The sequence below is a fragment of the Actinomyces sp. oral taxon 448 str. F0400 genome (assembly GCF_000220835.1).
Lineage (GTDB): Bacteria > Actinomycetota > Actinomycetes > Actinomycetales > Actinomycetaceae > Actinomyces.
Genome location: NZ_GL985606.1, coordinates 1,743,532 through 1,800,130, shown reverse-complemented (window position 1 = coordinate 1,800,130; position 56,599 = coordinate 1,743,532). Strand labels below are relative to the sequence as shown.

54 protein-coding genes and 1 tRNA gene (2 of these 55 running past the window's edge) are annotated in these 56,599 nt (G+C 67.4%); 17 read left to right on the top strand and 38 right to left on the bottom strand.

Annotated features, from left to right (window positions below):
- Positions 1-1,470: the 3' portion of an apolipoprotein N-acyltransferase gene (gene lnt, locus HMPREF9062_RS07710; RefSeq protein WP_009749527.1), read on the top strand. The gene continues 225 nt to the left of window position 1, outside the view; the window shows 1,470 of its 1,695 coding nt (coding positions 226-1,695); the start codon falls outside the window, past its left edge; the stop codon is at positions 1,468-1,470.
- Positions 1,471-1,496: 26 nt separating this feature from the next.
- Entirely contained in the window at positions 1,497-2,294 is a 798-nt protein-coding gene (locus HMPREF9062_RS07705) for a polyprenol monophosphomannose synthase (RefSeq protein WP_009749526.1), read from the top strand.
- A gap of 72 nt (positions 2,295-2,366) precedes the next feature.
- Here the strand turns inward: HMPREF9062_RS07705 and HMPREF9062_RS07700 are convergent, their stop codons facing one another.
- On the bottom strand, positions 2,367-2,720 hold the full coding sequence (locus HMPREF9062_RS07700) for an RNA polymerase-binding protein RbpA (RefSeq protein WP_009749525.1): 354 nt from the start codon (positions 2,718-2,720) through the stop codon (positions 2,367-2,369).
- A gap of 267 nt (positions 2,721-2,987) precedes the next feature.
- Between HMPREF9062_RS07700 and HMPREF9062_RS07695 the strand changes: the two genes are divergently transcribed.
- Together HMPREF9062_RS07695 and HMPREF9062_RS07690 are read left to right on the top strand one after the other, a co-directional pair.
- Positions 2,988-4,112 carry a 6-phosphofructokinase gene (locus HMPREF9062_RS07695; protein ID WP_009749524.1) on the top strand — a complete coding sequence of 375 codons (1,125 nt, stop codon included), beginning with the start codon at positions 2,988-2,990 and terminating at the stop codon, positions 4,110-4,112.
- A gap of 139 nt (positions 4,113-4,251) precedes the next feature.
- Complete coding sequence (locus HMPREF9062_RS07690; protein WP_034253955.1) at positions 4,252-4,815, top strand: TetR/AcrR family transcriptional regulator; 564 nt, start codon at positions 4,252-4,254, stop codon at positions 4,813-4,815.
- Positions 4,816-4,876: 61 nt separating this feature from the next.
- On the opposite strand, the gene HMPREF9062_RS07685 is transcribed toward HMPREF9062_RS07690, so the two are convergent.
- The 3 genes from HMPREF9062_RS07685 to HMPREF9062_RS07675 all read right to left on the bottom strand — a co-directional run bounded on the left by HMPREF9062_RS07685 (position 4,877) and on the right by HMPREF9062_RS07675 (position 6,637).
- Positions 4,877-5,431: a TetR/AcrR family transcriptional regulator gene (locus HMPREF9062_RS07685; RefSeq protein ID WP_034253952.1), complete on the bottom strand. Its 555-nt coding sequence runs from the start codon at positions 5,429-5,431 to the stop codon at positions 4,877-4,879.
- A gap of 196 nt (positions 5,432-5,627) precedes the next feature.
- Positions 5,628-6,140, bottom strand: a complete 513-nt coding sequence (locus tag HMPREF9062_RS07680; protein ID WP_009749521.1) for a GNAT family N-acetyltransferase — start codon at positions 6,138-6,140, stop codon at positions 5,628-5,630.
- A gap of 149 nt (positions 6,141-6,289) precedes the next feature.
- Complete coding sequence (locus tag HMPREF9062_RS07675) at positions 6,290-6,637, bottom strand: hypothetical protein (protein WP_156789992.1); 348 nt, start codon at positions 6,635-6,637, stop codon at positions 6,290-6,292.
- 302 nt (positions 6,638-6,939) lie between these two features.
- Between HMPREF9062_RS07675 and HMPREF9062_RS07670 the strand changes: the two genes are divergently transcribed.
- Together HMPREF9062_RS07670 and HMPREF9062_RS07665 are read left to right on the top strand one after the other, a co-directional pair.
- Positions 6,940-7,587: an SGNH/GDSL hydrolase family protein gene (locus HMPREF9062_RS07670; RefSeq protein WP_034253946.1), complete on the top strand. Its 648-nt coding sequence runs from the start codon at positions 6,940-6,942 to the stop codon at positions 7,585-7,587.
- 102 nt (positions 7,588-7,689) lie between these two features.
- Positions 7,690-8,700 carry a LacI family DNA-binding transcriptional regulator gene (locus tag HMPREF9062_RS07665; protein ID WP_034254857.1) on the top strand — a complete coding sequence of 337 codons (1,011 nt, stop codon included), beginning with the start codon at positions 7,690-7,692 and terminating at the stop codon, positions 8,698-8,700.
- A gap of 49 nt (positions 8,701-8,749) precedes the next feature.
- Here the strand turns inward: HMPREF9062_RS07665 and HMPREF9062_RS07660 are convergent, their stop codons facing one another.
- From HMPREF9062_RS07660 to HMPREF9062_RS07650, 3 genes are all read right to left on the bottom strand, one after another.
- On the bottom strand, positions 8,750-10,771 hold the full coding sequence (locus HMPREF9062_RS07660; RefSeq protein ID WP_009749517.1) for a PTS beta-glucoside transporter subunit IIBCA: 2,022 nt from the start codon (positions 10,769-10,771) through the stop codon (positions 8,750-8,752).
- Positions 10,772-11,040: 269 nt separating this feature from the next.
- On the bottom strand, positions 11,041-11,280 hold the full coding sequence (locus tag HMPREF9062_RS07655) for a hypothetical protein (RefSeq protein ID WP_009749515.1): 240 nt from the start codon (positions 11,278-11,280) through the stop codon (positions 11,041-11,043).
- A complete protein-coding gene (locus tag HMPREF9062_RS07650; protein ID WP_009749514.1) occupies positions 11,277-12,545 on the bottom strand; it encodes an inorganic phosphate transporter in 1,269 nt (422 codons plus the stop codon). The genes HMPREF9062_RS07655 and HMPREF9062_RS07650 overlap by 4 nt, the downstream gene beginning before the upstream one ends.
- A gap of 271 nt (positions 12,546-12,816) precedes the next feature.
- Here HMPREF9062_RS07650 and HMPREF9062_RS07645 point away from each other — a divergent pair, with 271 nt between their 5' ends.
- Together HMPREF9062_RS07645 and HMPREF9062_RS07640 are read left to right on the top strand one after the other, a co-directional pair.
- A complete protein-coding gene (locus HMPREF9062_RS07645) occupies positions 12,817-14,184 on the top strand; it encodes an MFS transporter (RefSeq protein ID WP_009749513.1) in 1,368 nt (455 codons plus the stop codon).
- 36 nt (positions 14,185-14,220) lie between these two features.
- The gene (locus HMPREF9062_RS07640) at positions 14,221-15,816 is read left to right on the top strand and encodes an Hsp70 family protein (protein WP_009749512.1); all 1,596 of its coding nucleotides are present in this window, start codon (positions 14,221-14,223) and stop codon (positions 15,814-15,816) included.
- 85 nt (positions 15,817-15,901) lie between these two features.
- On the opposite strand, the gene HMPREF9062_RS07635 is transcribed toward HMPREF9062_RS07640, so the two are convergent.
- The 6 genes from HMPREF9062_RS07635 to gndA all read right to left on the bottom strand — a co-directional run bounded on the left by HMPREF9062_RS07635 (position 15,902) and on the right by gndA (position 21,379).
- Positions 15,902-16,837: an aldo/keto reductase gene (locus HMPREF9062_RS07635; RefSeq protein ID WP_009749511.1), complete on the bottom strand. Its 936-nt coding sequence runs from the start codon at positions 16,835-16,837 to the stop codon at positions 15,902-15,904.
- Between the two features lie 88 nt (positions 16,838-16,925).
- Positions 16,926-17,447, bottom strand: a complete 522-nt coding sequence (locus tag HMPREF9062_RS07630; protein ID WP_034254856.1) for a MerR family transcriptional regulator — start codon at positions 17,445-17,447, stop codon at positions 16,926-16,928.
- A 351-nt stretch (positions 17,448-17,798) separates the two neighbouring features.
- On the bottom strand, positions 17,799-18,263 hold the full coding sequence (locus HMPREF9062_RS07625) for a DUF151 domain-containing protein (protein WP_009749509.1): 465 nt from the start codon (positions 18,261-18,263) through the stop codon (positions 17,799-17,801).
- Positions 18,264-18,358: 95 nt separating this feature from the next.
- Positions 18,359-19,120: a transcriptional regulator FtsR gene (gene ftsR / locus HMPREF9062_RS07620; RefSeq protein WP_009749508.1), complete on the bottom strand. Its 762-nt coding sequence runs from the start codon at positions 19,118-19,120 to the stop codon at positions 18,359-18,361.
- On the bottom strand, positions 19,117-19,569 hold the full coding sequence (locus HMPREF9062_RS07615) for an FHA domain-containing protein (RefSeq protein ID WP_009749507.1): 453 nt from the start codon (positions 19,567-19,569) through the stop codon (positions 19,117-19,119). Before HMPREF9062_RS07615 ends, ftsR begins: the two co-directional genes overlap by 4 nt.
- A gap of 334 nt (positions 19,570-19,903) precedes the next feature.
- On the bottom strand, positions 19,904-21,379 hold the full coding sequence (gndA, locus tag HMPREF9062_RS07610; RefSeq protein ID WP_009749506.1) for an NADP-dependent phosphogluconate dehydrogenase: 1,476 nt from the start codon (positions 21,377-21,379) through the stop codon (positions 19,904-19,906).
- A gap of 321 nt (positions 21,380-21,700) precedes the next feature.
- On the opposite strand from gndA, the gene zwf reads away from it, so the two are divergent.
- The 4 genes from zwf (at position 21,701) to HMPREF9062_RS07590 (ending at position 25,893) form a co-directional block, all read left to right on the top strand.
- Complete coding sequence (gene zwf / locus HMPREF9062_RS07605; protein WP_253270758.1) at positions 21,701-23,197, top strand: glucose-6-phosphate dehydrogenase; 1,497 nt, start codon at positions 21,701-21,703, stop codon at positions 23,195-23,197.
- The gene (locus HMPREF9062_RS07600; RefSeq protein WP_009749504.1) at positions 23,194-24,171 is read left to right on the top strand and encodes a glucose-6-phosphate dehydrogenase assembly protein OpcA; all 978 of its coding nucleotides are present in this window, start codon (positions 23,194-23,196) and stop codon (positions 24,169-24,171) included. The genes zwf and HMPREF9062_RS07600 overlap by 4 nt, the downstream gene beginning before the upstream one ends.
- 246 nt (positions 24,172-24,417) lie before the next feature.
- Entirely contained in the window at positions 24,418-25,416 is a 999-nt protein-coding gene (locus HMPREF9062_RS07595) for an HNH endonuclease family protein (protein ID WP_009749503.1), read from the top strand.
- A 9-nt stretch (positions 25,417-25,425) separates the two neighbouring features.
- Complete coding sequence (locus HMPREF9062_RS07590) at positions 25,426-25,893, top strand: RNA-binding S4 domain-containing protein (protein WP_009749502.1); 468 nt, start codon at positions 25,426-25,428, stop codon at positions 25,891-25,893.
- A gap of 31 nt (positions 25,894-25,924) precedes the next feature.
- On the opposite strand, the gene HMPREF9062_RS07585 is transcribed toward HMPREF9062_RS07590, so the two are convergent.
- A complete protein-coding gene (locus HMPREF9062_RS07585; protein ID WP_083820037.1) occupies positions 25,925-26,818 on the bottom strand; it encodes an HAD-IIB family hydrolase in 894 nt (297 codons plus the stop codon).
- Positions 26,819-27,017: 199 nt separating this feature from the next.
- On the opposite strand from HMPREF9062_RS07585, the gene HMPREF9062_RS07580 reads away from it, so the two are divergent.
- On the top strand, positions 27,018-28,169 hold the full coding sequence (locus HMPREF9062_RS07580) for a cytochrome P450 (RefSeq protein WP_009749500.1): 1,152 nt from the start codon (positions 27,018-27,020) through the stop codon (positions 28,167-28,169).
- Positions 28,166-28,795, top strand: a complete 630-nt coding sequence (locus HMPREF9062_RS07575; RefSeq protein WP_009749499.1) for a DNA-3-methyladenine glycosylase I — start codon at positions 28,166-28,168, stop codon at positions 28,793-28,795. The genes HMPREF9062_RS07580 and HMPREF9062_RS07575 overlap by 4 nt, the downstream gene beginning before the upstream one ends.
- A gap of 57 nt (positions 28,796-28,852) precedes the next feature.
- Here the strand turns inward: HMPREF9062_RS07575 and HMPREF9062_RS12915 are convergent, their stop codons facing one another.
- The 5 genes from HMPREF9062_RS12915 to HMPREF9062_RS07550 form a co-directional block, all read right to left on the bottom strand.
- Positions 28,853-29,188, bottom strand: coding sequence for a hypothetical protein (locus HMPREF9062_RS12915; RefSeq protein WP_034253943.1), 336 nt, complete (start codon positions 29,186-29,188; stop codon positions 28,853-28,855).
- 201 nt (positions 29,189-29,389) lie between these two features.
- Positions 29,390-30,904: a glycosyltransferase family 2 protein gene (locus HMPREF9062_RS07565; RefSeq protein ID WP_009749498.1), complete on the bottom strand. Its 1,515-nt coding sequence runs from the start codon at positions 30,902-30,904 to the stop codon at positions 29,390-29,392.
- Positions 30,905-30,997: 93 nt separating this feature from the next.
- The gene (locus HMPREF9062_RS07560) at positions 30,998-32,320 is read right to left on the bottom strand and encodes a UDP-glucose dehydrogenase family protein (RefSeq protein WP_009749497.1); all 1,323 of its coding nucleotides are present in this window, start codon (positions 32,318-32,320) and stop codon (positions 30,998-31,000) included.
- A gap of 91 nt (positions 32,321-32,411) precedes the next feature.
- Positions 32,412-33,614: a polysaccharide deacetylase family protein gene (locus HMPREF9062_RS07555; RefSeq protein WP_009749496.1), complete on the bottom strand. Its 1,203-nt coding sequence runs from the start codon at positions 33,612-33,614 to the stop codon at positions 32,412-32,414.
- 317 nt (positions 33,615-33,931) lie between these two features.
- On the bottom strand, positions 33,932-34,561 hold the full coding sequence (locus HMPREF9062_RS07550) for a TetR/AcrR family transcriptional regulator (RefSeq protein WP_050795266.1): 630 nt from the start codon (positions 34,559-34,561) through the stop codon (positions 33,932-33,934).
- A 109-nt stretch (positions 34,562-34,670) separates the two neighbouring features.
- Between HMPREF9062_RS07550 and HMPREF9062_RS07545 the strand changes: the two genes are divergently transcribed.
- The gene (locus tag HMPREF9062_RS07545; RefSeq protein ID WP_009749494.1) at positions 34,671-35,216 is read left to right on the top strand and encodes an HXXEE domain-containing protein; all 546 of its coding nucleotides are present in this window, start codon (positions 34,671-34,673) and stop codon (positions 35,214-35,216) included.
- Between the two features lies 1 nt (position 35,217).
- Complete coding sequence (locus tag HMPREF9062_RS07540; RefSeq protein WP_009749493.1) at positions 35,218-36,168, top strand: quinone oxidoreductase family protein; 951 nt, start codon at positions 35,218-35,220, stop codon at positions 36,166-36,168.
- A gap of 96 nt (positions 36,169-36,264) precedes the next feature.
- On the opposite strand, the gene HMPREF9062_RS07535 is transcribed toward HMPREF9062_RS07540, so the two are convergent.
- The 6 genes from HMPREF9062_RS07535 to pgi all read right to left on the bottom strand — a co-directional run bounded on the left by HMPREF9062_RS07535 (position 36,265) and on the right by pgi (position 42,959).
- Positions 36,265-37,116 (bottom strand): aldo/keto reductase, encoded by an 852-nt coding sequence (locus tag HMPREF9062_RS07535; RefSeq protein ID WP_009749492.1) that lies wholly within the window; start codon positions 37,114-37,116, stop codon positions 36,265-36,267.
- Positions 37,117-37,168: 52 nt separating this feature from the next.
- On the bottom strand, positions 37,169-38,479 hold the full coding sequence (locus HMPREF9062_RS07530; protein ID WP_009749491.1) for an anaerobic C4-dicarboxylate transporter family protein: 1,311 nt from the start codon (positions 38,477-38,479) through the stop codon (positions 37,169-37,171).
- 279 nt (positions 38,480-38,758) lie between these two features.
- Positions 38,759-39,553: a class I SAM-dependent methyltransferase gene (locus HMPREF9062_RS07525; RefSeq protein WP_009749490.1), complete on the bottom strand. Its 795-nt coding sequence runs from the start codon at positions 39,551-39,553 to the stop codon at positions 38,759-38,761.
- A gap of 245 nt (positions 39,554-39,798) precedes the next feature.
- Positions 39,799-39,872 (bottom strand) — tRNA-Pro (locus tag HMPREF9062_RS07520).
- A 196-nt stretch (positions 39,873-40,068) separates the two neighbouring features.
- On the bottom strand, positions 40,069-41,247 hold the full coding sequence (gene moeB / locus HMPREF9062_RS07515; protein WP_156789989.1) for a molybdopterin-synthase adenylyltransferase MoeB: 1,179 nt from the start codon (positions 41,245-41,247) through the stop codon (positions 40,069-40,071).
- Between the two features lie 56 nt (positions 41,248-41,303).
- A complete protein-coding gene (gene pgi / locus HMPREF9062_RS07510; protein ID WP_009749488.1) occupies positions 41,304-42,959 on the bottom strand; it encodes a glucose-6-phosphate isomerase in 1,656 nt (551 codons plus the stop codon).
- Positions 42,960-43,271: 312 nt separating this feature from the next.
- Between pgi and HMPREF9062_RS07505 the strand changes: the two genes are divergently transcribed.
- Positions 43,272-44,147, top strand: coding sequence for a DNA alkylation repair protein (locus HMPREF9062_RS07505; RefSeq protein ID WP_009749487.1), 876 nt, complete (start codon positions 43,272-43,274; stop codon positions 44,145-44,147).
- Positions 44,148-44,235: 88 nt separating this feature from the next.
- Here the strand turns inward: HMPREF9062_RS07505 and HMPREF9062_RS07500 are convergent, their stop codons facing one another.
- The 13 genes from HMPREF9062_RS07500 to gap all read right to left on the bottom strand — a co-directional run.
- Positions 44,236-44,859: a DUF421 domain-containing protein gene (locus tag HMPREF9062_RS07500; RefSeq protein ID WP_009749486.1), complete on the bottom strand. Its 624-nt coding sequence runs from the start codon at positions 44,857-44,859 to the stop codon at positions 44,236-44,238.
- A gap of 64 nt (positions 44,860-44,923) precedes the next feature.
- Positions 44,924-45,322, bottom strand: a complete 399-nt coding sequence (locus tag HMPREF9062_RS07495; protein WP_009749485.1) for a VOC family protein — start codon at positions 45,320-45,322, stop codon at positions 44,924-44,926.
- Between the two features lie 51 nt (positions 45,323-45,373).
- A complete protein-coding gene (gene der / locus HMPREF9062_RS07490; RefSeq protein WP_034254848.1) occupies positions 45,374-47,515 on the bottom strand; it encodes a ribosome biogenesis GTPase Der in 2,142 nt (713 codons plus the stop codon).
- Between the two features lie 110 nt (positions 47,516-47,625).
- Positions 47,626-48,822: a prephenate dehydrogenase gene (locus HMPREF9062_RS07485; RefSeq protein WP_009749483.1), complete on the bottom strand. Its 1,197-nt coding sequence runs from the start codon at positions 48,820-48,822 to the stop codon at positions 47,626-47,628.
- Complete coding sequence (locus tag HMPREF9062_RS07480; RefSeq protein ID WP_009749482.1) at positions 48,819-49,709, bottom strand: pseudouridine synthase; 891 nt, start codon at positions 49,707-49,709, stop codon at positions 48,819-48,821. Before HMPREF9062_RS07480 ends, HMPREF9062_RS07485 begins: the two co-directional genes overlap by 4 nt.
- On the bottom strand, positions 49,709-50,347 hold the full coding sequence (scpB, locus tag HMPREF9062_RS07475; protein WP_009749481.1) for an SMC-Scp complex subunit ScpB: 639 nt from the start codon (positions 50,345-50,347) through the stop codon (positions 49,709-49,711). The genes HMPREF9062_RS07480 and scpB overlap by 1 nt, the downstream gene beginning before the upstream one ends.
- Positions 50,344-51,198: a segregation and condensation protein A gene (locus HMPREF9062_RS07470; RefSeq protein WP_009749480.1), complete on the bottom strand. Its 855-nt coding sequence runs from the start codon at positions 51,196-51,198 to the stop codon at positions 50,344-50,346. Before HMPREF9062_RS07470 ends, scpB begins: the two co-directional genes overlap by 4 nt.
- A complete protein-coding gene (locus HMPREF9062_RS07465; RefSeq protein WP_009749479.1) occupies positions 51,188-52,075 on the bottom strand; it encodes a ParA family protein in 888 nt (295 codons plus the stop codon). Before HMPREF9062_RS07465 ends, HMPREF9062_RS07470 begins: the two co-directional genes overlap by 11 nt.
- A gap of 103 nt (positions 52,076-52,178) precedes the next feature.
- Positions 52,179-53,090 (bottom strand): site-specific tyrosine recombinase XerD, encoded by a 912-nt coding sequence (xerD, locus tag HMPREF9062_RS07460; RefSeq protein WP_034253938.1) that lies wholly within the window; start codon positions 53,088-53,090, stop codon positions 52,179-52,181.
- Between the two features lie 79 nt (positions 53,091-53,169).
- Complete coding sequence (gene secG / locus HMPREF9062_RS07455) at positions 53,170-53,355, bottom strand: preprotein translocase subunit SecG (protein WP_399501883.1); 186 nt, start codon at positions 53,353-53,355, stop codon at positions 53,170-53,172.
- A 330-nt stretch (positions 53,356-53,685) separates the two neighbouring features.
- A complete protein-coding gene (tpiA, locus tag HMPREF9062_RS07450; protein ID WP_009749476.1) occupies positions 53,686-54,465 on the bottom strand; it encodes a triose-phosphate isomerase in 780 nt (259 codons plus the stop codon).
- 5 nt (positions 54,466-54,470) lie between these two features.
- Entirely contained in the window at positions 54,471-55,664 is a 1,194-nt protein-coding gene (locus HMPREF9062_RS07445) for a phosphoglycerate kinase (RefSeq protein ID WP_009749475.1), read from the bottom strand.
- 202 nt (positions 55,665-55,866) lie between these two features.
- Positions 55,867-56,599, bottom strand: partial view of a type I glyceraldehyde-3-phosphate dehydrogenase gene (gene gap, locus HMPREF9062_RS07440; RefSeq protein WP_009749474.1) — the 3' portion only. Its footprint extends 272 nt past the window's final position; the window shows 733 of its 1,005 coding nt (coding positions 273-1,005); its start codon lies off the right edge, out of view — the gene reads right to left on this strand; the stop codon is at positions 55,867-55,869.

The following is a 56,599-nucleotide window of genomic DNA, read 5'->3' as shown; positions in this document are numbered from 1 at the left end:
GCGGTTCGAGGACGCAGCATGTGGACGGGAGCCGGACTGGGCCTCGTTTTCGGGCTCGCCTTCTTCGCTCCCCTGCTGCACTTCACTGCTGTCGCCATGGGAAACCCGATCGGCTGGGCGGCGCTCACCCTCGTCCAAGCCCTCTACATGGTCGTCCTGGGCGCAGCATGGGCGTTGGTGAGCCGGGTGTCCGCCCTGACCGACGTCGGACCCGGAGCCGGGCATGCGGTCACAGCACGAATCGTCTCCTTCACCGTGCTGTGGTGCGGCGTGGAGGAGCTGCGCTCGAGCTGGCCATGGGGCGGGTTCCCCTTCGGTCGTCTCGCATTCGCCATGGCCGATGCCCCCCTCCTGCCCTTCGCCGCCTACACGGGCTCCATCGGCCTGACACTTCTGGTGGCGCTCATCGGCGCCTGCCTGGCCGAAATCATCTGGGCGATGAGGGCCCGGGCTGTCCTCCACACTCTCGCCGCCGTCACCTGCGCCGGCCTCGCTCTCGTCCTCCCGCTGACACTGCCCGTTGACAGCGTCGCCGAGAAAGGCGGCCTGAAGGTGGGCGCCGTCCAGGGAAACGTTGCCGACGATGTCGAGGACGCCTTCGGTCGGGCCATGGAGGTCACCGGCAACCATGCTCAGGCCACCAAGCAGCTGGCGGACGATGCGGGTCGCGGCGGCCTTGACGTCGTCATCTGGCCCGAGAACGCCGCGGATCTCGATCCGCGCATCTACCCGGCCGCGGCCGATCTCATTGACGCCTCCGCTCGGGCGGTCGGCACCCAGATCGTCGTGGGCACCGTCCTGTATGCGGACCGGAATGACGAGCGAGTGCGCTACAACGACATGCTCGTATGGACGCCCGGCGAGGGACCGGGCCCCTACTACCGCAAGCACCGTCCCGTCCCCTTCGCCGAGTACGTCCCCTTACGCGGCCTAATCGAGCGAGTGACCGATCAGGCCGATCGCATCGGCACGGACATGGCTTCGGGAACCGGACCCCAGACCCTCGTCGTCCACGCCGCCACGCAGGACCGTGACGTCAACCTCGCCATGGGCATCTGCTTCGAGGTCGCCTACGACAGTGCTATGCGCGAAGGTATCAGGCAGGGCGGCGAACTCATCGTCATTCCCACCAACAACGCCAGCTTCCTGTCCTCCTCCGAGGCCGACCAGCAGCTCGCCCAGGGCAGAGTTCAAGCCGTCGTCCACGGGCGCGGCGTCGTCCAGGTCTCCACCGTCGGCATCACAGCGATCATCAGCCCGAGAGGCGTCGTCGAGCAGGAGATCCCGCCCTACACGCAGGGCAGTCTCGTGGCCGACGTCGGTCTGCGCACCTCCATCACCGTGGCGGACGCCCTGGGGGACTGGCCGGGACTCGTTCTGCGTGGGTCCGCGGCCCTGCTGACTGCAGCCGGTATCGTGTCGGCCGTCGGGAGGCTCTTTCGATCCGTTCGAGCCGACCGGCACCAGTGAAGCCCGCCCTGAATCGGAGAAGAGCTGTGAAAACCCTCGTCATCATTCCCACCTACAACGAGATCGATTCTTTGCCCCGGGCGCTGGATCGCGTGCGTAACGCGGCCCCCGAGGCCCACATCCTGGTGGTCGACGACGGTTCGCCCGACGGCACGGGCAGGCTCGCCGATGCGCGCGCACAGGTCGACGATCGCGTCCACGTCCTGCACCGCACCGAGAAGAACGGCCTAGGCCCTGCCTATCTCGCCGGCTTCTCCTGGGGGTTGGACGCCGCCTACGAGTTGATCTGCGAGATGGACGCCGACGGCTCCCACCGCGCCGAGGACCTCGCCCTGCTCATCCAACGCGCACAGATGGCCGATGAGCCCGATCTCGTCATCGGCTCGCGCTGGGTATCCGGCGGCGTCACCAGGGGATGGGACGCTAAACGCGTCATGCTCTCCCGCGGCGGCAACCTCTACATCAACGCGATGCTCGGCCTGAGGGTCAAGGATGCCACGGCCGGTTTCCGCGTCTACCGGGCCTCTATCCTGCGCCGTCTGGATCTGAGTAGGATCGAGGCCCTCGGGTACGGTTTCCAGGTCAATATGACCAAGCTCGTCGACGACGCCGGCGGCCGTATCGTCGAAATGCCCATCACCTTCCTAGAACGCGAGGCGGGACAGTCCAAGCTCTCAGGGGGGATCTTCACCGAGGAGCTGAACCTGGTGACTAAGTGGGGTCTGACCAAGCGCAGCGGGCAGCTGGCTGACGCGACCCGGAGGCTGGGCGACCGCATCAGTGCCGCACGGGCTGCTCGACGGGGCTCCTTCAGCCGGCGCTGAATCGATGATCGCTCCCGCCCACCAACGCCCACCAACCGAGCGGGCGGGGGAGCGACGGCGCGGTGCCGACAGTCAGAAGCGCTCGCGGTAGATCTCCCCCGAGCGCAGCATCTCTAGCCGCTCGTCGAGGAGGATCTTGAGATCATCCATCTCGCGGCGTTCGAGCAGCATGTCCCAGTGAGTGCGAGGAGTCTTCTTCGGTTCGTCGGACTCCGGCTCGTCCTCGCCGCGCAACGCGGCCACCTGACCGCACTCCGGACACTCCCAGGTCTGGGGGATCTCGGCCTCCAGCGCCATGGGGATGACGACGACGTGCGCGAGCGGGCACTCATAAGTGATCATCTGCCGCTCGGCGAATTCGACGCCCTCCTCGGACTCCATCGATTTCGCACCGATGGTCATGCCCCGCAGCGCGCGGTCTGCCATGCTGCTGTCTCCTTCACTCGATACTCGTTCATGCCAAGCGTGTCGACGCTTCGGCCCACGGACGTCAACACTGACTGGCCCCTCAGCATTCCCGTAATTACCCCACATTCCCCAGTCCCCGCCGGCCGGGGCGGCATCGAGAGTGTCCGAGGCGGAGGCCACTGGGCGCTCGACCAGTGGGGCGGCGGTGGGACGTCCGTCCGTCGAGGGCGAGCTAACGGTGCCGCAGACCCTGCCCGGATGCCGCTCGGGCGGCATACTGGTGCCATGGCTATCAAGCGCATCGGAATCCTGACCGCCGGCGGAGACGCCCCTGGACTCAACGCCGCGATCCGCGGGCTCGGAAAGGCGGCGATCGCCGACTACGGATGGAGACTGATCGGCTTCCGTGACGGCATGCGCGGGTTGGCGGAGAACCGTTTCACCGAGTTGGACGCCGCCTCGCTGTCGGGCATCCTCACCACCGGCGGCACCCTGCTAGGCACGAGCAGGGACAAGGTCCACCGCATGGTCGTCGACGGCGAGACCCGCGACATGATCCCCACGATCGTGGAGAACTACGCCAAGGACGAGCTGGACGCCCTGGTATGCCTCGGCGGGGGAGGCACCGCCAAGAACGCGCGACGTCTGATGGACGCGGGCCTCAACATTTTGCATTTGCCCAAGACCATTGACAACGACATCGTCGAGACGGATACGTCCTTCGGCTTCGCCACGGCCCTGGAGATCGCCACGGAGGCGGTGGACCGTCTTCACTCCACCGCGCACTCGCATCATCGGATCATTCTCACCGAGATCATGGGGCACCGCGCCGGGTGGCTGGCGCTGGGCGCCGGCATCGCCGGGGGAGCGGATGTCATCTTGCTGCCCGAGATCCCCTACGACGTCGGGGCGATCGCTGAGAAGATCGAGCGACGTCGTTCCCACGGCTCGGCCTTCTCCGTGGTCGCGGTCGCCGAGGGGGCGCTCAACCAGACCGACGCCCAGGAGCTGGCGCATGCGCGGGCCCTGGTCAAGGACGCCTCCTCCTCGGACCTCAAGGCTCTGGCCAAGAAGAACGTTAAGACCCTGGAGGCCTCCCATCGTGCCAATACCTTCACCCTGGCCGAGCAGCTCGAGGCGGCCACCGGCCTGGAGGCCCGCGTGTCCATTCTCGGTTACGTCCAGCGCGGCGGCACCCCCAATGCCGCCGATCGGCTGCTCGCCACCAGACTGGGAGTCGCGGGGGCCAACGCAATCGCCGAGGGGACGTTCGGTGTCATGGTGGGAGACCGAGGCAACGGTACGGAACTGGTGCCGCTGAAGAACGTGGCGGGGAAGATCAAGTTCGTCCCGCGCGACCATGAGTGGATCCGGGCGGCGCGCGCCGTGGGGACCGCCCTGGGCGACTAACGCCGGATCGGGGGAGCCACGCTGGGAAGAAGCCTTCCCCTTCCTCACCGCATTAGTCGCGCTCGCTCAAATGCCTCAGCGGAGGGGGGCGGGGTCTCTGACGCATGACGTAGTACATACTAGTAGGTACAATGGGAGAGTGAATACGAGAGACCGTCTTGTCGCCGCCACCCGTGAGCTGATGTGGGAGAAGGGGTATGCGGCTACGAGCCCCAGGGACATCCAACGCGCTGCGGGTGCCGGGCAGGGAAGCATGTACCATCACTTCTCCGGCAAAGAGGACCTCGCCGTCACTGCCATGGAGCAGACCGCGGCTTCGGTGCGTCACGATCTCGAGCAACTGCTCTCCGGACCGTGGACCGCTCCTGAGCGCCTGGAGCGATACCTGACGTACCAACGTGACTGCCTGCGCGGCTGCCGGATAGGGAGGATGACCTCCGATGCCGAGGTGGTGGTGTCGACGGCCCTGCGCGCGCCGGTCTCCGAGACCTTCACCTGGCTCATCGACGCGCTGACACGCATCATCGCCGACGGCGTGGCGGCGGGTGAACTCTCCCGGACGGTGAGACCGCCAGAGCTCGCCTCGGTAGTTGTCGCCGTCGTCCAGGGAGGCTACGTCCTGGCTCGGGCCCAGGGCGAGACGGCGCCCTTCGATACCGCCATCAGAGGAGCGATCTACCTGCTCAGAGCCGTCGCCATCTGAGTGAGCGAGCCCCTTGGGTTAGTTAGCCCTGGGCGCGAAGCCGATCCGGCAGCTGCGCGCCTCAGCCGAGTCCGGCGAAGTAAGCCCGAAGGGTCGTCCTGGCGCTGAGCTGGGCGACGCGGCAGGTCCGGTACATGAGCATCGCATCGATCAGACTCACCAGGTCGGACACCCGCTTGTGCGCCTGCGCCACCGCGCACGAGGCGAGCGCCTGTTCGCAGACGGTCGCCAGGCGCTTGCGCCACGGAGCGTCGACAGTCAGCACATCGCGCAACTCGGCGTCATCGCGCAGCTCGACCACGAGAGCCGTGCGAGCAGTGAGGTCGATCGGCCGACGCGCCAGCCGATCGACGAGACGTGTCAGAAAATCGGCTGCTTCGATCCGCGTCATGCCTGCAGGAACGTCGATCTGCGCGTCGTCCCGCGAACGCTCGGAGAGGCGGTTGACGACCAGTCGCAGGAGGTCGTGGCGGGTACGTGCGTAGTAGGAGGTCGAGCCGCGGGGGAGATCCGCCTCAGCGTCGACACGCAGATGCGTCAGCGCGCGGATCCCGTCGCGTGCGACGAGGCGGATCCCCGCGTCCCCGACCTGTTCCCTGCGTCCCGCTGCACTCATATCTGCCTCCATCTTTCTCTCTACACCCGCAGAATACTCCACACGTATAGAGACTACTATGGCCATAGTACCTTATATGCTTATAGAGGCATCGAGAGCGTGGCTCTGATGCATCTCTGCCACACGCTCGGAGTGGGCGGCTCGAGTCCGACGGCGCCGTTCCTGGCGCAGTATCCGGTGGGACGTTGAGTGTCGCTCACAGACGGCGCGACATGAGCACGAGGTCGAGGACCCGTCCGTGCTTCTCGCCGGCGGCCTCGATAGTGCCGACGACGACGAAGCCCGCGCGCTCGTGAAGACGCACCGAGGTTGTGGTACTGGCTTCGATCTGAGCCACCATCGTGCGGTCACCGGCGCGCTGCGCAGCCTCGACGAGCGTCGCGAGCAAGCGTCCGCCGAGACCGCACCCTCGCGCGGCGGGCGAGAGGTAGATCGAATCCTCCACAGTACGGGCGTACCCCTCGTAAGCCTGCCAGGCGGAAGCGACGGCGAAGCCGAGTATCTCGCCATCGACCCTCTCAGCCACGAGGGCGGTGCCACGGGTGATCTGCGGGGTGAGCCAGGCGAGCGCCTCAGCCTCCGTCTGCTCCCGGGAGGTCCAGATGGCCAGCGAGTCTCGGATGGCGGCGTTGCGGATGGCCCGGATGCCGGGGGCATCGGCTGCGGTGGCGGGCCGAATCGCAGCGGCGACGGCGTCGAGATCACTCATGGCGCAACGCTATTTCACCGTCACTCCGCTCAGACAACGCCGATAATGTACATTATGTCATTTCAGTTGTCCGTTGCGCCCGCTCTTCGACCCGTTGATACCCCCACCCCCACGCGGCGCGACAGGGTGGTCTGAGTGGTCTGAGACGCTCATGGCCGCCGGGCTCCGGCATCGCGCGCCATCCGGCGCGCCGTGATCGTCGCCCACAGCACGCTCGCCGCGACGATCATCGTGAAAGTTCCCAGCGGCCACAGTACGACCGCGACGAGCCCACTGCTCAGCACCACCATCAACAACCCGATAACGAAGACGAACGTCGCCCACGCCATCCCGGCGCGCCACATGGCCTTCATCGCCTCGGCGAGCGAAGGCTCCTCGACGGCGTCGTTCGGGTGCGCGAACATCGATGTTCGCGCACCTGAACCGGTCCTGCCGGCATCGGCATCCAGACCGCTCGGCGCCTCGATCGGTGTCCCGTCGGCGTCGATGTAGGTCACCGATGCCTCGTCTGCCTCGTTCCGCATTGTCATAAATATGACGATAGATGTTCGACCTTCGCCGCGCCCTCGCAGAACCTGTGAGTCCACTGAGATACCGGCTTTGCTGGAAGCCGGATCGAGTCGCCGTCTCCGACCCCGCAGACCCTCCGCACTCAAGAAACTCAAGAACTGGACTCCCCCTCATGACGCTCACACCCCGAAGCGATGCGGAACCAGAGCACGTTTCACTGCTCGCTGACCGACCGCCGCGCGGATGCTCGACACCGTTCGCACCAGCAGCACCGTTCTAAAGTCGGGCCGTGTCTTCTGTTCCCCGTTCACAGCCCTTCCCCACCGCAGTCTTCCTCGGAGACTCGGTCACCACCGGGTGGCAGGCCATTACTCACCCCCGTAACCGGTGGAGCTCTCTGGTCTGCGAGCATCTGCGATGGCGGGAGGTGTCGCTCGCCGCCGACGGTCTGGGCTTCTTCGCCCGCCGTGGCGGGCACCTGCCCGGAGGCGGGCGCTCCCCCTCCTGCTGCGACACCACGTGGCTCGAAACGGTCCTGCGCGCCGAGCCCGATGTCGTGACCGTCTGCCTGGGCCTCAACGACGCGGCCTTCCTACCCTCTCAGCTCGAACTCGTCTCGCAGGCGGTCGACCACGACCTCTCTTTCCTCGCCGCCCGTCTACGAGGGGTTCCCGTCATCGTTGCGCCCTATTTCCCGGCGCTCGGTGTCGGTCCTCGTTTCGGGGTCGTCCGACACCTGGTGCACGAGCGCGCCACGGAGCTCGGGCTGGTCTCAACCGACATCATGAGCACGGCGATCGACGGCGACGAGGGCAAGCTGTCCGTGGACGGCATCCACCCCGACGATGCCGGACATGCTGCCATCGCCCGCACCATGATCGGCTACTACGAGGAATACGTGCCGGCCGTGTGCCGTCGCCGCAGTGCACCGGCATGAGCACCCGCCCCCGCAGGCACGTGTGATGATAGCGTGCAGCACGCGATGCCGTCCCTGGCATAGGCTTGGGCAGCACTTATCCGGCAGCCGGAAGAGATGATGATGAGCGCGCGCCGAGAGCCGACCCTCGCCGACGTTGCCCGGGTTGCGGGTGTCTCCCTGACGACGGTCTCACGTGTGCTCAACAACCGGGGCTACCTGAGCCAAGAGGTCAAGGACCGGGTCGCCGAGGCGATAACCGAGCTCAACTATCGTCCCAACCAGGTCGCACGAGCGCTGCACGGAAAGTCGACGCACACGATCGGCGTCATCGTGCCCACAGTCGCTCTGCCCTTCTTCGGTGAGATGGCGGCCGAGATCGAGAACGCGCTGACCGACCACGGGTACCGCATCCTCGTGTGCAATTCCATGGGGCGGGCCGAGCGGGAGCGAGAGTATCTCGATCTGCTCGTCTCCCACCGTGTGGATGGCATCATCTCCGGCGGTCACAACGAGAATCTATCGGAGTACGGCACCGTGCGTATGCCTCTGGTCACCGTCGACCGGCTCCTGTCCCCCAGGATCCCCAATGTCTGCTGCGACAATGAGAAGGGAGGGCGTCTGGCGACCAGGCACCTGCGCACGCGCGGAGCGCACCGGCCCGCGCTGCTCACTTCCCGCTCGGGTCCCCACAACCGCCGGGAGGCGGGGTACCTCGCCGTACTGCACGACGCCGGGATCGAGCCGGTCGTGAGAACGGTCGACTTCCACACGCCGGATCCTGAGCGGGCCGGACTCACCGAGGCGGCCCTGGATTCCATGCCCGCCGACGTCGATGCCGTGTTCGCCACCGACGACCTGACGGCGGCGGCGGTGCTGGAGTGGGCTCGGGCGCGCGGACGTCGCGTGCCAGAGGATTTCAAGGTCGTCGGCTTCGACGGCACGTCCGCGGTGCGTCGGGCCCTGCCGAATCTCACCACGATCCAACAACCCATCGCCGACCTCGCTGCGCAGGCAGTGGACGTTCTCCTCAGGCAGATCAGCGCCAGCCGCGAGAGCGGTGACCCGCATTCGCCGGAATTCGCCGCTCCCGCCCCCCTGCCTGTCAAACTTCTGGTCGGCGTCACAAGCTGAAACGTCTGGGACGACAGGTCCCGAGCGGTACGGGGGTTCACGCACAGACTCAAGCGGATGCCGGGGGCCGTGCCGCGACCGGTTCGATGGCTTCGACGGTGTAGAGCGCGTCGCCGCGCTCGACGATGCGACCGACGTGCTCGTCGACAATGCCGGCGAAGGAGGCGGCGTTGGACACGACCACGGGCGTCGTCGTCCTGTAGCCCGCCCTCGTGACGGCGGCCCAGTCGACCTCGACGAGCACCTGGCCGCGATGGACTCTCTTCCCTGCTGCGACCCTGGGAGTGAAGTACTTGCCGTCGAGCTCGACGGTATCCATACCGACGTGGATGAGCAGCTCGATACCGCTGGCCGAGCGAAGGCCATAGGCGTGTCCGGTTGGGAAGGCGACGAGCACCTCGCCATCAACCGGGGAGACGACGGGTCCTTCCACCGGATCAATAGCGGCCCCCGGACCGAGCACGCCAGAGGCGAAGGTCCGGTCCCCGACTTCCGACAGAGAGATAGCGGTGCCGTGGATCGGAGCGGTCACGGACAGGTCGGCGCCGGCGTTCCGCGGAAACTCGACCGCACTCGTCGTGCCCGAGTCGAGCTGTGCGTCGGCTTTCGAGACCGCCGTCCCGGCATCATCGACGTCGTCGGTCAGACTGCGGCTTCTGGCTGTGGCGTAGGCGAAGACCCCGACGAAGGCCAGGATGAAGACGAGCCCTTCCAGGGCGAGATACCTCGGGATACTCGTCGGGACTATAGAGACCAGCCCGACGAGGCCGGCGGCCCCCAGTGCCTGGGACCGGACGTCAAGCAGCGCGACGCCCGCGCCGCCAACACCGGCGGCCGCCATGCCTATGAAGAAGGGCCAGCGCAGACGAAGGTTGACGCCGAAGATGGCGGGCTCGGTGATGCCGAAGAGCGCAGACGCTCCGCCTGCGCCGGCCAGCCCTCTCATCCTGGCGTCCGCGGTCTTGAAGAAGACAGCGAGCGCCGCCGCCCCCTGGGCGACGTTCGCCATGGAGGCGATCGGGAAGATGAAGGAGCCCGCTCCCCCGGCCTTGATGCCCTCGATCAGTGGTATCTCGACGGCGGGGAACGACTGGTGCAGACCGGTGACGACGATCGGCGAGTAGGCCAGGCCGAAGAGCGCGCCGCCGATCGGGCCGAGGGCGTTGTAGGTCCAGGCCAGACCGTTAGTGACGCCGTTGGACAGGACGCGAGTGACGGGGCCGACGACGACGAAGGTCAGGAAGCCGGTGGCGAGCATTGTGATGAGCGGGGTCAGCAGGAAGTCCGTCGTGCCTGACAGACGCTTGTGGAGCCGCTTCTCGATCGCCGCGAGGACCCAGGCGACGCACAGCACCGGAATGACCATGGCCTGGTAGCCGATCTTGTCGATCGTCAAACCGAAAAGCCGCCAGATACCGATCGTACCGGCGGTCTGAGCTTGAATGGCGGTATAGGAGCTGGTCAGCGAGCTCGAGACCATGGCCGCCCCCATGGCCGCACCCAGGTAGGCGTTGCCGCCGAAGCGCTTGGCCGCAGAGAAGCCGATGAGGACCGGCAGGAAGGCGAAGGCGGCCGAAGAGATGAGATTGATGAGGTCGGCGTAGTCGGCCAGCCAGGCCCAGCGTTCGGTCAGTGCCGGGGCGTTCTGACCGCCGAAGAGCCCTTCGGCGGTCAGAACGTTGTCGATGGCCATCATGAGACCGCCGGCAATGAGAGCGGGCAGAATGGGGACGAAAACATCCGCGATCGTCTTGATGAAACGGGACAGGGGGTTGCCGCTCCGGGCGGCCTCCTGCTTGACCTTCTCCTTCGAGACCTCTTTGACCCCTCCCGTGGTCACCATCGCGTCGAAGACGCGGTCGACGTCGCCGGGACCGACGATGATCTGAAACATGCCGCCGGCGATGAAGGTGCCTTTGATGACGGGGTCCCTGTCGAAAGCCGCCCGATCGACTCGGTCCATGTCATCGAGGACGAGCCGCAGCCGGGTGGCGCAGTGCGCCGCTGCGTTGATGTTCCCGGCGCCGCCGACGTACGCCAGGACGTCTCTAGCCACTCGGAGATGGTCCATGACCCCCAGGTCTCCTTTCCGGCCTGGGCGCTCAACGGTGAGCTCAAGGGGACGAGCCGCGGGGAAACAGTGGATGAGACCCGGACGTCCAGACGTGCGTCAATCGGCCGTCACGGTACCGTCGTGATCGTGCTCATCGCAAGCATCGTGTCCGGTCATCCGGGCCGTGTCTGCCCGCCGACCACGGACCGGCGCCTGCGAGGCCGGCGCGGTGCAGGCGCTCTGCGAGTCCGGCTCGACGGACTCGTCTCTGCGGCGGCAGCGGCAGCTCAATGATGGGAATAGGGGATGATGAGCCACAGGCCGAACAGGAGGATGCCGATGGCCACGGTCAGGAAGAACCCGGCCGCCAGCTCGGCGGCGTGCAGCCCCTTGACCTCCCCCGCCAGCCGCTTGAGATGGACCTCGTCGAGCATGCGCGCGGCTGCGGCGATGATGGTCAGAATAAAGGCGGTGGCGAGCACGGTCACCACGGTGACCAGTGCGAGAGATGCCCAATCGACGCTCATGCGACGGTCTCCTTCCTCAGCGGAACCGACGTCGTCGTTGCGGTTGTCGCTGCTGTCGTAGAAGTCGTGGCGGCCGTGCCGACAAACTCCTTCTTGACCTCATTGAAGGTCTTAGGCGCCCGCCCGAGCTCGGGGTCGTGCTGCTTTGCCACAACCACGGAATCGGCGTCGTTGACGTTGGAGAAGTCGACCCGGTTGTGCCCGGCCTGGCGGATGATGACCCACGCCCCGACCAGCAGCAGGACGATGACGGCGGCCGTGCCCACGGCGCCGCCCTCGACCGCGATCAAGGAGGTCACGGCCCCCACGATACCGGCGCAGGGAAGCGTGATGAGCCACGCGATCCCCATCTTTCCGAAGGTCCCCCAGGAGACCTTCGCCCCCCGACCCACGCCGGTGCCGAGGATGGAGCCGGTGCAGATGTGGGTGGTCGACAGAGCGAAACCCAGGTGGGAGGAGGCCAGGATGGCTACAGTCGAGGCCGTCTCGGAGGCGAAACCCTGAGGCGGGTCGATGTGGACCAGCCCCTTGCCCATCGTGCGCATGATGCGCCAGCCTCCAGAGTAGGTGCCCAGACCGATGGCCAGGCCTGCAGCGCCGATCACCCACCAGTGCGGCCCTGTGCCCGCCTCCTGGTAGCCGGCGGCGACCAGCACCAGCGTGATGACCCCCATGGTCTTCTGCCCGTCCGAGGTCCCGTGGGCTAGCGCCACCATGGAAGCGGATATCCGCTGCCCGTTGCGGAAGATCGTTTGACCGAAACGATCGGTGGGGCGGGCGATGCGGTAGGCGATCCAGGTGGCCAGGGCCGAAGCCGTCCCCGCCACGCACGGAGCGACCACGGCGGGGAGAATGATTTTGGAGATCACTGTGCCCCAGTGCACGCCCTGGATGCCCGCGGCCATGATGACAGCGCCGATCAACCCGCCGAAGAGCGCGTGCGAGGATGAGGACGGCAGCCCGAAGAGCCACGTGGCCAGGTTCCACAGGATCGCGCCGGCGAGCCCGGCGAAGACCATCTCGGGAGCCGCTTCGATCAGGGCATCGTTGAACATGCCGTGAGAGATCGTTCTGGCGACCTCCGTGGAGAGCATGGCGCCCAGCACGTTGAGCATGGCCGCGACGACGACGGCGCGTCGGGGGGTGAAGGCCCCAGTGGCGACGGAGGTCGCCATCGCGTTGGAGGAGTCGTGGAACCCGTTGGTGAAGTCGAAGACCAGCGCCGTGACGACCACGACGACCACGATGAAAAGAGATGTACTCATACCATTCTCGGTCAGGTGAGCGGATCGGGAGCCCGACCGCGGACGGATGCCGGGCGGGCGCAGAATCCGGACCGCACGGAGACGGCCTGGGATCATTCTTACCCGCGGCCGTCCGCCTCCAACAGGGAGATTCCGACTGTTCACCGACTGTTCATCTGGTGCGTCCGGGGCGCCCGTCCGCTGTCGGGCCGTCATGGAGGACCGTGGGCGGTCAGATGACTCGTGCCGCGTCCAGACCCGTCCCCCAGGGAGATACGAGGATGATGGATGCGTGCCATCGATTCGTCCCCGCTCTTCATCCGCCTTGCCCGCGCGTTATGACGACGCCGGGCCGATCCTGCGGGCGCTGGCCGCGAGCGTCTACGCGCCCACGGCGATTTTCGCGATCGGCTCAGGCGCGGTTCAGCCCGTCCTCGTGTTAGCCGCCATCGACGTCGGAATGTCCCGGTCCGCCGCGGCCTCGGTCGTCGGGTTGCTGGGAGTCGCCGGAGTCATCTCGGCGCCTCTGGCGGGAGGCATCGTCGCCCGGCTGGGCGGCCGGCGGGCGATGGCCCTGGGCACGGCCGTGGCGGTCACAGCGGTCACCGGCATCCTGATCGCGGTGAGCGCCCCGTCGGTCGCGGCGGTGGTCGTCTTCGTCGTCGGTGTCATTCTGCAGGCGGTGGCGGCGAACCTGTGGGCGCTTGCACGGCAGGGCTATGTGGCCGACGCCGTCCCGTCATGGGCTCGGGCCCGAGCACTGTCGTTCCTGGGCGGCATGATGCGTCTGGGTGTGCTCGTCGGCCCGGCGATCGGCTCGCTCGCCATCCTCGTGGCCGGACGTCGCGGGCCCTTCGTCCTTCAGATCCTCATGGCCCTGGGATCGCTGTGGTTCGTGCTGGCGAGGGCTCTGCCCGCCGAAGCGCTCCATCGTGCACGTCACGACGCCGAGACCACGCGGGCGCGGGCTTCCGGCTCCCAAGTCGTCTCGGGTGATGACCGTGCGCAGGGCGGAGCGAATCGCACGCGTACGGACCTGCGGGCGACAGCCGCCGTCGCTGTGGCTATGACGTGCCTCCAGCTGCTGCGGACGAATCGAACCGTGCTCGTGCCCCTGTGGGGCGCGCATCTGGGGCTGAGCGACGCTCTGATCTCGGCCACCTTCGCGGCCGGAGCCCTGCTCGACGTCGCCATGTTCCTGCCCTCGGGCAGATGGATGGACCGTTACGGGCGTCTGGCCGGCATCCTGCCGTCCCTGTTCATCATGGGGGCTTCCCTCGTGGTGATCATCGTGTGGACCTCTCCGGTCGGTTTCGTGGTGGGGACCTGTCTCATGGGCTTCGGCAATGGGTTCGGATCGGGCATCGTCATGACCATGGGGGCCGACCTAGCCCCCGTCGTCGGGCGTGAGCGCTTCCTGGGCTGGTGGCAGGGCATCGGGAACATCGGCGCCGCAGCCGGACCCTTCGTCGTCTCGGCGCTGACCGCGACATTCGGACTGGCTGCCGGCATGTGGGCGACTGCGCTCCTGGGCGTCGGCGGCGGGACGTGGGCGTGGATCGCCATGCCGCGCGCCTACGCTCGCATCGGCATCGACCTGCGCGGGCAGGCGCTCACCGCCGCAGAAGGGCGGGGACGCCTGTCGTATCCTGGATCCTGAGTATGATCCGAGGGTCAGCAACGATAAGGTCACACCATGGCAGCCCGAAGCGGAAGCGCACGCTCTTCCAAGCCCCGAAAGGGCAGTACCCCACCTCTCTCCGCCCTGGACCTCGGCATCGATCTGGGGACGACCAGGACGGTGGTCGCCCGCGCCGACAGGGGCAACTACCCCGTCCTGTCCTTCACCGACACGAACGGAGACTCTCATGACTACTACCCGTCGTTGACGGCGCTGACCGACGACGGTCTGGTGCACGGCTTCCGCGCGCGGCGGGCCGCCCGTCAGGGTGCTCCGCTGCTGCGCAGCCTCAAGCGCACCCTGGCGGCTCCCTCGGTCAGCGCGGCCAGTCCAGTAGCGCTGGGCGACCGTACGCTGGGCGTCGGGGAGGTGCTCGTCTCCTTCCTGACCGATCTGCGTCAGGAACTGGCCGCCTCAGGGGTTCTCGACGGCGCTGACCCGGGTGGCGAGGATGCAAATGTCGTGGTCGCAGTGCCCGCCCATGCCTACGGGGCGCAGCGGCTGCTCACGCTCGACGCCTTCCGGGCGGCGGGCTTCCATGTGACCGCCATGCTCAACGAGCCCAGTGCCGCCGGCTTCGAGTACACCCACCGTAAAGCCTCCACCGTCTCATCCCGGCGCACACGCGTACTCGTCTACGACTTGGGAGGAGGGACCTTCGACACCTCCCTGGTGGACGTCAACGGTGCCGCGCACGAAGTTCTGGCTTCGCGCGGCCTGGGAGATCTCGGCGGCGACGACGTCGACCTCATCCTGGCTCAAATGGCGCTGGCGCGCACGTCCATGAACGAGGCTGACCTGGATACGACCCAGCTCGACGACTTGCTCGACCAGTGCCGCGACGTCAAGGAGGCTTTGGCCCCGCAGTCCCGTCGCATGGTGATCCCCGTGCTCGACACCGACGTGGTGCTGCCCGTGGCCGACCTGTACGAGGCCGTCACCCCCTTGATTCAGCGTTCTGTGGAGATGATGGCGCCTCTGGTCGGGCGTCTTGAGGACGGAGCCCCCGACTTGACCGACATCGCCGGAATCTACCTGGTGGGGGGTGCCTCGGGCCTTCCCCTCGTGCCGAGACTTCTGCGCGAGAGGTTCGGACGGCGCGTTCACCGTTCCCCTTACCCGGGAGCCTCCACTGCCATAGGGCTGGCCATCGCCGCTGACCGCGACGCCGACGTCCGGTTGACCGATCGTCTCTCACGCGGTTTCGGCGTGTTCCGCGAGGCAGATGGCGGGGCACGGACCACCTTCGACGCGATTCTGACTGAGGACTCCGTGCAGAAAGGCGGTGGGATCAGCGCCACCGTGGCCACGCGCCGCTACCGGGTAGTCCACAATGTCGGTCGCTACCGTTTCGTGGAGTGCGCCGGAGTGGATGATGACGGGGAGCCCCGCGGCGAGCTCGCACCCTACAGCAAGGATGTTCTCTTCCCCTTCGACGCCTCCCTGCGTACCGTCGACGACCTCACCTCGGTGCCCGTGACCCGCACGGGCTACGGGCCCGAGGTGGAGGAGCACTACGAAGCCGATGAGACCGGTCTGGTGCGGGTGACCCTGACCGATCTCAGTGACGACTACAGCCGCACCTACGTGCTGGGGCACCGCACCGCCTGAACCGCCTGGGGAATCCACTCCGGAGCGTCCGATCGGTCACCGACGCGGTGTCCCCTCCCCTCAGAGGCGGGGGCATTCCGCTGTCTCAGGCGGCGTCTGATACTCGTGTGAGACGGTCTATCTCCTCCGGCGCGAGATGAAGAGTCAACGCCGTCAGGATGGGATCCAGCTGGTCGGTGGTGCGGGCCGACGCCAGCGGGGCGACAACGCCGGGGCGGTCGCGTAACCATGTCAGCGCGATCGCAGCGGGTTCTGTCGCATGCGCCGCGGCGATCTCACGCAGTACCTCGACGACGGCGAAGCACTCGGGCCGCAGATAGCCGGCCACCATGGATGAACGGGCTGCCGTGACCGTCTGGCTCGGGTGGTACTTGCCGGTCAGGAAGCCTGCTGCCAACGAGAAGTACGGAACGAGTCCCATGCCGTGCGCCGCAGCTACCTCGCCGCGATTCCCGGCACCCTCGACGTCACCGCGGTGAAGGAGATTGTAATGCGGCTGAAGCGCCACGGGCGCCTGGGCCCCCATCGCATCCGCGATGGCACACCACTGCTCAATACGTTCGGGGGTGTAGTTGGACAGTGCCACGTAGCGGGTCTTGCCGGCTGCGCGGAGCTCCTCGAAGACGGCCACGGTCTCCTCTAGGGGCGTGTCCGGATCGTCGAAATGCGCGTAATAGAGGTCGACGTGATCGGTTTTCAGGCGAGTGAGGGACTCGTCCAGGGCCTCTCGCACGTTGTCGGCCGCCAGTCCCGTCCTGTCGGGCTTGGTGGAAACCTTGGTGGCGATGACGACATCATCGCGTCTCCTGCGCAGCCACGAGCCGATGACTGCCTCCGACTCTCCTCCGGCATTGCCGTCCACCCAGGCGGAATAGCCGTCGGCGGTATCGATGAAGGTGCCGCCCGCATCAACATAGGCGTCCAGGATACGGCGCGATGCCGCGTCATCGGCCGTCCAGCCGAAGACGTTGCCTCCTAGTCCCATGCGGCTGACGTCGAGATCCGAGGCCCCCAGTTTCACGATGAATGCCTTCCTGCGAGGAATGGAACGGAGACCTCGAGGCTACGTCACAGCTCCCCACTCGTAAACCGCTCGTCCGTCAGCGGGGTTAGCCGAGCTGACGCCTCTTAGCTGCACGACGTTTGGCCAATTCGTCCTCGACCACGGGGGCCTGACCCGCATGATCGACGGGCAGCTCGGCCAAGGATCCTTCGATTTCATGCCATACGCGTCCCACGGCGATGCCGAAGACGCCCTGACCGCCCTGGACGAGGTCGACGACCTCGTCGGCACTGGTGCACTCATAGACGGAAGCACCATCGCTCATAAGAGTCATGGAGGTCAGGTCCTCCACACCTCGTTCATGAAGGGCCTTGACGGCGGTGCGGATCTGCTGGAGCGAGACGCCCGTGTCAAGCAGGCGTTTGACGATCTTGAGCAGCAGGATGTCTCGAAAAGCGTACAGGCGTTGGGAACCGGAGCCCTTGGCGGCCCTGACGGAGGGTTCGACCAGCCCGGTACGGGCCCAGTAGTCCAGCTGCCGGTAGGTGATGCCGGCGATGCGGCAGGCCACCGGGCCACGGTAGCCGGTGTTGATGTCAAGCTCAGGGAGCGGATCGCCGAACAGCATCCCCTGGCTGCGCTGGGGTACGGGGGCGTGAAGACTGGCTTCGTTCGCGCTCACTGACCTGCTCCTGTCGGAATGGGGACGTGCGTGCTGGACACGTGCCGTGCTGATGGGTCGGATCGGTTCCTCCGACCAGTGACCACGATAGGGCCACCTCCCGCGGGGCTCAATGAAGGGCACGCCGCCATCTCGTGTCGTCGACGCCTCAATCTCAAGGCAAGGTCGAGAATAGTCCGGTCACAGCAGGGTTTCCCGCCTGACGTCAGGGGTCCAGCCTCGACCATCCTCCCCAAATATATGACGTAGTTCACATCATAAGTCACATGAGTCACTCCTGTTTCGCGTGCCGAGTGCTCAACTCGGAGGTGCGCCCTCGTCAGCCGCCACAACAGTCAGCTCCCCCCTCCACCGCGTCAACTGCAGGCGGAGGTCGTCTCCGGCCAGGTCCAGATCTCGCAGCCTCAGAAGCGTCGGACTCGCAACCACCGGCCGATTCAGGCGCTGAGCCACCACCAGCGCCTCACCCGGGGTGCAGAGCACACGGTGCTCCCGCTCGTCCCGGCTGACGACCAGGCAGGCGCGCAGTGCCGCATCGGCGTCGACGTCGAGCTCGGCGGAGCGGATCCTGCCGTCCAACGCCCGACACGTCTGTTCCAGCAGGGCCGTCCAGCTCGGGGACCGCGCCGACCGACCCGCGCTGAGCAGCAAACCCTCGCGGGCGTTGACGGGTACGGCGAGCACTGCGGGGCCGCCATTCTCCACGAGAATGGCGACCAGACCCCTTGAAGGCGCCGTAGAACGGACCCCCACCAGCGTCATAGTGCTCACAGGAGCAATCTACGGGTGCGTCGGGCACCGTGTCCGGGAAACGGAGTCGCCATCTCGGCGGCCCGCACTCGTGCCCTCCCGCTGGCTCACTCCAGCGCCGAGATCGCCTGATGCAGCAGCGCCGAGTGCAGCTCGGCCAGCACGGCGGCGATCTCGGTGGCGGCATCTTCAGCAGCCGTGCTCGAACGCTGCCGCTTGTGCTGAACGGCTGCATCGATGACATCGGCCTCTCGCTCCGCGGCGGTCCGCACCGGACGCAGATTGCGAAGAGGAATGCCGAGCCGGTGAGCGCGCAGTGCCAGGGTCACCGTGCCCAGGGCGCGCGCATCGAAACGGCCACGAGTGTCAGGGGCGACGACACCGATGGAGATCAGCTCCTCGAGCTGGGCCACGGAGGCGCCGGCATGGCGCGCGAGCGAGGCGGCATCCAGGGTCGCCCCTGTCACAGTGCGCCCGTCGGCCGCTACCACACGCGCGATCGGTGACGGCTGAGGCGGAGGGGCCTGAGGGGAGGCATCCAACTCGGCGAGTCGCTGCCGGATGACCGACAGCGGCAGATACTCGTCGCGTTGAGCGGTCAGGGTGTACCGCAGCCGCTCCATGTCGGCCTCGGAATACCGCCGATAACCGTTACCCACCCTGTAGGGGGCGATGAGCCCCTCCCCCTCGAGGTAGCGCACCTTCGACAGAGACAGGGCGGGAAACTCCGTCTTGAGGCGATCAACGACCTCTGAGATCTTCATCTTCGGATCGCGGGAGACGCCCCGTGGCCAGGGCTCGGCATCGTCGTCGTCGACATCGACCGTCTCGTGCTCAACAGGACGGCGGCGCGCGGAGGCAGCGCTCACTGCGCAGCCGCACCCGCGATCGGACCGGGGTGATAGGTCATACGGTACTTGCCGATCTGCACCTCATCACCCAGTCGCAGAGTCGCCTGCTCGACGCGCTGGCGATTGACATAGGTGCCGTTGAGCGATCCCGAGTCGCGCACAGCGAAACCGCCCTCCGGTAGAGCGACGAAGATCGCGTGCTTACGCGAGACGGTGACGTCGTCGAGGAAGATATCGGCACGCGGATGCCGGCCCACGGTCGTCTCGGCCGCATCGAGCAGAAAACGCGCACCGGTGGTCGGTCCCTGCTGAACCAGAAGAAGAGCCGTCCCGGCGGGCAGCGCGTTGATCGCAGCACGGTCCTGCTGGGACAGCCCGATGAGCGGGCCGGCGGACTCCGTATTGAAGTCCATAGCTCCGAAGGACTGGGTCGTGCTGGGGTCCGGCTCGATCGGCGTGCTCGACATCTGTTCCCCTCGGGTCGGGCGGCGCGGGTCGCGCCGGTGTGGTCACACCATACCGTTGCCGTGCGCACCACTGGCAACGTCACCGCAGTCGCGTACGCTCACAGCGCGCTCCCGGTCGTGTTACCCGCTGATTGGGGCCCGGCAAGAAGCCCGGCGAACCGGGGCGGCCCGCCGGCCGAGTCCCGACCTGCGCGAGCCTCCGGGTTCGGCTCGCAGCCGGAAGAAATCCCACCACGATGCGCGGGCGATCAGCGCTCGAGCGTTCAGTCTCCTCAAGCCGTGCGAACACCGTTCACATCACAACCACCACCGCGAGTCGTCATCCAGATTGGGATCAGTCCCACTTCTCCTCAGGGCGACCGTCCTGCGCCCACAGCACGTGGTACACGCCCCGCGGATCGTCAGTACGGTGGTAAGTGTGGGAGCCGAAGAAGTCGCGCTGCCCCTGGATGAGGGCTGCCGGCAGCCTCGGAGCGCGCAATTGATCGACGTAGGCCAGTGAGGAGGCGAAGGCCGGAGCCGGAACACCGGCCAGTGCGGAGGTCGCCACGACCTTGCGCCAGGAGGGCAGAGCGGTCTCCAGGGCTCGAGTGAAGACGGGGGCCGTCAGCAGGCTGGCGAGTCCCGGATCCTCCTGATAAGCGCGGGTGATGTCGTCTAGGAAGCGGGCGCGGATGATGCATCCGCCACGCCAGATGCGCGCCATGGCGCCCAGGTCCACATTCCAATCATTCTTGGTGCTGGCGGTGGAGATCTCGTCGAAGCCCTGGGCGTAAGCGGCAATCTTCGAACCGTAGAGGGCCTGCTTGACCGACTCGATGAAGGCCGTGCGGTCCTCATCGGACTTGAAACCACTCCCCCCGGCCCCGGCGTTCATGTCCGCGCCGCGCACCGCGGCGCGGATCGCCGTCGAAGAGGAGGCGGCTCGTGCGAAGGTCGCTTCAGCGATCGCGGGAACCGCCACCCCGAGTTCGAGAGCGGTCTGGGTGGCCCACACCCCGGTGCCCTTCTGTCCGGCGGCGTCGAGGACGACGTCGACGAAGGGCTCGTCGGTCGCCGGATCAACGCGGTCGAGAACCTCGGCGGTGATGTCAACCAGGTAGGAATCGAGCTCAGAGTCCTTCCAGGAGCGGAACACCCCGGCGATGAGCGGCACGCTCAGCCCCGCTACATGGCGCAGCAGGTCGTAGGCCTCGGCGATGAGCTGCATGTCGGCGTACTCAATGCCGTTGTGAACCATCTTGACAAAGTGGCCGGCGCCGTCGGAGCCCACATACGTGCAGCACGGGGAGCCGTCGACATGAGCGGAGATGGATTCGAGCATCGGGCCGAGCCGATCGTAGGACTCCGCGGTACCGCCGGGCATGATCGAGGGCCCGAGCAGGGCCCCCTCCTCCCCGCCGGACACGCCCATGCCCACGAAATGGATGCCGGTATCCTTCAGAACCGCCTGTCGACGCTGAGTGTCTTTGTAGAAGGTGTTGCCGGCGTCGACGATGATGTCTCCGGGCCCGAGGAGTTCACGGAGCTGGTCGATGACCGCCTCGGTAGCGGCGCCCGCCTGGACCATGATGATGACGACGCGCGGGCGCCGCAGTGAAGCCACGAAGTCGGTCAGCCGCGCCGCGGGCACGAAGTCGCCCTCATCAGCGTAGCGGGCCATGAGATGTTCGGTGCGAGCGAGAGTGCGGTTGAACACGGCTACGTCGTGTCCGTGCCGGGCCAGGTTACGAGCCAGGTTCGTGCCCATCACTCCCAGACCGTAGACGCCGATGTCAGCAACGGAGGGGGGCGGAGTGAAATCGCTCATGTGTTGCCTTCCTGCCCGCGTCGAAAGCGGCGGGCGAGTGGTGGGTGCGCCAGCGGCGCCTGATAAGAGAGCTTATCGCGACGGTCTCCGAGCTCGAAGACGTCGGGCGGCCCGCGCCGGAGAAGACGGCGTTTGCCCACAGCCGCGACTCGGTTCCTATGCGGTCCCGACACGTCTACTACAGTGAGTGAGGTGGACGTCCCACCCGAGCCGTGCACCACTGGAGGAAAGATACCCGTGGACGATTCTTCGACGTCGGCCTCCGGTCGCGGCGCGCCGGTCGGCGGACCCAACCCCCTGCTGGACCCTCGCGACCTGCGCATGCCCCGTATCGCTGATCCGTGCGTGCTCGTCATGTTTGGCATCACCGGTGATCTGGCGCGCCACAAGCTACTGCCGGCCATCTACGATCTGGCCAACCGCGGCCTGCTCTCGCCCAGTTTCTCCCTGGTGGGGGTGGGACGCCGTTCATGGGACGACGACGATCTGCGCGACTACGTGGGCAAAACGGCTCGTGCGGGTGCCCGCACCCCGTGGCATCAGGCTATCTGGGACCAGCTGGCCGCGGGCATGCGCTTCGTGGAGTTCTCCTCCTTCGAGGACGGTGCCGCCTACTCCCGGCTGACCGATGTCGTGACGGATCTGGACGCCACGCGCGGGACCAGCGGCAATCGAGCCTTCTACCTGTCGATCCCGCCGGGCTGGTTCCCGGCGGTCACCGAACGCATCGCGGCCTCCGGACTGGTCGACGAGGCGCCGGGCTCGTGGCGGCGCGTGATCATCGAGAAGCCCTTCGGCCACGACCGGGCCAGCGCCGCCGAACTCGACTCCCTCGTGTCACGAATCGTGCGTGCTGACGACGTCTTCCGCGTTGACCACTATCTGGGCAAAGAGACGGTCCAGAACATCCTGGCGCTGCGCTTCGCCAACACCATGTTCGAACCGCTGTGGAACCAGAGCTACGTCGACCACGTTCAGATCACCATGGCCGAGGACATCGGCATCGGCACCCGCGCGGGCTATTACGACACCATCGGCTCGGCCCGCGACGTCATCCAGAACCACTTGCTCCAGCTCCTGGCGCTGACCGCCATGGAGGAACCGACGTCGCTGACGGCTCCGGCCGTGCGCGCCGAGAAGGAGAAGGTCCTGGCCTCTGTGCGCCTGGAGCGCCACGGCGTCCTCGACTTGGACGCGACGACGGCCCGCGGTCGCTACGACGCCGGATTCCAAGGCGGCCTCCCCGTCAAGGGCTACCTGGAAGAGGACGGAGTCTCCTCCGACTCGCGCACAGAGACCTTCGCAGCCGTGCGTCTGGAGATCGCCAATCGGCGTTGGGCGAGCGTGCCTTTTTACCTGCGCACCGGCAAGCGTCTGACCCGGCGTGTGACTGAGGTCGCCGTCGTCTTCAAACGGCCGCCTTTCCTGCCCTTCGACGACGCGGCCACCGCGGGCGTGGGCGCCAATGCAGTCATCTTGCGGATTCAGCCCGACGAAGGCGTCACCATGCGTCTGGCGTCCAAGGTCCCAGGCGCGCACATGGAGTTGCGCGACGTGACCATGGATTTCGGCTACGGAGGCGCGTTCAACGAGGACTCCCCCGAGGCCTACGAACGGCTGATTCTCGACGCCCTGCTCGGTGACGCTCCGTTGTTCCCTCATCAACGGGAGGTCGACCTGTCCTGGCGGATCCTGGATCCCGTGATCGAGCACTGGGCCGCGTCCGGGGCACCCGCCGGATATCGGCCCGGATCGTGGGGACCTGGGACCGCTCATCAGCTCATCGCCCGCGACGGCCGCACCTGGAGGCGCTCATGATCACCACCCTGACCGCCACGACCACCGACCACATCGTCGCCGCGCTGCTCGCCGAGGAAGGGAGTCTGGGCGGCTCCCACGTGCTGACGCTCATCATCGATACCGACCCCGCTGGTCTCGAGGACGCCCTGGAGGCGGCACACGGTGCGAGCCGGGACCACCCGTGCCGCATTATCGCGGTGGTCCGCCCCGACGTGGGCGACGACGCGACAACCGGGCCCCGCGACGGGCACGTCACCTCCGACGTGGGGCACCTGGACGCCGAGATCCGAGTCGGTCACGATGCCGGGGCCGGTCAAACGCTGGTCCTGCACCCGTGGGGCGAGGCCGTCGAGCACATCGACACGCTCGTGGTGCCCTTCCTGCTGCCCGACGTCCCGGTGGTGACCTGGTGGCCGACGACTCCGCCCGACGTCCCGGCGGAGAGCCCCCTGGGACGCCTGGCCTCCACCCGCATCACCAACACCCCCGCGCTGGACGACCCGGTGACGGCCCTCAGAGCGCTGGCACCGTCCTTCACCCGTGGCGACATCGACCTGGCCTGGACGAGAATCACGCTGTGGAGGGCCATGGTCGCCTCGACCCTCGATTCGGTCCTGCGCGAGGGAGCAGTACGTAGCATCGTCATCGCCGGTGAGCCCGAGAACGCCTCCATGGCTCTGATGGTCCAATGGCTGGCCGTGCGCACCGGCGTACCGGTGGCCCATGTCGACGTCCCCGGATTCAGCGGTATCGCCTCGATCACCGTGACCACGCCCGACGGCGAGATCATCATTACCCGCAAAGACCAGGAACGCGTCGCCATCACCCGTCCCGGGGGCGGTGAGCCGCAGATCGTCACCATGCCCAGGCGCGAGCCGATCACGACCATGAATGAGGAGCTGCGCCGACTCACCCCCGATCTTGTCTTCGAGGAGGTTCTGGCGTCCTTCATCGCGCAGAACTGCCCCGCTCGCGAAGAAGTCTTCTGGTGAAAGCCTTCGACCACGCATGATCGAGACCACCGGCTCCGGGGATCGGAGGCGGGAAGCCGGTAGCGACGCCTGATCAGCCGCTGCCCGGAGTGGCACGTCGGCTGCGCGCAGCTGCTGGGCCCGCAGGAGCCGCCGGTGGGCTGTGGACGAACCCAGTCAGACTGCTGCGCACCGCGTAACTTAAGACTATGACAACCCAGCCGCTCGGCCTGCCCGTCCCGACTTCCTCCGCCGTCGCCTTCTGACATGCTCACGTCGATGCCGTACCTGCTGCGTATCACCGCAGCCATCGCCCTCGTGGCGGCGCCGAGCGCGACGAGTCCCGTCTCGTCCGGCGACTGGGATGCCCGCGGCGACCTGGTTCTGAGTCCGGCCGACGCCCTAAGCGCCCTCGACTCCCTTCCACCGGATGCCCCGGCCGCCGCCTCCTGGAGCGAGGGCGGGGCGCGCACGGGCTGGTTCGGCGAGGCATGGGAGGACGTTGACGGTGACGGCTGCGATACTCGCAACGAGATTCTCGCCCGGGACCTGACCGACGTGGACTACTCGCGGGCCGAGGGCGTGCAGGACCGTGGCCAGGGCGTTGGACAGGGGGCGTCCTCGTGCCCCGACGCCACGGTGTGGTTCGGCACGCTTCGCGATCCCTACACGGGCTCCACCATCGCCTTCCAGCGCGGGAAGGGCACCTCCGAAGCGGTTCAGATCGACCACGTGATCCCTCTGAATTACCTCTACGCGCATGGAGCCTGGGCCTGGGACGATCGCACGCGTCTGCTGGTGGCGAACGACCCTCTCAACCTGCTCGCGGTCGATGGCAAGGCCAACCAGGACAAGTCGGCCTGCGGGCCCGCGACCTGTCCGGCGGGCTCGAGCGAGACCGACTCCTGGGACACCGAGACGGGCCGGGGTTGGTGGCCTCCCGATGATTCCTACCGGTGCGCCTATGCCGCCCGTTTCGTCTCGGTGGCCTCCGCCTACGAACTGGGACTTCCGCAGGCCGATGTCGACGCGCTGCGCGCGGTCCTGTCAGACTGCGCAGCTGGGGGCGATGGAGCTCCCTCTGCCCTGGAACGCGTCACCGGTACCGCTTACAGCACCGCCGAGGCCCTCCACGGCAATCCGGTCTACAGGCTGGTGGCGCTCGTCGGATTGGCCCTGATTGGATCGGGTCTCGCCGCCCGGGGCAGGCGCGCCCTATCGGCGGGGCATCGTGCCGGGCGGTCGGGCATGAGCCGTCGCCGCTAGAATCGGGCCATGATGAGCAGCAGGCGGACGCGAGAGGGGCGGGCGCACACCACAGCCGAGCCCGCCGACCCCGCTTCGGCGAGGGTCGATGTGTGGCTGTGGAGCATACGCCAAGCCAAAACCCGCTCCGCAGCGACGACCGCGTGCCGCGCCGGGCACGTTCGCGTCAACGACGAGCCCGCCAAGCCCTCCCAGCGCGTCAGGATCGGCGACGAGGTCCGCTACCGGGTCCATGGATTCGACCGGCGTTTCATCGTCTCCCGGATCCTAGTCAAGCGTGTCGGGGCGCCGATCGCGCAAACCGCCTACGCCGACGTTTCGGCGCCGCGTCCCTCCCCCATGGACGTCCCCGCCGCCGTCATCCGCGATCGCGGCGCAGGCCGCCCCACGAAGAAGGAGCGTCGTCAGCTCGAGGCTCTGCGCACCACGTCGGGCGAGATCGACATCGAGCACATCCTCGATGACGACCGTCCCTGACGACCGCTCACTGGAACTCGCGCACCGTCGCTCAGCGCCGCAAACGGTTCAAGAGCATCTCAATGGTGCGCAGCACTCCGTCCTCGGTGTTGGCCGGAGCGGTGCAGCGAGCACGGGCCAGGATGGCGGGATGGGCATTGGCCACAGCGAAGGACAGCTCGGCGTGGTCGTAGAGTTCGGCGTCGTTGAGGTAATCACCAAAGACGGCGGTCTGCGCCGCGCTGATTCCGAGTCGCTCCTGGACGGCCTTCAGGGCTCGCCCCTTGGAAGCGGTCCGCGCCATCATGTCGACCCAGTGCGCGCCCGAAACTACGGTCTGCACACCGGGAACGGCGGTCGACAACGGCCGGTGGCACTCGAACTCGGCATCGCCGAAAGTGTAGACGGCGATCTTGAGGACGTCGTCCAGGGCGAGCTCGAGCACGTCATCGACCGTCTCGAGCTCCTCGTAGTATCGGGCGCACTGGTCGACGAAACGCTTGTCGGTGCGGTCGATGTAAGCTCGGTCCCGTGTGGCGACGACGGCGCCGACGTCGGCCCCGTGCTCGCGCAGAGTGCGCGTCACGCGCACCGCCGTGGCGGCTTCGACGCGGGTGACGGTCTGCCGGTAGAGCTCGTCGCCGCCCTGGATGACGATCGTGCCGTTCTCGGCGATAATCGGACTGTCGGTGATCGCAGCTCCCAGCGTGGCGCGGAGGTTGGCGAGCTGACGGCCCGAGGCGGGCGCGAAGATGACACCGTGCCTTCGCATGCGGACCACGACGGACTCCAGGCGGGGCGGGACGCGTCCTTCGCCGTCGAGCAAAGTGCCGTCCATGTCGGCGACCACGAGTCTTAGGTCAATGTCATCCGGAAGACGATCGAGCGGGGCATCGAGCGCGGTGCGGCCAGCGGAAGCGGCCGAGGAAGATGAAGGAGTCGTCATGGTCGCGATTCTCGCAGCTCGTCGCGGCCACTCATCTGCAGCGCCCGGAGAGTCGGAGATCCCCTCCGATAGTCGAGTGCGCGCCTCGGCTCGAGGCGAATAAGACGCAAGACCGCGCGCTGAAGCGGGCGCGACGTACTCTTAAGGCGGCCCGCGAGCGGGCCGCCCGATCCGCAGAGCATTGAATGAGCCACGTTATATGTCCGACACGACCCGCCGCTCCGCCCGGCGCATCTGCGCCTGCGATGCCGCGTATTCGCAAGGTTCCACTCAGGCCCGGGCCCCGGCCACCGATCCGGCCGGCAGACCCGCGGTCCGCTCGCATACGGAGGCCGTCGCCGTGGCCTCGGACACAACGCTGTTCTCCAGCCGGGTCTCCCGCTTCCTGCAGGTCCCCAACGGATTGGACGGCGAGGAGCACCGCATGATGCGCGGCCTGCTCGCTCCCTTCTTCTCCCCCGCCGCCCTGAAGGAGCTTCAGCCCCGGCTCGAGAAGACGGCCGCCCGACTCATCGAGACTCGCCGGCCCGAGCGCGCCCTGTGCGCGGTGCACGAGCTCGGATCGCTCTATGCGGTGCACGCCCAGTCGACCTGGCTGGGGTGGTGTCCCGAGATCGAGGACGAGCTCGTCGAATGGGTGGAGGCGAATCACGAGGCGACGCGCTCGGGCGCGCTCGAGCGCACCCGGGAGGTCGCCCGGTGGTTCGATCGCATCATGCGAGACCTGATCGCTCAGCGCCGTCAGACGGACGTCGCCCACGACGTCACGTGGAGACTGACACGGCTACGGCGTCCGAACGGCACGCCCGTCAGCGACGACGAGATCGTCTCGATCCTGCGCAACTGGACCGGTGGCGACCTCAGTTCACTGGCGCTGTGCACGGGTGTCCTGCTTCACTGGCTCATCGAGCACCCCGAGCACCAGGCGGCGTGGCCCTCTTTGGACGATACCGCCTTGGATCGAGCGATTGACGAGGTGCTGCGCATCGACGACCCCTTCACCTTCAGCCGTCGCCTGGTCACGGCCCCGACGACACTGGCCGGCCGCCCAGTGGCGGCGGGCGTCCACGTCGTCATCGACTGGACGAGCGCCAACCGCGATCCTGACGTGTTCGACGACCCGGATGTCTACAATCCTGCGGGCAACGCCGAGCGCAACCTCGTCTACGGGACGGGCCCGCACGCGTGTCCGGGCCGTCCGTTGGCCACCCTGGAGCTACGAGTGCTCTTAAGAGCACTGCTCGCCCGCTTCACCGTGTCTGCAGCGCCCTGCGGTCGGGCTCAACGAGCCGAATGGCCCCTGGGCGGCTGGGAACGGGTACCGATCGTCCTCAACGAACGTCGACCATGAGCGGGATGAACCGCTCGGGGACGCTCTCCCCCGACCTCGTTGTGGGTGATGACGGCCTCGCCCGGCCCGTCTGGGCCGCTTCGGATCCGCTCCTGCGAGAGTACTACGATGCCGAGTGGGGTATGCCGGTGCGCGATGAACGCGGTGTCTTCGAGCGCTTGAGCCTCGAGGCCTTCCAGGCGGGACTGTCATGGGTCACGATCCTGCGCAAGCGGCCGGCCTTCCGGGCAGCCTTCGCGAATTTCGATCCGGACGCCGTTGCCGCTTTCGACGACGGCGATGCGGTCCGGCTGCTCAACGACCCGTCCATCGTGCGCAATCGTGCCAAGATCCTGGCGACACTCGGCAATGCCCGAGCCGCGGTGGCACTGCGCCGCGAGTCCGACACGGGCGGGCTGGCCGGGCTGGTGTGGTCCCACCGGCCCTCTCGTACCCCCGAGCCGCATCTCGCCGCCGATATCCCCACTCACTCGGCGGAATCGGCCGCATTAGCCCGGGATCTCAAACGGCGTGGCTTCCGATTCGTGGGGCCGACAACCTGCTTCTCCCTCATGGAGGCCATCGGCATTATCGACACCCATTTGGTCGGCTCCCACCGCCGCGGCTCCTCGGGAGTGTGGTGCTGAGAGCCATCGACGTTCAGATGGGATCGCGCCTCCCACCGGTACCATCGGCGCATGGTGTCATCGGTGCTCGTTGTGGTAGGCGGTCTGCCGGCAACAGGCAAGACCGCCGTCGCCCGACTGGTCGCCCACGAGATGAGAGCCGCCTTCCTCCGCATCGACACGGTCGAGGACGCGATCTCGCGTAGCGAAGGCCGCTGCGAGCTGATATCCGGGGATGAGGGGTACGTCGTCGGGTACGGGCTCGCCGCCGATCAGCTCGCGCTGGGACTCGATGTCGTCGTGGAATGCGTGAATCCCATCGCAGTCACCCGTGACGCCTGGCTCGCCGTGGGCGACCGGACCCGGGCCCGGGTCGTGGAAGTCGAACTCACCTGCTCCGATAGGAACGAGCATCGCCGTCGTCTCATGACGCGGCAGTTCGATTTCACGGCTCTGACCGCCCCGCGCTGGCGGGATGTCGTCGACCGGGACTACGAACCCTGGAAGCGAGAGCACCTCGTGATCGACACGTGCCTCCTCCAGCCGGACGCCGCCGCGCAGGCCGTCGTCGCCGAGGCCCGCCGTCGGCGCAGCGCGGAGAACAGGAGCCCTGACTCACTGGGTAGTGACCTCGACCTGCTGGCGGGTGTTCCATCCCATCTTGGCACTGGTCACCATGCCCCAGAAACGCAGTGGACGCAGGATCACCGCTGTCCACACCGTCGCCAGCGGGGACAGGAGGAGACAGACGTGGCGTTCGCGGTCGCTGGTGTCCGAGCGCCATACACCGACGTACCGGGAGTTCTGCGCGAGTCCGATGAGAAGCGGAAGGAGGACCACTGCGATGGGGATGCCGTGCTCAGTGGCGAGCGGACGCCAGATAACCAGGTAGAAGAAGACTGATGTCACCACCCACATCTGCATCCACCCGGTGGCCTGCCGCCACCACCCCCAGGAGGCGACCGGCAGGAAGCGAATGCGCCACAGACCGCGGATGAAGGAACCGCGGAACCAGCGCACCTGCTGACGGTAGTGATGACTCCAGCGGTCGGGCATCCACGCGAAGGCGAAGGCCGACGGCTGCTGGACGGTCCTGCCGCTCAGCAGGGCGAAGAGGGTGAGCATGGAATCGTCGGAGAATTCCACGTGCCGACCCAGATAGCTCTCGCTCATGTACGTATCGATGTTCCCCGCCAGCACCTGGTACCGGTAGGCGGCTAGACCGCCAGAGTTGACCAGCACCGAGCCGAGCCGCGACATCGAGGACCGGTCGATGAGCTGCTGACCCACGAAGATCATGTCGGTGACACGGGCCAGCAGGTTCTCCTTGTTGTTGATGGCCAGGATGATGCCGGCGACCGACATGACCCTCGGGTCGCTGAAAGGCTGCACGATCTCGTGGAGAGCCTCGGAATCGAGCATGGAGTCAGAGTCGACGGTCACGAACAGGTCCGCATCACGGATCTGCTGAAAAGCTTGGCTCTGGGCGTGACGCTTGCCCCGGTTGCGAGTCCGCTGCCAGGTGGCGTAAATACCGGCAACCGCTGCGTCCCGGAGGAACCAGTCGCGCTGTTCGGGGTAGGCGCCCTGGCTCGACCCGTCATCGACGACATGGATCTCAGCCGGCGGGGTGCTCTGGTGCAGCAGCGCCCTGAGCATTCGACGCACGACGTCGGGGTCCTCGTTGTACAGCGGGATAAGCACGGCAATGCGGTGGTCGTCACGCTGCCCGATCATGCGTCCCTCGAAACAGGCGAGGACGAGTTGAGCGGCGACGATGATGAAGACGACGTTGAAAGTCCACACGAGCCAGGTATCCAGGGCGTGCCTGTGGCTGACGAGGATGCGCCAGTACAGCCATCCGGCCAGACCGAAGGTGACGAGGACGGCGGGCGAAAGGCCGGTTGTGCCCGCGAGAGCCCTAGGCAGCCCGGTGGCCAGCGCGGCGCGCCGTGCCTCCTCGCGACCGGCCACGGGCGTCCGGGTCGTGGTCAATCGACGAGCTCTGGCGCGACGGACCCGTACCGTTGTGAGGGCGAGGCCGGGCTTGAAGAAGACCTTGACCGCGAGGCAGGCGAGGACGATGAGGAAGCAGACAAGGACAACGAAGAGTCCGAATGACCAAGACATATCGCGGCTTTCAGGGAGTGAGAGCGGGCGCTGCCGGGTGGGAGCACGTGGAAACGGACCGGCCGGTGCCCACGTCAGTGGGCTTTGGGCGAGTCACTGCCTGCCGATCGCAGCGTAGGTGAAGCCCGCCTCGCGCCAGGCCTTCGGATTCAGAGCGTTGCGGCCATCGACGATGTTGCGTCCGTTAACCAGTGTGGCCGCCCAGACGGGGTCGCAATGGGTGTACTGGGTCCACTCCGTCGCCAGGACAATGAGGTCGGCCGCTGTGAGCGCATCCTCGAGGTCGTCGGCGACGTCGTAGGGCAGGTCGACGTCGCGGGCGAGGATCGGGGCGGCGGCGGGGTCTGTGACGACGACCTGAGCGCCCTCATCGACCAGTTCGGAGGCGATGGCCAGGCCCGGCGAGCACCGCATGTCGTCGCTATCGGGCTTGAACGCAGCGCCCAGCACCGCCACGCGCGCCCGGTTCAGGGACCCGCCCAGCATGCTGCGGGCCTTGACCAGGGCGTGGTGGCGGGTCTCCTCGTTGATCTGATCGACTTCGGCCAGGAATTCCAGCGCCTCGCCGACGCCGAGCTCCTCAGCCCGGGCCTGGAAGGCTCGTATATCCTTGGGCAGGCAGCCGCCACCGAAGCCGATCCCGGCGCGCAGGAAACGGTGCCCGATACGGGTGTCCATGCCGATGGCCCGGGCTAGCGACGTGACGTCACCGCCCGCCGCGTCGCAGATGCTCGCCATGGCGTTGATGAAGGAGATCTTCGTGGCGAGGAAGGCGTTCGCGCTGATCTTGACCAGCTCAGCCGTAGGGTAGTCCATGAGCAGACGTGGAATGCCTTCGGCCAGGATAGGGGCGTAGAGCTCGTCCAGTACGGCGCGAGCCCGCTCGGCGCCATCCGGCTCCCCCGGCAGCCCGTAGACCATGCGATCGGGGTGCAGGGTGTCCTCGACGGCGAATCCCTCCCGCAGGAACTCGGGATTCCACACCAGGAGAGCCCCGGTGGAGGCGATGACGGGCTCCAGGCGCGCGGCCGTGCCGACGGGAACCGTCGACTTGCCTGCGACCACCTCGGCGCCGTCGGTGCACCGACCCAGGTGAGGCAGCATCGCCTCGATGGCGGCATGGACATAGGTGAGGTCCGCCGCCCCGCTTGGCCCCTGCGGGGTGCCTACGGTGATGAAGTGCACCTGGGCGCCGCCGATGGTCGCGAAGTCGGTGGTGAAGGTCAGTCGTCCACTGCCAATGTTCCGTTGCAGGATCTCGGTGAAACCCGGCTCGTGGAACGGAGGCCGTCCCTCGGACAGAGCCGCGACCTTGTCCGGATCGACGTCGACGCCCACGACGCGGTGGCCGAGCTCGGCCATGGCCGAGGCGTGGACGGCGCCGAGGTATCCGCAACCAATGACAGTGATGTTCATGCAGTTCAATCCATTCGATGTCAGGGAGTGTCAGGGAAGGCCGAGGAATGGGAGAGTGGGAAAAAAGACGGGACGGTCGGACCCGCGGGGCTCAGTCTCCGCGTATGATTTCGGAGATCTTCTTCACGGGCAGACCGGAGTCGGCCAGGTGGCCCATGAAGCGTTCGAAGTTGTCCGCGCTGACGGACTCGGGCGCGCCATCGGGAGTGGCGTCGACACGGTGGAAGACCATGTGCATCCAGGAGGCGTACTCCTTGCACTGGGCCAGGGCCCGCGCGACCTGGATCTCAGTGGTGTAGCTGCCGCAGTAGAAAACGCGCAGCCTGAAGGGGTCGCCGGGGGTAACGGTCTCCTGGGCGACGTCGATGGTGCGCACCGAGTCAAAGTAGTCGCGGGCCACACGCAAGACGAGCTCGTTGTAGCGCCCCATGGGCAGGGCGAAATGGTTGGCCGACGCACGGTAACCGTGATCGATGAGAAAGGAGCGGATCGTCGTGAACTCACTGCGCACCCCTGCCTCATCGAGCGTGGTGAGGTCGGTTGACGCGTGAGCGGCGATCTCCCAGTTGTGGATATCACGCATCTCGACCAGCTGGTCCAGAGTCATTCGACCGGGCTTACCGACCTTGTCCGCGATGATGTAGGACGTACCGGTGGGGATGCCATGACGCTGCATGATCACACGTGCCGTGTCGTAGTCGCTGTTGTAGCCGTCGTCGAAGGCGACCGACACGACGCCGGAGTCCGTGGTGGGGATGAGCCCCACGTAGCCGAGCCAGACCCGGCTCGCGACCGACCGGGCGGCCGGGTTGACGCGTACCCGCACGCGGGTGATGCGGGCGAGCGAGGGGCGTCCGGTGACGCTGCGTGTGCTGGCGCGGTTGACGGTCACTCGGCACCACGTACCGGTGCGCAGAGTGCGCACGTCCGGGGTGGCGTCGAGGCGGATGTAGTTGTCGTCGTCCTCACCGAGTTCGAGCCAGACCCCGTCGATCTGACGATAATCCTCGGCTCGAAGCCAGAGGTCCCACTGGGAGTCGGTCATATCGGCGCCCGGCAGAGCGAGATCCGCGAAGGTCGGGCGGGAGGGGTCGCCGGTGGTGCTGAACGCCAGCGATTGCGTCCCACGTGCGTAAGTGCTCGTGTCGGGCTGGATCGAGCCCGCCCTGGAGGACAGGACCCATGCTTCGGGATCCTGCATGTCGGACACCACCGTCTGCCGTTGCCATAACGGGGTCGGGGCTTGGAGCATCTGGTAGGACGCTCCTGTCAGGGGCAGAGAGTCGTCTGTCATTGTTATTCTCCTCGGCGGCAGAGCGCCCCCGGCGACGCCCACGGAGCGTGTCCACGGAGCGTACGGCGAGTAAGATATAGCGCCCAGCCGGATTGGTCTGCATCAGGGTGCTGTAAACACATCGGGCACATCGGGTGAAGTTCTCAATAACAGGATATGCACAGTCTCGCGCTTGTTCACTATGTGTTTTTATCCTGAGTATATGCGGACACGATGTTGGAATCCTCCAAATGAGGCTGTCGACTCACGAGCCGGTACCCGGAGGCCGGCAGCCCGTAACGCTCACGTCGCATGCGGTGCGTGACGGCCGGTGCGTGTCATGAGGCCGGCGTCGCCCGCGGAAGGCGCCGACGCGCCACCGCCTCGGCGATCCTGAAGGTCTCCTCCAAGCTCGTGATGCGACCGAGGTAATTGAGTCGGTACGCAATGGTGCCGATCATCATGTCGACCGACGTCTCAGGGTCGGGACCCGGCCACTGCCCCGCGGCGGCAGCTCGGGTCACGGCGTCGATCGCACCGTTGCGCAACGGTGCGATCACTCGCTCCCGGTAGGCCTCGGCTGCCTCGGGATGTCCGGCGAGTTCGAGAGCGAGTCGGGGCAGAGCGTCGGCGATCGGCGAGGCCGCCACATGGGAATGGGCCCGCATAATGATGGCACTCAGATCCGCCAGGGGATCCGGGCTCGATTCGCACTCGCGCGGTCCCAGCGCCGTGTCGACGGCGTCGACGGCCAGCTCCGCCACAGACGACCACCTGCGGTAGATCGTCGACTTCGGCACGCCCGAGCGGCGGGCAATCTCGTCGATGCGCAACCCCCGATAACCGTTGGAGACCATGAGTGCGTAAGTCTGCCTGAGGATTCTCTCGTCCAGGCCGACGTCCCGGGGACGTCCGCCGCGCCGTTCACCGCCCGCAGTCTTCGCGGGCCCCGCCGCCCTCGCAGCCACCGCCACCTCCTGGTCGCCTCCGTCGCTCGCCGAGCATTCTTCCAAACGGATCCACGATCCGCTACCATAAGTTGCGCAACTTCGAGTATCGAAACTATGAGGTGGTCGCATGAACAAGATCGATCTGGCGACCGGTGGACTCGCCCTGTGCTATCTCGTCAACGATGGCGAGGAACTGTTCACCTACCGCAGCTCCTCCCGATGGGCCTTCAGCCGGCTGCCCGCGTGGGTGCCGCTGCCTGATGAGGTCCGCAAGAACGGATGGAGCCAGGCGCACGTCAATGCCGCCGTCGCTCTCATCGGCATCCACTGGGTGGGCGCCTCCCTCGCCGGGCGTCGCAGCGGCGGACGCTCTGCGTGGTTCCAGAACGCGACGGCCGCCTGGGGACTGCACGGATTCATCCATCTCGGGCTGTGCGCGATCCGTGGAGGCTATGTGTCCGGTGCCGTAACCGCTCCGCTGGTCATCGGCTACGGGGCCTGGGCATGGCGGATTCTTCGCCAGGAGGCGGTGCCCCGCCGAGTGTCGATCGGCGGCGTAGCCGCGTCTCTGCCGGTGCTCGTGGCCGCCCACGCCGGGGCTGACATCCTCCTTCGGGCACACGACGCCCTGAGCGACGCCGTGCTCGGCGGGCCCGGGGACGAGGAGTGCTGAAATGTGGGCCGTGCAATACCACCGCTGTGGCGGACCCGAGGTTCTCCGGGTCGAGGATGAGCCCGCGCCTCGCCTGCGTGAGGGACAGGTCCTCGTGCGCACCCTCGCCAGCGCAGTGAGTCGGATCGATGTCATGTACCGACGCGGCCGGCTTCCTCACGGGCTCTTCCCGAAGCAGACCGGCTTCGACGCCGTCGGGCAGGTAGTCGACAGCCGCACCGAAGCTATCGTCCCTGGCACGTGGGTCGCCGTCGTCCTCGGCCTCGAGCCGCTGCGCAGCCGAGGAACGACGGTCGAACTGCTCGCCGTCGAGCCCTCGCGCTGCGGGCTCTTCCCGCACGGTTACACGCCCCGGGTCGAGGACTGCGCCCTGGTCCTGGGCGGCCTGACTGCCCTGAGGGCACTGCGCGACGGGGTGAGGATCCGACCCGGCGAGCGGATGCTCGTCGTGGGGGCGGGTGGCCCGGTGGGACTCGCTGCGATCCAAATGGCCCGAGCCTGCGGGGCCGGAGTCGACGCCGTCGCCGGTCGTGCGGCTCTTCACAGCTGTCTGACTCTGGGCGCTGCCGAGGCCTGGGACCATCGCGGCACCGAAATGTCGGAGCTGCGCGCCTCTCAGCGTTACGACGCCCTGGTCGTAGCGGCCGGAAAGCCGTCGGAATGGTTGCCCGCCGTCCGACGGGGCGGCAGAGCCGCCATCACCGACGGGGGCGCCTGGCCGGGATCCATTCCGACCGCGCTGCGTACTGGGGTGCGTAGCGTGCCGGTCGCGGCCGGCCACGGTAGCGAGGAACTGACTTGGCTGGCGCGCAGAATCGCCCGAGGCGACCTCGTGCCCGTTGTCGGACGACGCTACGGCCCGGACGGAGTCGCCCGCGCGCACGCCGAGCTCGGCGCAGGAGGCACATGCGGCGCCAGGATCATCGACCACCGCCAAACGCGCATCCTGTGAGGGCGCATGTGACATGACGCCGCGCTACCCGCACGGTGCTCCCCGGAGCCCGTGCCGGTGAAATTCCACCGGCACGGGTCGCCCCCCTTTCCGTTGTCACATCTCCTCGTAGACGGCCGGGTCCTGGCCCGCGAGACGGCCGTCGGGCCGACCGAGGGAGGAGATCGTCTCGACCTCGGCGGGGTCCAGAATGATGGCGGCGGCGGCCAGGTTCTCCGCCTGACGCCCCGCACTGGACGACTTCGGAATCGGCACCACCCCTCGGGCCATATGCCATGCCAGGACGGCCTGCGCCGCCGTCACGCCATGAGCGGCTGCCACCTCGCCGATGAGCGGGTCGGCCAGCAGGTCCGAGCCCCGCCCGATCGGGCTCCACGCTTCGGTGGTGATACCGCGTTCGGCATCGTAGGCGATCTGCTCGGTATTGGGAAAACGCGGATGACTCTCGATCTGGTTGACCGCCGGCAGCACCCCGGTAGCGGCCTCGATCCTGTCAATGTGCTCGGGCAGGAAATTCGACACCCCGATGTGCCGCACAAGGGCCCGTTCGCGCGCTTCGATGAGAGCCCGCCACGTATCCACGTACTTGTTCTGCTCCGGATTGGGCCAGTGAATAAGGTACAGGTCGATCGCCCCGATGGATCGCATGCGGGCGGCCGACTCCTCCACAGCCGCTAGCGTCTGCTCGTATCCGAAGTGTCGCCCGGGCACCTTCGAGGTCACGATGAGTTCGGCGCGCGATGCGAGACCTTCGGCAATCGCGCGCGCCACGCCATCGGATACGCTCCCCTCGTTCTCGTAGGAGAAGGCCGAGTCGATGAGGCGGTAACCGGTTCGGACGGCGGAGACGACGGCGTCGGCCCCGCGCCGACCGCGCAGGCGATATGTGCCGAGGCCGATCGCCGGCAAGGTCGAGTCGTCGCCGGATCCGCTCAGAGTCTTGCTCATGCCACGAGCCTACGCCGGCGCGCTCAGGACCGGGTGCGATCAGGCGAGGACCTCAAAGGACGAAAGGCGCCATAAGGAAGCCGAGTACGATGCACACGATGATCGAGACGGTGCCGGGCAGGACGAAGGGATGGGCGAGGACATTGCCGCCCACGCGCGTCGACCCAGTGTCATCCATCTCCATGGCGGCGACCGTCGTCGGGTAGTTCGGCAGCAGGTAGTAATTCGCCACCGCCGGGTAGCTGGCGACCAGCGCACCCGACGGGAGTCCCAGAGTCACCATGAGGGGCATGAATGCCTTGGTGGTGGCGGCGTGGGAGAACATGAGCGGGGCTGCGAAGTAGAAGAACACGGCGGCCAGCCAGGGCGCCGCCTGGAGCGGCCCGGAGAGCGCGTCCGAGATCGTGCCCTTGTAGTGGTTGACGAAGGTGTTGCCGAGCCAGGCCAGACCCATGACGCAGATGGCGGCCGTCATGCCGGAGCGGAAGGTGTCCTGACCGGCGATCGACGCCGTGGGCTTGCGCGCGACGAGGCAGATGATGGCGGCCGTGGTCAGCATGATCGCCATGATCGCCGGTGTCGATTTCATGGGAGGATCCGCAATGACTCCGACCTCCTCGGAGGTCAGCGTCGCATAGACCACGACGAGCAGCAGGGCGCCCAGGAAGATGAGGAGGCTGGGAACCGCGCTGCGCGGCGGAGTATAGGAGTCCGAGCCGGCGACGCTCGGTCTGACGAGGCCGTCACTCCTGCGCTGCTGATAGACCGGGTCGTCCTCCAGCTCCTTGCCCTGACGGGAGGCGACGATGGCGCCCGCTGCACAGCCGATGAAAGTTGTGGGAATGACGATGGCCAGGCATTGGAGGTAGCCGACGTGCAGCGGTTCGAGAGCGGCGACCAGGGCGACCATGGCCGCCGAGATCGGCGAGGCGGCCACGCCGACCTGGGATGCGACCACGGCGATGGACAGCGGCCGCGAGGGGCGAATGCCGTGCTCCTTAGCGACGTCGACGATGACGGGGATGACGGAATAGGCGGTGTGCCCGGTGCCGCACATAACCGACATGACGAAGGTGACGAACGGGGCCAGGTAGGTGATCTGCCTGGGATGCCTGCGCAGCAGCACCTCGGTCAGATGAACCAGGTAGTCCATGGAGCCGGCCACCTGAAGCGCGGCAACAGTGCAGATGACCGCCATGATGATGCCGATGACATCCCAGGGGGCGTCATCGATCGCCGCGTGAATGCCGGTGACGGCCAGGACGACGACACCAGCCGCGCCGGCGAGCCCAATACCGATACCGCCGAGTCTGGCACCGATGACGATGAAGAGGAGAACGATGAGGAGATGGAACCAGATCACGGGGCTCCCTCCTGTTGTCAGAACGAAATTCTACCGTGAAGCGGCGCATCCCGCCCCGCATGGCCGCCCACTGCGATCGGCGGCGGCAGAGGAGAACGCGGAATGCGACGCTCCGCCAATTCTACGGGCTGCTCATCTCCTCCGCTGGCGATGGCCCGCACGAATCCGTCCGATCCTCGAAGCGAATCGCAACGAACCCGATCGGAGCGCAGGGGCGACCCGCGGCGGGTGTACGCGGACATGCTCAGCAAGCGAGTTGCGGGTCGAGATCCTCGGGGATCAGAGCGTGAGGTGGATGATGGTCGCATGTCGGCAACGATCCGCAACCGTCAGCGCGAGACGGGTGCTTAGCCTCAGCCTCTTGCCGAGGATCGTACGAGCCTCACCGAGGAATGGGCGCTGCTCGACCAGCTCGCCGCCACAGGCACGGGCCAGGGCTTCGGCGTCATTGACGTAGAAATGCATCGGCGCCGCCGTGCCGCTGGTCATGCGTCCGCGCCTGTTGGCCCGCCGAAGGCCAGCCCTGCTGGTTGCGTCGAAGATGAGCTCACTGCCGGGCAGGCGGTCGTGCAGGCCACTGATGAGACCGATGACCTCCTCCCGGTGGAAGTACTGGAGCAGGCCCAGAGCGACGAACAAGCTGGGCGTCGCCGGGTCGAGGTAGGAGGTCCAGCCGAGCGTGAGCACGTCCCCACCGACAAGAACCTCGTTGGGCCCCTGCGGGATGACGGTGCTTCTGGCGGCGATGACCTCCGGCAGGTCGACCTCGTAGAACTTCGCATCCAGGTCCGCGAGTCGGAAAGCCGCGGTCTCTAACCCGGCCCCGAGGTTGATGATATGGCACCTGCCCCGTTCAGCGACGAACGCGCGTGTCATCCTATCCACGCTGCGGTACCTCGCGACGGAGGCGATTCGACCGTACTCCGACGCCGTCAGGGCGGCATCGCCGGGGATGCTTCCCTCGCGCGATAGCGCGGTCTGATCGTGGAAGTACTCCGGAAAGCGCCTGGAGACACGGATTCGCGCCGCCAGCGGAACGAACAGTGTGTCGGGTACCCCTTGCAGCTCGCCCATGACCCACCTCCGTCGTGCGTGCGAACTACGGTGAGCAAGCCTCTCACCGAGTCGAGCCTGCATGAAGATTACGTCAGGGAGTCGAATGCCACAACGCCTTAATGTCTCTGAGAGTTACGGTTGCAGCGGGCATCCACCGCGCCGCCGTAGCGAGATTCGCTTCCATGCGGGCCAGTGGGCGATCCGGACCCGCACCGACGATGAAGATGAGGACGGAATCCGATCAGGGAGCCTCGCCCTCGCGGTCGGGCTGGCGGGATTTGAACCCACGACCCCTTGACCCCCAGTCAAGTGCGCTACCAAGCTGCGCCACAGCCCGTCGCCTCGCAGCGGCCCGCCGCCGAAGACGAATAGAACCCTAGCTCATGGGGACCGCCGAGCCGAAATCAACCAGCGGTGACGCCGCTCACCAACGATTCCCCGCGGTCCCCTCAGTTCTCATCTCCGGTGCGCGCCGGTCCGCCCGGCTCCGAGGGAAGCTGACTATGCCGAACGACGGGCACCCGGTCCCGCGGTCAGGTGATCCCGCTCTCGTTCCAGGCCCTCATACCGCCGACGAGGTTCGTCAGCGTCCCCGTGTACCCGGCTGCCGTCAGCGCTTCGATCGCGCGCGCCGAACGCACTCCGACGGCGCAGTGCACCACTGTCTCCCGGCTCGGGTCCAGCTCGCCCATCCGGTCCACGACCTCCCCCAACGGGATCCTCAGGGACCCGTCGATGGCATCGAGTTCAACCTCGTTCGGCTCGCGCACATCCAGCAGCGTATACGTGCTCCCCGGATCGTGACCCGCGGCGATGCGCCTGCGCAGATCCGCTGCGGTTATCTCATCCATGGTGCTCTCCCCTCTGTCGGTTTCGCTTTCCGCCCCCGACGGCCTCGTGCCGCAGAAGGCCTCGTAGTCGATGAGCTCGGTGATGCTCGGATTATCACCGCACACGGGGCACGCCGGATTCTTGCCCACCGGCAGTTCCCCGCCCCGGCCGCTCCAGGCGTTGAGCAGCACCATCCTCCCGACGAGCGGACGTGCCCCCCCGATGATGAGCTTGAGCGCCTCCGTGGCCTGCATGGTCCCGATGATCCCCGGCATGACGCCCAGCACCCCGCCCTCAGCGCACGTGGGCACGGTCCCCGGCTCCGGAGGCATCGGGTGCACGCACCGGTAGCACGGACCGCGCCTGGCATCGAAGACGGTCACCTGCCCGTCGGAGCGGAAGACCGCCCCGTGCACGAGAGGGACGCCGAGCATGACGCAGGCGTCGTTGACCAGGTAGCGGGTCGGGAAGTTGTCGGTTCCGTCGATGACGACGTCCCACCCGGCGAGCGCATCCAGCGCGTTCTTGCTCGTGAGCGCCACCCGATGCGCGACCACCTCGACATCGGGATTGAGGGCCTCGACGGCGCGGCGGGCCGAGTCGACTTTCGCTTGACCCGCCTCCGGAGTCGTGTGGAGAACCTGACGCTGCAGATTGGTCACATCCACTACGTCGTCGTCGACGATGCCTAGACACCCGACGCCGGCAGCCGCCAGGTAGAGGGCCGCCGGGGACCCGAGGGCCCCCGCCCCCACGAGCATGACCCGGGCCGCGCGAAGCCGCTGCTGCCCTACGAACCCCACCTCGGGAACGAGGATATTACGCGAGTAGCGGCGCCTGTCCGCCGCCGACAGCGGCCGTAAGCGATCCTCGGGGATCACGGACCCGCTCGGGGCCGGCCCGCTCGAGCCCACGGGTTCCTCCACCGCCGCCGCGCTCAGTGCCGCAGCTCCCGGTAACGGCGGATGAGCTGCCGAGTCGAGGAATCCTGCGCCTGAAGGGCGGCCTCATCGCCATGAACCGCGGGAGCGATCTCCAGAGCCAGCTTCTTACCGAGCTCCACGCCCCACTGATCGAAGGAATCGATGCCCCACACGACCCCCTCGGTGAAGGTGATGTGCTCGTACAGGGCAATGAGCTGACCGACGACGGCCGGAGTCAGGGCCGGAGCGAGAATCGACGTCGTCGGCTTGTTGCCCGCGAAGACGCGTGCCGGCACGATCGCCTCGGGGGTCCCCTCGGCCCGCACCTCCTCGGCGGTCTTGCCGAAGGCCAGGGCCGCAGTCTGGGCCAGGTAGTTGGACAGGAGCAGCTCGTGGACGTCCGCACCGGAATCCTCGACCGGATGGGCCGGGTCGGCCACCGCGATGAAGTCGGCGGGAATGAGCCGGGTGCCCTGGTGGATGAGCTGGTAGAAGGCGTGCTGCCCGTTCGTACCAGGCTCGCCCCAGAAGATCTCACCGGTCTGCGTGGTCACCGGAGTCCCGTCCCAGCGCACCGACTTGCCGTTGGACTCCATTGTCAGCTGCTGAAGGTAGGCCGGGAAGCGATGCAGGTACTGGGCGTAGGGCAGCACGGCGTGGGAGTCGGCCCCGAAGAAGTTGACGTACCACACATTGAGCAGGCCCATGAGCATGGGGACGTTCTGGGCGGGAGCCCTGGTGGCGAAGTGCTCGTCGACGGTGTGGAAGCCGGACAGGAAGTCGGCGAAGTTCTCCGGGCCGATGGTCACGGCGAGCACGGTACCCACGGCGGAGTCCACCGAATAGCGGCCGCCCACCCAGTTCCAGAAGCCGAAGGCGTTGGCTGGATCGATGCCGAAGGCCTCGACCTCGTCCAGCGCGGTGGATACGGCCGCGAAGTGCCTGGCGACAGCGCCCTCGGTGGCGATGCCGCGCTCGGCGAGTGCGCCGAGGAGCCAGTCGCGCGCCATGCGGGCGTTGGTCAGCGTCTCCAGGGTGGTGAAGGTCTTGGAGGCGATGATGAACAGGGTCGTCTCCGGGTCGAGGTCCTTCACCTTCTCGGCGCAGTCGTCGGGGTCGATGTTGGAGATGAACCGGGCGCTCAGCCCCTTCTGAACATAGGGCCTGAGCGCCTCGTAAACCATGACGGGGCCGAGATCCGAACCGCCAATGCCGATGTTGACAACCGTCTCGATGCGCTTGCCGCTCACCCCCGTCCACTTCCCGGAGCGCACGCGCTCGGCGAAGGCGTAAATCCTGCCCAAGGTGGCATGGACGTCGGCGACGACATCCTGACCGTCGACCGTCAGCCGGTCGCCCTCGGGCCGGCGCAGCGCGGTATGCAGGACGGCGCGGTCCTCCGTGACGTTGATGTGCTCCCCGGCGAACATGGCGTCACGGCGACCGGGCACGTCGACCTCCTCGGCCAGCTCGGCCAGGGCGTCGCGCACCTCATCGGTCAGAAAGTTCTTCGACAGGTCCACGAAGAGATCCCCCAGCTCGTAGGAGTAGCGCCGGGCACGGCCGGAGTCCTCGGCGAACCAGGCGCGCAGGTCGGGGCGGAGGTCCTCATGAAGCTCGGCGAGCTTGATCCAGGCGGGTGTGGCGGTGGCGTCGACGGGCGTAATCATGAAACCAGTCTAAACGGGAAGTATCGAGGTATGGGGAGCGTGAGGCCCTGGGGACCGCCGGGACGGGGCCCGGTTCGACCGCCGTTCGCGCAGGTCGGCTGTCCTGCCCCGTGACAGCGCCGGCGATGCGCGATCGAGCCGGACGATCGCCTCCCGGTGCCGCAGCAACCCGGCGGGACAATGGGTTCGCAACGGCCGCGGTCGGACCCTTCTGGACCGTTCGGACTGCCCATCCGACCCGCCGATGAGACTATTGGGCCTTCAACCGCACATGCACGCCTCCGTCCGATGACAACTCATACAGGAGTCCTTTTGACCCCCGTTGCGCCAGCCGCCCTCACCACCGCAGCCGTTGTTCACGCCGCCCTGGTCGACCTGTCCGACGAGTCGAAGGCGAGTCAGGTCGCCCGCTATCTGCGCGCTGTCCCCGGCGGCTACGGCGAAGGCGACCGCTTCATGGGCGTAGCGGTGCCGCGGATCCGGGCCCTTGCGAAACGGACCCGTCTTGACCACGACGAGCTCGAACGGCTCGCGGCCAGCCCCTGGCACGAGGAGCGGATGGTCGCGCTGTGCGTTGCCGTTGGACGAGCGAAGCGGATCAGACGGCTCCTGGACTCGGCCCGCTCCCAGCGCGATTCCAACTCACCGGCCGTCCAGGATGCTCTGACCGGGCGTGAGGAAATGGGACTCCGATACCTGGACTGGGTCGGTCGGGGCCTGGTGAACAACTGGGACCTCGTCGACATCTCCGCCGAGCACCTCGTGGGCGCCTGGCTCCTCCTCCCCCTGGTGCAGGAGGCCGGTGACGATACCGTTGCCCGGCCTCAGGTCCTACCCGACCGTATGACGACGCTCATCTCGAGTGACAGCGTCTGGGAGCGCCGCGTCGCGGTGCTGTCCACCTTCGCCACCACTCGCGCGGGCGTCGACTGGCCCGCTTACGCCGTCGCCCGGCGGCTGCTGGATGACCCCCACGATCTCATCCGCAAGGCAATCGGCTGGATGCTGCGCGAGGCCGGCAAGCGCGTCGACGAGCGGGCGCTGGTCGCCTTCCTCGATGAGTACGCCCCCGTCATGCCGCGCACCATGCTGCGCTGCGCCATTGAGCGGTTCGACCCCGCAGTGCGCGCCCACTACCGCTCCCGGACGGTTCGAACCGCCTCCCGCAGCCGGGTCACGGAGCCCTGATCGAGCAGCACCTTCAGGCCTCCAACAAGTCTTCAACGGTCGACCCGCGGTCCCCGTCGCGACCGCGCCGGCACGTCCCCTCAAGTCCTCAGCGGCTATTCGACGTCGAACCGGTGTCAGCCGCGACCGCGTCCTTGATCTCGGCGGTGATCCGCTCGACGGCGGCGTCGAGCTCAGCCCTGGAGACGTTCTGCTCTTCACGCTTGAGGCGGATGAAGATCCCACCTCCCGGCTCGACGACGGCCGAGTCCACCTCCTCGACCGAGTCCGCACCCTGCTGGTGCAGTGCACCGGCGAGCTCACGACGGCTCGTTCCCAAGCGGGCCAGGGCCGGCTCGATGAGCCTCCCGTCCTTGACGACCTGTGTCCCCGTTCCCTCGAAAATCCTCTGCAGAACGGGCGAGCGCTGAGTGAGCCGGTCGAGAACCGTGTTGATGACGAGTAGGACGACAGCGCCCAGCAATCCCCCGGTCACAGAGTTGTCCGGGCCGATGATCGCGTTCTGGACGACGTTGCTCAGTAGGAGCACGACAACGAGATCAAGGTTGTTCATCTGCGCCAGCAGCCGCTTCCCGGCCAGCCGCATGAGCAGCAGAATAGCGAGATACACGGCGATCGTGCGCGCAATCTTGTCTGCGGCGGATACCGACATGGTCAGCAGGTCCGAAGCCGTCGAGACGGACAGGACCCGGGTGAGGAATGAGATGCTCATGCTCCCATCCTCACCCTCGAGGCGGAAACACCGTCACTGGAGAGAGGCTACCGGGGGGCGGGAATCATCGGGCCGGCTCCCCCGCCCGCGGGCCGTCATGGCAGACGACCTCGAGGTTGTTGCCGTCCGGGTCGAGAACGAAGGCCGCGTAGTAGCCGGGGTGATAGTGGGGTCGCTCCCCCGGAACTCCGTTGTCCCGGCCCCCGGCGGCGAGGGCGGCGGTGTGGAAGGCATCGACCTGCTCGGCGGTGGCGGCTGTCAGAGCCAGGTGGACCGGGGCCGGGTCCATCGCCGGCGCCAACCAGAGATCGGCGCCGGGTCCGCCTTCGGCATCTGCGGCCTTGAGTCCGACGACGGGCCCGTACTCGGCCGCGACCTCGTAACCCAGCGGAGCAAGAGCCTTGACGTAGAAGGCGCGCGATACGGCCGGGTCACTGACATTCAGACTGATGTGATCGATCATGTCCCGACCCTACTACTGCTGACGGACCGGGCCCGGGACCCGCTCCCGATCTCAGCGCCGTCGGCGCCTGTCACGCACCCGCACCCCGATCTGGATCGGGGATCCGATGAAGCCAAACTCCTCGCGCAGGCGGCGCTCAATGAACCGGCGGTAGCCGGCATCGAGGAAGCCGGTGGTGAACACGACGATGCGCGGCGGCGCCGTTTGCACCTGGGTGGTGAACAGGATTCGGGGCTGCCTGCCGCCGCGCACCGGGTGGGGGGTCGCCGACTGGAGCTCACCCATGAAGGCGTTAAGGCGGCCGGTCGGGATGCGCGTCGTCCAGCCCTCTACAGCGGCGTCCAGGGCTCGTGCGAGACGATTGGTGTGCCACCCGGTGCGGGCCGCCAGGTTGATGTGCGGCGCCCAAGCGACATGCGCCAGGTCATGCTCGGTCTCCCGGGCCAGCATGATCCAGCGCTCCTCGTCGACCAGGTCCCATTTGTTGTTGACCAGGACAAGAGCGCGACCGGCGTCCACCACCTGCTGGATGACGCGCACGTCCTGCTCGGTGATCGGCTGCGAGGCGTCGAGAAGGACGACGGCCACTTCAGCCTTCTCGATGGCTCCCTGTGTGCGCAGGACGGCGTAGTAGTCGGCGCCGCGCGCCTGGCGCACACGACGGCGAATACCGGCGGTGTCGACGAAGACCCATTGGCGGCCGTCGAGTGCGAGAACCTCGTCGACAGGATCGCGAGTCGTGCCGGCCGCCTCGTTGACGACAACGCGAGCCGATCCGGCGATAGTGTTGAGAAGGGAAGACTTGCCGACATTGGGCCGCCCCACCAGGGCGACGCGGTGCAGACCGTCGTCGGGCGAGGGGCCGGCGACGGCGGATACCTCCGGCAACGCGGCTACAGCGGCCTGAAGGACGTCGCCCGACCCCCGCCCGTGCAGTGCGGAGACCGCATGCGGCTGGCCGAGTCCCAGGTTCCACAGGACGGCGGCATCACCCTCCTGGGCCGGAGAATCAACCTTGTTGGCCGCCAGCACGACAGGTCTGCCCGACCTGCGCAGCACGCGCACGATGCGCGCGTCGGCCTCGGTGATACCGACCCGGGCATCGACGACGAGCAGCACGGCGTCGGACATCTCGACGGCGACCTCCGCCTGAGCGGCAACGGCGGCGTCCAGCCCCGCCGCATCCACCTCCCAACCGCCGGTGTCCACAATGGTGAAACGGCGTCCGGCCCACTCGGCGGCGTAGGAGACGCGGTCGCGGGTCACACCCGGGACGTCCTGGACCACGGCCTCACGGTGCCCCAGGACCCGGTTGACGAGGGTGGATTTTCCGACATTGGGCCGCCCGACCACGGCGAGAACGGGCAGCCCCGCCTCGGCGGCGGGAGCGTCCCGGCCCTCCAGCAGCGCGAAGTCCGTCTCGTCGAGCTCGTAGTCCGCCAGACCCTCACGCAGCGCCTGCGCGCGCAGGACGTCATGCCGGTTGAGCTCGGCGGCCTCGTCGAGGGATCGCTCGATGAGCGTGATGACGTGCTCGACGGTCTCGTCCAGGCTCATATCAGTGGTGTCGACGAGGGTGACGCCCTCGGGGGCGGTGAGGAACTGGGAGACGGCGGCGTCATCCCGGTCGCGGCGGACCACCTGATCGCGCAGGGCGGCGGCGTCGACGCTCTTGCCGGCGGCCTCGAGGTCGCCGGCGCGGCGGGCGAGTCTGGCCTCCTCGCTGGCGGTGATGAGCAGACGCACGTTCGCGTCGGGAGCGATGACAGTGGTGACGTCACGCCCCTCCGCCACGATCCCCGCCCCCTCGGAGCGGGAGCCCCCGGCGGCCTCGAGGCGGATGATTTCTCTTTGGCGACGGGCCAGCTCGGCGCGGACGTCGAGGTTGGTGGCGACCGTGGACACCACGGACGCGATATGAGGTTCGCGGATCGCCGCCGTGATATCCGCACCCGCGCATACGACCTCGGGGGATCGCGGGTCCGTCCCCATCACGACAGGCATGCTCGCCACCGTGCGCGCCACACTGGCGGCGTCGGCGAGGTCGACGCCCTCGTGCTCGCACCACCAGGCCGCAGCGCGGTACATGGCCCCGGTGTCGAGGTAGGCCAGGCCGAGTTCACCGGCGACTCGCTTCGAGACGGTCGACTTCCCCGATCCACTCGGCCCGTCGATCGCGACGACGATTCCCATGCACTTCCTCCAGCCTTCGATGAACCCGTCCAAGGGTCCCATACACCGCATATCCGCAAACGCATCGTTTCCATGAGATGGCGCACGACGCCGCCCGCACCTTCACCGCCTCAGGCTCCGACCACGCGCCAGCCGCGCGCGTCGAGCGCCTCCTCCAGGGGCTGGGCGGCACCGGGTAGCACGGAGAGCGTGGCCAGGCCCGCGCGTTGCCCGGCGGAATGCTCCATGACGAAGTCCTCGATATTGACCCCGGCGGCGCCGACGTCGGAGAAGAGGCGTCCGAGCTCGCCGGCGGAGTCGGGGACCAGAACCTGCACCTCGGCGTAGCGGCGCGGGGCACCGCCGTGCTTGCCGGGAATACGCGAGCGCCCGGCGCTACCGCGACTCATGACGTCTGTGACGGCGCCTACCGCTCCCGGGGCGATGCCCTCGGCCCCACCGGAAGCGGTGTCCTGCGGGGAGTCGGGCGGCGGCGCCGCGAGGGCGATGCCGTCGATGAGCAGGTCCAGGTCCCCGCGCACAGCGCGCAGCAGTTCCACTACCGGTCCGGCATTGCCCACGACGATCGCGGACCACAGCCTCGGGTCTGACGCGGCGATCCGGGTCGTGTCACGCAGTCCCTGACCGGCCAAGGCCAGAGCCGCCTCGGGCAGAGTCTCCAAACGCGCCGCCAGAAGCGAGCTGAGCAGTTGAGGCAGATGGGAGACGGCCGCGACCGCGGCATCGTGCTCGGCGGCGCCCATGCGCACCGGCGTCGCACCCACATCAACGGCGAGATTGCGCACCACCAGGGCGGCGTCCGGATCCGCCTCCCGTCCCACGACCACCCAGGGTCTGCCGGCGAACAGGTCGGAGTCGGCGGCGCCCGCTCCCGAGCGCTCGCGCCCGGCCATGGGGTGACCGCCCACGTAACGGCGCGCGGCCCGACCCCCATGAGCGCGAACCTCGGCGGCGATGCGATCCTTCACCGAGGCGACATCGGTCACCACAGCGCCGGGGTGGGCCTCGAGCTCGTGCAGGACGACGCTCGCGGTGACGTCCGGCGGCGTGGCGACCACGACGATGCGTGGCTCGACGTCACCGTCGATGCGTACACGTCCGGCCCCCATATCGCGCGCCAAAGCGAGTGAGGTGGGTGAAGTGTCGGACAATTGGACCTCGACACCAGCGGCGACCAGGGCCAGGGCCAGGGACGTGCCCAACAAGCCAGTGCCCACGATGAGCACCGGGCCCCGAGTCGAGAAGCTCGGCGCCGCCGAATCCTCCGTCACAGGAGAGACGGAATCCGACGTGATGGGCGCGGTCACAGTCCAACCTCGTTCTGCAGGGCGGAGACCTCGGCGCCCGTCAGCCGTCGCGCCCGGCCGGAGCGCAGGGAGCCGAGTGTCAGCGGTCCGATCCTCGTGCGCGCCAGCCGCGTCACGGGATGGCCCACGGCGGCCAGCATGCGGCGCACAACGCGGTTGCGTCCCGAATGCAGCGTGATCTCGATGATCGAGCCGGCCGGCCCGGAGTCCTTGATGATGACGCGATCGGCCTTCGCGATCCCGTCGCCCAGCTCGACGCCTCGCCTCAGCCTGCTGGGAACCCAGTGCTCAGCCCGCCCCTCGACGATGGCCACGTAGGTCTTGGCGATCTCGTAGCTGGGGTGCATCAGGCGGTGCGAAAGCTCGCCGTCGTTGGACACCAGCAGCAGGCCCTCGGTCTCGGTATCCAGACGCCCGACATGCACAAGCCTGACGCGAGCGGGGTTGTTCAGCTCATCGGCGTGCTCCACCACCCACTCATCGGCCAGGTCGGCGACGGTGGGCCGGCCCTCGGGATCCTCCATGGTGGTGACGACGCCCGCCGGTTTGTGCACCATGACGGTGACGACGTCGGGATCGGTCAGGACCCGGGCGCCGTCGAGACGGATCTCCTGCGTCGCAGGGTCGACCCGCAGGCCGGTCTCGGTGACGGTCATACCGTCGACGCTGACTCGTCCCGAGGCGATGAGGCTCTCGCAGGCGCGTCGCGAGGCGACTCCGGCATGGGCAAGGACCTTCTGCAGGCGCTCGCCGCCGGCCACATATGGGTCATCGTTTCCCCCGCGGACCAGGCGGCGGCCCGTCCACTCCGCCTCCTCGTCGAGAGCTTCGATGTCATCCTCGTCGTAGAAGTCCCGCCCGCCCGGGTCGAGTTCATCGCTGCCCATCAGTGGCTCCTCTCGCTCATCTCATCCTCGATGCCGGCCAGGGCTGCGGTATCTGGCAGATAGGGGGCCAGGGGCGGCAGGTCCTCCAGCGAGTCCAGACCCAGGTACTCCAAGAATTCGGCAGTCGTGCGGTACAGGATCGCTCCGCCGGGCTCGCTGCCGGCCTCCTCGACGAGCCCGCGCGCACGCAGGGTGCGCACGACGCCGTCGACATTGACTCCGCGGATCGCGCCGACGCGTCCGCGGGTGACGGGCTGGCGGTAGGCGATGACGGCGAGGGTCTCCAGGGCCGCCTGGGACAGTCGGGTCCTCGCCCCGCCGACGACGAAGCGCTCAACCAGGTCGGAGAACTCCGGTGCCGAGGCGAACCTCCACCCCCCGGCGGCCCGACGCAGCACGAAACCGCGAGTGCGCCCGGCGCCGGAATCGTCCTGTCCGATGTCCCCGGCCGCGTACTCCGCCTCCAGGGACCCCAGGAGCTCCTCAGCGGCCCTCTCCCCCAGCCCGAGGGCCTCGGCGAGCGCCGCAGCGGTCACGGGTTCGTCGGCGACAATGAGAACTGCCTCGGCTGCGGCTCGCAGGCGCTCCTCCGGTACATGATTCATCTCGCCCTGCCGGGCGGAGGCGCTCTCACTCATTCGAACTCCTCCTCGATGTCGGAACTCGTAACGCCCACCGGGTCGTCGTCACCGCCGCACCACGCCACGGTGATCTCCCCCATCGGCTCGGCCTGGTCGAGGTCCACGCCGCCTTGGCGGTGCAGGATGAGCAGGGCGAGGAAACGAGCGACAACCACAGCCGTGTGATCGGCGTCGGCGATGAGTCGGGTGAAAGTGAGCGCGCCGTGACGACGCAGGCGCAGGGTGATCAGGGTCAGCTGCTCACTCACGGGCACCCGTTCGTGGAGGTGGACGGTCTGGACTCCGGGGTCCGCAGGCCGAGTGAGGGCCTGCACCGCCAGTCGGGCGAGCCCGTCGGCATCGACGGTGGCTACGAGCGGGGGCAGCAGCGCGGTGAGCTCCGGGCTCAGGCCGACGATGCGCGGGTGGCTGCGCGAAGCAGTAGACGCCATGTCAGACAGCCACCGGGCGGCCTGCTTGTAGGCGCGGTATTGCAGGAGCCGGGCGAACAGGATGTCGCGGGCCTCGAGGAGCTCGAGGTCCTCCTCCTCGTCATCCGGGTCGTGGGGCAGAAGGCGATGCGCCTTGAGGGCCAGGAGGGTGGAGGCGACGACGAGGAACTCGCTGGCCCTCCCCAGATCCCAGTCGGCGCGCATGTGGGCGATGAACTCATCGGTAACGTCCGCCAGTGCGAGCTCGGTGACGTCCAGACTCCGACGAGTGATGAGGGCCAGAAGCAGGTCGAGGGGGCCCTCGAACTGAGGCAGGCTGACGCGAAAGCCGGAAACCCGGGTCATCCCCCTCTCATCCGCCGCCCCGGCCTCGGCGGACGCCCCGAGAGGCATCTGAGAAGCCGCCTCAGGCGACATCGCCGCGGGCGATGATCTCCCGGGCGAGCCGCCGGTAGGCCTCCGCACCCGGGTGAGTCGGAGCGTAGCTGGTGATCGGCTCGTTGGCGACGGTGGCGTCGGGGAACTTGACAGTGCGACGAATTCGCGTGCTGTAGAGCTGGTCGCCGAAGGCGTCCTCGAGTCGTTCCAGGACTTCTCGGGAGTGAAGTGTACGCGGATCGACCATAGTGGCCAGAATCCCATCGATCTGCAGCCGCGGGTTGAGGCGGTCCCGAACCCGGTCGACGGTCTCAACCAGCAGGGCGACGCCGCGCAGGGCGAAGAACTCCGTTTCCAGCGGGATGATGACGCCGTGCGAGGCGGTCAGCGCATTGACGGTCAGCAGACCCAACGACGGCTGGCAGTCCACCACAACGACATCGTAGTCGTCCAGAACCGGGCGGATGACGCGGGAAAGAGCCTGCTCGCGGGCAACCTCATTGACCAGCTGGACTTCGGCGGCGGACAGATCGATGTTGGCCGGGACGATGTCGAGATCCTGCGTCGGCGTCGAGTGGATGATGGTGCGCACATCCGGGTGGGCGGAGACCAACAGATTGTAGATGGTGGAGTCCAGTTCGTGGGCGTTGACGCCCAGGCCGGCGCTGGCCGCCCCCTGAGGATCGAAGTCGACGATGAGAACCCGACGCCCGTATTCGGCCAGGGCCGCCCCCAGGTTGATGGTCGTTGTTGTCTTACCGACGCCGCCCTTCTGGTTGCACATGGAGATCACGCGTGCGGGGCCGTGGGACTCCAGCGGCGCAGGAACAGGGAAAACCTTCTCCTCCTCGGGCTGGTCGGTCCGGTCGGCCGAGGAGTACGGGTCTATCAGGCCAGGCTGGTCGGAGTCACTCACATTAGCAGCCTAGCCGATATCCCCTTGCAGGCCCTGCTAAGGGCGATAGGTGTGGCAGGTGCGTCCCGGGCGCATCGGCGCTCAGCGGCCCGGTGCCGACGGCTCACCCACGAGCGCGCGGATGGCTGGTGGCGTAGACCTCGCGAAGGTGATCGACGGTGACTTTGGTGTAGATCTGGGTGGTGGTCACCGAGGCGTGACCGAGCATCTCCTGGACCACACGGACGTCGGCGCCTCCGGCCAGCAGGTGCGTGGCGAAGGAGTGGCGCAGGATGTGGGGCGAAACGTGCCGACCGCGACCGGTCAGGCCGGCGCGATCGGCGGCCTGCTGGAGAGAGCCCCAGGCGGACTGGCGCGACAGCGGCCTGCCCAGAGTGTTGAGGAAGACCTGCGGCACTCCTCTGCCTCGGGCGGCGAGTTCAGGCCTGCCTCGGACCAAATAGGAGTCCAGGGCGCTCCAGGCGTACTGACCCATGGGCACGATCCTCTCCTTGCGCCCCTTGCCGAACAAGCGCAAGCATCCGCCGTCCGCGTCGAGGTCGTCCACGGTCAGACTCACCGCCTCCGATATCCGAGCCCCCGTGGCGTAAAGGACTTCCAGGAGCGCCCGATCGCGCAGGCTGACGGCATCGTCATCGCTCGAAGCGGCCTCGAGCAGGCGAGTCACCTCGTCGATGGTCAGCGCCTTGGGCAGACGCCGCCCCACCCGGGGCGGACGGACCTGAGCGGCGGGATCGGTCTCGGTGAGTCCCTCTCCCAGGAGGAACCGATGCCAGCCGCGCACAGCCGTGACGGTGCGTGACGTCGAGGAGGCGGCCAACGGCCGTCCCCCGTCCGCACCGGTGCGCAGCGCCTCGAGGAAAGCGGTCACGTCCGCCTCCTGCGCGTCGGCGGGCGCAGTGGCGTGGCGTGAGCGCAGGAAGTCGACGTAACGATCGAGGTCTCGTTCGTAGGCGGCCAGGGTGTTGGAGCTCAGACCGCGTTCGACGCGCAGATGCGCCAGATACCCGCGCAAGGAGCGCTGCAGCGCGTCCCCGCGGGGATCTGCCTCATGCGCGGTATTCGTGGACGTCGTGATCGTGCTCCGCGGATGGTCAGGAGGCGAACCTGCTGACGAGGCCAAGACCCACGATCGTCACCGTCCACACCAGTGCGACACCGACCGTGATGCGGTTGAGGTTGCGTTCGGCGACACCGGAGGAGCCGGCGGACGACGAGATGCCGCCGCCGAACATGTCCGACAGTCCACCCCCCTTGCCCTTGTGCAGGAGGATCGACATGATCAGGAAGAAGCTTGACAGTACGAGGAGCACTTGGAGGATGATGGTCAGCGCGGTCACGCTGTAGTTCCCTTCGTCATTGCGCCTCCGCGGGCCGGTCGGCGCTCGTGCGGGACAGAATCTGCCCGGTTCCTGCCGGACTCTACCCGATAAGCGACCCGATCAGCAGTCCGGCCCGGTGCGATACGACTCCGTACTGGACGGTGCAGGCAAGAGCCGCGATAACTGGCCGCGAGTGTCGTGGCCCGGCCATCCCGGCGCGAGATGACCGGGCCACGACAACGGCACCGGGACGCGGCGCTCGGACGAGGACCGGCGCGTCGGATGCGCTCAGGCGTAGAAGTTCGCCATGGCGGCGAAGGAATCGGCCTTGAGCGAGGCACCGCCGACAAGGGCGCCGTCGACGTCGGCCTGAGCCATGAGCTCTTTGATGTTGCCGGGCTTGGCCGACCCGCCGTACAGGACGCGGACGGCGTCGGCGGTGGTGTCGCCGTAGTCGATGCGCAGAGCCTCGCGGATGGCGCTGCACACCTCCTGGGCGTCGGCGGCGGTAGCCGTCTCGCCGGTGCCGATGGCCCAGATGGGCTCATAGGCGATGACGATCCTGGCAACATCCCCGGCGCTCCAGCCCTTCAGGGCGGCGCGGACCTGTCCGAGCACGAACTCAACGTGGGTGCCGGCCCTGCGGACCTCCAGGGCCTCGCCGCAGCACATGATCGGGATCATTCCCGTGTCCAGCGTCTTGCGGGCCTTGGCACCCACAAGGGCATCGGACTCGCCGTGGTACTCGCGGCGCTCGGAGTGGCCCACGACGACGTAAGTGCACCCGAGCTTGGTGAGCATCGAGGCGGAGACCTCGCCGGTGTAGGCGCCGTTGTCGTGCACGGAGACGTCCTGCGCGCCGTACTTGATGTCGAGGTCGTCGGCGTCGACGATCGTCTGGACAGTGCGGATGTCGGTGAAGGGCGGGAGGACGAGAACCTCGCACGCGGTGTAGTCGTGGTTGTCGTCCTGCAGGGCCATGGCCAGGCCCTGCACCAGGTGGTTGGCCTCGAGATGGTCGAGGTTCATCTTCCAGTTGCCCGCCATGAGTGGGACGCGATTCGTCATTGCGATCAGCCTTCCAGGACAGCGATACCGGGCAGAGTCTTGCCCTCGAGAAGCTCGAGGGAAGCGCCGCCACCGGTGGAGATGTGCGAGAACGTGGACTCGTCGAAGCCGAGCGTGCGTACAGCGGCGGCGGAATCACCGCCTCCGATGACGCTGAAGGCGTTGGAGGAGGAGATGGCCTGCGCGACGGCCTTGGTGCCCTCGGCGAAGGCCGGGAACTCGAAAACGCCCATGGGGCCGTTCCACACGACGGTCTTGGACGAGGCGATGGCTTTTCCGAAGAGCTTGCGCGTCTCGGGGCCGATGTCCAGGCCCATCTGGTCGGGCGGAATGGCGTCGGCGGCCACGACGGTGGCGGGGGCGTCCGCCTTGAATTCAGGTGCGACAACGGCGTCGACGGGCAGGAGAAGCTCGACGCCGTTGGCCTTGGCGGTCTCCAAATAGCCCTTGACGGTGTCGATCTGATCCTTCTCCAACAGGGAGGTGCCCACCTCGTAACCCTGGGCGGCCAGGAAGGTGTAGGCCATGCCGCCACCGATGAGAAGGCGATCGGCCTTACCCAGCAGGTTGGAGATGACGCCGAGCTTGTCGGAGACCTTGGAGCCGCCGAGCACCACGGTGTAGGGGCGCTCGGGGTTGTTGACGGCGCGTCCCAGGGACTCGATCTCCTTGAGGACCAGCAGGCCGGCGGCTGAGGGCAGTACCTTGGCGACGTCGTAGACGGAGGCCTGCTTGCGGTGTACGACGCCGAAGCCGTCGGAGACGAAGACGTCGGCCAGCGAGGCAAGCTGAGCGGCGAAGGCCTCGCGCTCGGCGTCGTCCTTGGAGGTCTCGGCGGCATTGAATCGGACGTTCTCCAACAGGACGATGCTACCGGGCTCCAGAGCGTCGACGGCCTTCCTGGCGCTCTCGCCGACGGTGTCTGCGGCCAAGGTGACCTTGGCGCCGGTGACCTCGGCCAGGCGCTTGGCGACAGGGGCCAGGGAGTAGTCGGGGTTGACCTTGCCCTTGGGACGGCCCAGGTGGGCGACGATGACAACCCTCGCGCCAGCGTCGAGCAGGGTCTTGAGGGTGGGGAGGGCCGCCTGGATGCGGCCGTCGTCGGTGATGTTCTTATCGGCGTCCAGCGGTACGTTGAAGTCTGAGCGAACCAGGACGCGCTTGCCCTTGAGATCGCCCAGGGATTCGATGGTCTTCATAAAACCTCTCATCGGTGGTGGTGATGACTGGCGGGAGTCCCGGCCGCCTCGTCCGTGCGCCGTCCGCAGGCGGCCGGGATGAGAACCGGCGTGCGGCTGATTGCATGCACCGGTTCGTTCACGCGATTGCGCCCGCGCACGCAGTCGCGTGCGCGGGCGCAATCTCAGATGAGCATGGTACTCAGCGTGGTCTTCGTGGGAGTCAGAGGCGCTCGCTGACGTACTCGGTGAGGTCGACCAGGCGGTTGGAATAGCCCCACTCGTTGTCGTACCAGGACAGGACCTTGACGAGATCGCCGATGACCTTGGTCTCTGTGGCGTCGAAGATCGAGGAGTGCGAGTCGCCTGCGATGTCGGCGGAGACGATCGGGTCCTCGGTGTAGGCCAGGATGCCCTTGAGCGGGCCCTCGGCGGCCTCCTTGACGGCGGACTTGACGGACTCGACGGATACCTCTTTCTCAGCCTGGAAGGTGAGATCGGTCAGGGAACCGGTGGGGGTGGGGACACGCACGGCCAGACCGTCGAACTTGCCCTTGAGCTCGGGAATGACCAGAGCCACGGCCTGGGCGGCGCCGGTCTTAGTCGGGATCATGGACAGGGCGGCGGCGCGGGCGCGACGCAGATCCTTGTGGGGGGCGTCGAGAATGCGCTGATCGCCCGTGTAGGAGTGGATCGTGGTCATGATGCCGCGCACGATGCCGAACTTGTCGTTAAGGACCTTGGCCAGCGGGGCGAGGCAGTTGGTGGTGCAGGAGGCGTTGGATACGATGTTCATCGTGGCGGAGTCGTAGTCGGCCTCGTTGACGCCGATGACGAAGGTGCCGTCGACGTTCTTCGCCGGGGCGGAGATGATAACCTTCTTGGCACCGCCGTCGAGGTGGGCCTTGGCCTTCTCCCCATCGGTGAAGAAGCCGGTGGACTCCACGACGACCTCG

Bases quoted from the DNA above. Each gene is read 5' to 3' on its own strand.
- HMPREF9062_RS07700 (WP_009749525.1), bottom strand. From the start codon at position 2,720: ATGGCAGACCGCGCGCTGCGGGGCATGACCATCGGTGCGAAATCGATG.
- HMPREF9062_RS07695 (WP_009749524.1), top strand. From the start codon at position 2,988: ATGGCTATCAAGCGCATCGGAATCCTGACCGCCGGCGGAGACGCCCCT.
- HMPREF9062_RS07685 (WP_034253952.1), bottom strand. From the start codon at position 5,431: ATGAGTGCAGCGGGACGCAGGGAACAGGTCGGGGACGCGGGGATCCGC.
- HMPREF9062_RS07680 (WP_009749521.1), bottom strand. From the start codon at position 6,140: ATGAGTGATCTCGACGCCGTCGCCGCTGCGATTCGGCCCGCCACCGCA.
- HMPREF9062_RS07665 (WP_034254857.1), top strand. From the start codon at position 7,690: ATGAGCGCGCGCCGAGAGCCGACCCTCGCCGACGTTGCCCGGGTTGCG.
- HMPREF9062_RS07660 (WP_009749517.1), bottom strand. From the start codon at position 10,771: ATGGACCATCTCCGAGTGGCTAGAGACGTCCTGGCGTACGTCGGCGGC.
- HMPREF9062_RS07655 (WP_009749515.1), bottom strand. From the start codon at position 11,280: ATGAGCGTCGATTGGGCATCTCTCGCACTGGTCACCGTGGTGACCGTG.
- HMPREF9062_RS07650 (WP_009749514.1), bottom strand. From the start codon at position 12,545: ATGAGTACATCTCTTTTCATCGTGGTCGTCGTGGTCGTCACGGCGCTG.
- HMPREF9062_RS07640 (WP_009749512.1), top strand. From the start codon at position 14,221: ATGGCAGCCCGAAGCGGAAGCGCACGCTCTTCCAAGCCCCGAAAGGGC.
- HMPREF9062_RS07630 (WP_034254856.1), bottom strand. From the start codon at position 17,447: ATGCTGTTCGGCGATCCGCTCCCTGAGCTTGACATCAACACCGGCTAC.
- HMPREF9062_RS07625 (WP_009749509.1), bottom strand. From the start codon at position 18,263: ATGACGCTGGTGGGGGTCCGTTCTACGGCGCCTTCAAGGGGTCTGGTC.
- HMPREF9062_RS07615 (WP_009749507.1), bottom strand. From the start codon at position 19,569: ATGTCGAGCACGCCGATCGAGCCGGACCCCAGCACGACCCAGTCCTTC.
- gndA (WP_009749506.1), bottom strand. From the start codon at position 21,379: ATGAGCGATTTCACTCCGCCCCCCTCCGTTGCTGACATCGGCGTCTAC.
- zwf (WP_253270758.1), top strand. From the start codon at position 21,701: ATGCCCCGTATCGCTGATCCGTGCGTGCTCGTCATGTTTGGCATCACC.
- HMPREF9062_RS07600 (WP_009749504.1), top strand. From the start codon at position 23,194: ATGATCACCACCCTGACCGCCACGACCACCGACCACATCGTCGCCGCG.
- HMPREF9062_RS07595 (WP_009749503.1), top strand. From the start codon at position 24,418: ATGCTCACGTCGATGCCGTACCTGCTGCGTATCACCGCAGCCATCGCC.
- HMPREF9062_RS07590 (WP_009749502.1), top strand. From the start codon at position 25,426: ATGATGAGCAGCAGGCGGACGCGAGAGGGGCGGGCGCACACCACAGCC.
- HMPREF9062_RS07585 (WP_083820037.1), bottom strand. From the start codon at position 26,818: ATGACGACTCCTTCATCTTCCTCGGCCGCTTCCGCTGGCCGCACCGCG.
- HMPREF9062_RS07580 (WP_009749500.1), top strand. From the start codon at position 27,018: ATGTCCGACACGACCCGCCGCTCCGCCCGGCGCATCTGCGCCTGCGAT.
- HMPREF9062_RS07575 (WP_009749499.1), top strand. From the start codon at position 28,166: ATGAGCGGGATGAACCGCTCGGGGACGCTCTCCCCCGACCTCGTTGTG.
- HMPREF9062_RS12915 (WP_034253943.1), bottom strand. From the start codon at position 29,188: ATGCTCGTTCCTATCGGAGCAGGTGAGTTCGACTTCCACGACCCGGGC.
- HMPREF9062_RS07565 (WP_009749498.1), bottom strand. From the start codon at position 30,904: ATGTCTTGGTCATTCGGACTCTTCGTTGTCCTTGTCTGCTTCCTCATC.
- HMPREF9062_RS07560 (WP_009749497.1), bottom strand. From the start codon at position 32,320: ATGAACATCACTGTCATTGGTTGCGGATACCTCGGCGCCGTCCACGCC.
- HMPREF9062_RS07555 (WP_009749496.1), bottom strand. From the start codon at position 33,614: ATGACAGACGACTCTCTGCCCCTGACAGGAGCGTCCTACCAGATGCTC.
- HMPREF9062_RS07545 (WP_009749494.1), top strand. From the start codon at position 34,671: ATGAACAAGATCGATCTGGCGACCGGTGGACTCGCCCTGTGCTATCTC.
- HMPREF9062_RS07540 (WP_009749493.1), top strand. From the start codon at position 35,218: ATGTGGGCCGTGCAATACCACCGCTGTGGCGGACCCGAGGTTCTCCGG.
- HMPREF9062_RS07535 (WP_009749492.1), bottom strand. From the start codon at position 37,116: ATGAGCAAGACTCTGAGCGGATCCGGCGACGACTCGACCTTGCCGGCG.
- HMPREF9062_RS07525 (WP_009749490.1), bottom strand. From the start codon at position 39,553: ATGGGCGAGCTGCAAGGGGTACCCGACACACTGTTCGTTCCGCTGGCG.
- pgi (WP_009749488.1), bottom strand. From the start codon at position 42,959: ATGATTACGCCCGTCGACGCCACCGCCACACCCGCCTGGATCAAGCTC.
- HMPREF9062_RS07500 (WP_009749486.1), bottom strand. From the start codon at position 44,859: ATGAGCATCTCATTCCTCACCCGGGTCCTGTCCGTCTCGACGGCTTCG.
- HMPREF9062_RS07495 (WP_009749485.1), bottom strand. From the start codon at position 45,322: ATGATCGATCACATCAGTCTGAATGTCAGTGACCCGGCCGTATCGCGC.
- der (WP_034254848.1), bottom strand. From the start codon at position 47,515: ATGGGAATCGTCGTCGCGATCGACGGGCCGAGTGGATCGGGGAAGTCG.
- HMPREF9062_RS07480 (WP_009749482.1), bottom strand. From the start codon at position 49,709: ATGGGCAGCGATGAACTCGACCCGGGCGGGCGGGACTTCTACGACGAG.
- scpB (WP_009749481.1), bottom strand. From the start codon at position 50,347: ATGAGTGAGAGCGCCTCCGCCCGGCAGGGCGAGATGAATCATGTACCG.
- HMPREF9062_RS07470 (WP_009749480.1), bottom strand. From the start codon at position 51,198: ATGTCGCCTGAGGCGGCTTCTCAGATGCCTCTCGGGGCGTCCGCCGAG.
- secG (WP_399501883.1), bottom strand. From the start codon at position 53,355: ATGTCGATCCTCCTGCACAAGGGCAAGGGGGGTGGACTGTCGGACATG.
- tpiA (WP_009749476.1), bottom strand. From the start codon at position 54,465: ATGACGAATCGCGTCCCACTCATGGCGGGCAACTGGAAGATGAACCTC.
- HMPREF9062_RS07445 (WP_009749475.1), bottom strand. From the start codon at position 55,664: ATGAAGACCATCGAATCCCTGGGCGATCTCAAGGGCAAGCGCGTCCTG.